At 42.8% G+C, this 57,671-nt stretch carries 50 protein-coding genes; 28 read left to right on the forward strand and 22 right to left on the reverse strand.

The genetic code is table 11. The features are described from left to right. Nucleotides 1–95 precede the first annotated feature (95 nt). Nucleotides 96–1,445 (forward strand): hypothetical protein, encoded by a 1,350-nt coding sequence (locus CXF65_RS03850; RefSeq protein WP_101211104.1) that lies wholly within the window; start codon nucleotides 96–98, stop codon nucleotides 1,443–1,445. Between the two features lie 311 nt (nucleotides 1,446–1,756). Here CXF65_RS03850 and CXF65_RS03860 read toward each other — a convergent pair whose 3' ends face one another. Further along, nucleotides 1,757–2,650, reverse strand: coding sequence for a pirin family protein (locus CXF65_RS03860; protein ID WP_101211105.1), 894 nt, complete (start codon nucleotides 2,648–2,650; stop codon nucleotides 1,757–1,759). Nucleotides 2,651–2,923: 273 nt separating this feature from the next. Between CXF65_RS03860 and CXF65_RS03865 the strand changes: the two genes are divergently transcribed. Together CXF65_RS03865 and CXF65_RS03870 are read left to right on the forward strand one after the other, a co-directional pair. Beyond that, nucleotides 2,924–3,976 carry a 5'-nucleotidase gene (locus tag CXF65_RS03865; protein WP_101211106.1) on the forward strand — a complete coding sequence of 351 codons (1,053 nt, stop codon included), beginning with the start codon at nucleotides 2,924–2,926 and terminating at the stop codon, nucleotides 3,974–3,976. Nucleotides 3,977–4,017: 41 nt separating this feature from the next. Beyond that, nucleotides 4,018–4,623, forward strand: a complete 606-nt coding sequence (locus CXF65_RS03870) for a rhomboid family intramembrane serine protease (protein ID WP_101211107.1) — start codon at nucleotides 4,018–4,020, stop codon at nucleotides 4,621–4,623. 143 nt (nucleotides 4,624–4,766) lie between these two features. Here the strand turns inward: CXF65_RS03870 and CXF65_RS03875 are convergent, their stop codons facing one another. The 3 genes from CXF65_RS03875 to CXF65_RS03885 all read right to left on the reverse strand — a co-directional run bounded on the left by CXF65_RS03875 (nucleotide 4,767) and on the right by CXF65_RS03885 (nucleotide 7,660). After that, nucleotides 4,767–5,312: a hypothetical protein gene (locus CXF65_RS03875; protein ID WP_101211108.1), complete on the reverse strand. Its 546-nt coding sequence runs from the start codon at nucleotides 5,310–5,312 to the stop codon at nucleotides 4,767–4,769. Nucleotides 5,313–5,526: 214 nt separating this feature from the next. After that, nucleotides 5,527–7,395, reverse strand: coding sequence for a sodium:solute symporter family protein (locus CXF65_RS03880; protein ID WP_101211109.1), 1,869 nt, complete (start codon nucleotides 7,393–7,395; stop codon nucleotides 5,527–5,529). 4 nt (nucleotides 7,396–7,399) lie between these two features. Further along, on the reverse strand, nucleotides 7,400–7,660 hold the full coding sequence (locus CXF65_RS03885) for a DUF4212 domain-containing protein (RefSeq protein ID WP_101211110.1): 261 nt from the start codon (nucleotides 7,658–7,660) through the stop codon (nucleotides 7,400–7,402). A gap of 881 nt (nucleotides 7,661–8,541) precedes the next feature. Between CXF65_RS03885 and CXF65_RS03890 the strand changes: the two genes are divergently transcribed. Beyond that, nucleotides 8,542–10,038 carry an alanine/glycine:cation symporter family protein gene (locus CXF65_RS03890; protein ID WP_025651604.1) on the forward strand — a complete coding sequence of 499 codons (1,497 nt, stop codon included), beginning with the start codon at nucleotides 8,542–8,544 and terminating at the stop codon, nucleotides 10,036–10,038. 103 nt (nucleotides 10,039–10,141) lie between these two features. Here CXF65_RS03890 and CXF65_RS03895 read toward each other — a convergent pair whose 3' ends face one another. After that, nucleotides 10,142–11,779 (reverse strand): electron transfer flavoprotein-ubiquinone oxidoreductase, encoded by a 1,638-nt coding sequence (locus CXF65_RS03895; RefSeq protein WP_101211154.1) that lies wholly within the window; start codon nucleotides 11,777–11,779, stop codon nucleotides 10,142–10,144. A gap of 725 nt (nucleotides 11,780–12,504) precedes the next feature. Between CXF65_RS03895 and CXF65_RS03900 the strand changes: the two genes are divergently transcribed. From CXF65_RS03900 to CXF65_RS03915, 4 genes are all read left to right on the forward strand, one after another. Further along, the gene (locus CXF65_RS03900; RefSeq protein WP_025651602.1) at nucleotides 12,505–13,188 is read left to right on the forward strand and encodes a DUF1285 domain-containing protein; all 684 of its coding nucleotides are present in this window, start codon (nucleotides 12,505–12,507) and stop codon (nucleotides 13,186–13,188) included. Nucleotides 13,189–13,398: 210 nt separating this feature from the next. Beyond that, entirely contained in the window at nucleotides 13,399–14,388 is a 990-nt protein-coding gene (gene murI / locus CXF65_RS03905) for a glutamate racemase (RefSeq protein ID WP_025651601.1), read from the forward strand. A 144-nt stretch (nucleotides 14,389–14,532) separates the two neighbouring features. Continuing rightward, nucleotides 14,533–15,597 (forward strand): DUF4062 domain-containing protein, encoded by a 1,065-nt coding sequence (locus CXF65_RS03910; protein ID WP_025651600.1) that lies wholly within the window; start codon nucleotides 14,533–14,535, stop codon nucleotides 15,595–15,597. A 306-nt stretch (nucleotides 15,598–15,903) separates the two neighbouring features. Further along, entirely contained in the window at nucleotides 15,904–16,203 is a 300-nt protein-coding gene (locus tag CXF65_RS03915) for a hypothetical protein (protein ID WP_025651599.1), read from the forward strand. A gap of 150 nt (nucleotides 16,204–16,353) precedes the next feature. On the opposite strand, the gene CXF65_RS03920 is transcribed toward CXF65_RS03915, so the two are convergent. From CXF65_RS03920 to msrA, 4 genes are all read right to left on the reverse strand, one after another. After that, a complete protein-coding gene (locus CXF65_RS03920) occupies nucleotides 16,354–17,835 on the reverse strand; it encodes a lytic murein transglycosylase (RefSeq protein WP_101211111.1) in 1,482 nt (493 codons plus the stop codon). 224 nt (nucleotides 17,836–18,059) lie between these two features. After that, nucleotides 18,060–18,773: a DUF1499 domain-containing protein gene (locus CXF65_RS03925; RefSeq protein WP_101211112.1), complete on the reverse strand. Its 714-nt coding sequence runs from the start codon at nucleotides 18,771–18,773 to the stop codon at nucleotides 18,060–18,062. A 69-nt stretch (nucleotides 18,774–18,842) separates the two neighbouring features. Beyond that, entirely contained in the window at nucleotides 18,843–19,511 is a 669-nt protein-coding gene (gene tmpT, locus CXF65_RS03930; RefSeq protein WP_101211113.1) for a thiopurine S-methyltransferase, read from the reverse strand. Between the two features lie 174 nt (nucleotides 19,512–19,685). Beyond that, complete coding sequence (msrA, locus tag CXF65_RS03935) at nucleotides 19,686–20,207, reverse strand: peptide-methionine (S)-S-oxide reductase MsrA (RefSeq protein ID WP_025650891.1); 522 nt, start codon at nucleotides 20,205–20,207, stop codon at nucleotides 19,686–19,688. Nucleotides 20,208–20,522: 315 nt separating this feature from the next. Here msrA and cmoA point away from each other — a divergent pair, with 315 nt between their 5' ends. The 4 genes from cmoA (at nucleotide 20,523) to CXF65_RS03955 (ending at nucleotide 24,387) form a co-directional block, all read left to right on the forward strand. Then, a complete protein-coding gene (gene cmoA / locus CXF65_RS03940; protein WP_101211114.1) occupies nucleotides 20,523–21,296 on the forward strand; it encodes a carboxy-S-adenosyl-L-methionine synthase CmoA in 774 nt (257 codons plus the stop codon). A 31-nt stretch (nucleotides 21,297–21,327) separates the two neighbouring features. Then, nucleotides 21,328–21,888, forward strand: a complete 561-nt coding sequence (locus CXF65_RS03945) for a hypothetical protein (RefSeq protein WP_101211115.1) — start codon at nucleotides 21,328–21,330, stop codon at nucleotides 21,886–21,888. 283 nt (nucleotides 21,889–22,171) lie between these two features. Next, nucleotides 22,172–23,242, forward strand: coding sequence for a tRNA 5-methoxyuridine(34)/uridine 5-oxyacetic acid(34) synthase CmoB (gene cmoB, locus CXF65_RS03950; RefSeq protein ID WP_101211116.1), 1,071 nt, complete (start codon nucleotides 22,172–22,174; stop codon nucleotides 23,240–23,242). A gap of 32 nt (nucleotides 23,243–23,274) precedes the next feature. Further along, the gene (locus CXF65_RS03955) at nucleotides 23,275–24,387 is read left to right on the forward strand and encodes a DUF1176 domain-containing protein (protein ID WP_101211117.1); all 1,113 of its coding nucleotides are present in this window, start codon (nucleotides 23,275–23,277) and stop codon (nucleotides 24,385–24,387) included. A 169-nt stretch (nucleotides 24,388–24,556) separates the two neighbouring features. Here the strand turns inward: CXF65_RS03955 and CXF65_RS03960 are convergent, their stop codons facing one another. Next, on the reverse strand, nucleotides 24,557–24,775 hold the full coding sequence (locus CXF65_RS03960) for a DUF2788 domain-containing protein (protein ID WP_025668532.1): 219 nt from the start codon (nucleotides 24,773–24,775) through the stop codon (nucleotides 24,557–24,559). A gap of 611 nt (nucleotides 24,776–25,386) precedes the next feature. Here CXF65_RS03960 and argS point away from each other — a divergent pair. The 3 genes from argS to CXF65_RS03975 all read left to right on the forward strand — a co-directional run bounded on the left by argS (nucleotide 25,387) and on the right by CXF65_RS03975 (nucleotide 29,361). After that, a complete protein-coding gene (gene argS, locus CXF65_RS03965; RefSeq protein WP_101211118.1) occupies nucleotides 25,387–27,216 on the forward strand; it encodes an arginine--tRNA ligase in 1,830 nt (609 codons plus the stop codon). Nucleotides 27,217–27,296: 80 nt separating this feature from the next. Continuing rightward, the gene (locus CXF65_RS03970; protein WP_025652537.1) at nucleotides 27,297–28,121 is read left to right on the forward strand and encodes an SPOR domain-containing protein; all 825 of its coding nucleotides are present in this window, start codon (nucleotides 27,297–27,299) and stop codon (nucleotides 28,119–28,121) included. A 145-nt stretch (nucleotides 28,122–28,266) separates the two neighbouring features. Then, nucleotides 28,267–29,361, forward strand: a complete 1,095-nt coding sequence (locus tag CXF65_RS03975) for a PTS transporter subunit IIC (protein ID WP_101211119.1) — start codon at nucleotides 28,267–28,269, stop codon at nucleotides 29,359–29,361. Nucleotides 29,362–29,478: 117 nt separating this feature from the next. Here CXF65_RS03975 and CXF65_RS03980 read toward each other — a convergent pair whose 3' ends face one another. The 6 genes from CXF65_RS03980 to rdgB all read right to left on the reverse strand — a co-directional run bounded on the left by CXF65_RS03980 (nucleotide 29,479) and on the right by rdgB (nucleotide 35,870). After that, nucleotides 29,479–30,495, reverse strand: coding sequence for an SDR family NAD(P)-dependent oxidoreductase (locus CXF65_RS03980; protein ID WP_101211120.1), 1,017 nt, complete (start codon nucleotides 30,493–30,495; stop codon nucleotides 29,479–29,481). Nucleotides 30,496–30,852: 357 nt separating this feature from the next. Further along, the gene (clpX, locus tag CXF65_RS03985; protein WP_025652534.1) at nucleotides 30,853–32,130 is read right to left on the reverse strand and encodes an ATP-dependent protease ATP-binding subunit ClpX; all 1,278 of its coding nucleotides are present in this window, start codon (nucleotides 32,128–32,130) and stop codon (nucleotides 30,853–30,855) included. A 215-nt stretch (nucleotides 32,131–32,345) separates the two neighbouring features. Further along, nucleotides 32,346–33,023, reverse strand: coding sequence for an ATP-dependent Clp endopeptidase proteolytic subunit ClpP (gene clpP / locus CXF65_RS03990; protein WP_025652533.1), 678 nt, complete (start codon nucleotides 33,021–33,023; stop codon nucleotides 32,346–32,348). 351 nt (nucleotides 33,024–33,374) lie between these two features. Next, entirely contained in the window at nucleotides 33,375–34,718 is a 1,344-nt protein-coding gene (tig, locus tag CXF65_RS03995; protein WP_025652532.1) for a trigger factor, read from the reverse strand. Between the two features lie 5 nt (nucleotides 34,719–34,723). Then, nucleotides 34,724–34,930 carry a hypothetical protein gene (locus tag CXF65_RS04000; RefSeq protein ID WP_025652531.1) on the reverse strand — a complete coding sequence of 69 codons (207 nt, stop codon included), beginning with the start codon at nucleotides 34,928–34,930 and terminating at the stop codon, nucleotides 34,724–34,726. A gap of 259 nt (nucleotides 34,931–35,189) precedes the next feature. Beyond that, nucleotides 35,190–35,870 (reverse strand): RdgB/HAM1 family non-canonical purine NTP pyrophosphatase, encoded by a 681-nt coding sequence (rdgB, locus tag CXF65_RS04005; RefSeq protein ID WP_025652530.1) that lies wholly within the window; start codon nucleotides 35,868–35,870, stop codon nucleotides 35,190–35,192. Nucleotides 35,871–36,371: 501 nt separating this feature from the next. On the opposite strand from rdgB, the gene CXF65_RS04010 reads away from it, so the two are divergent. Further along, nucleotides 36,372–37,001 (forward strand): superoxide dismutase, encoded by a 630-nt coding sequence (locus CXF65_RS04010; RefSeq protein ID WP_101211121.1) that lies wholly within the window; start codon nucleotides 36,372–36,374, stop codon nucleotides 36,999–37,001. A 106-nt stretch (nucleotides 37,002–37,107) separates the two neighbouring features. On the opposite strand, the gene CXF65_RS04015 is transcribed toward CXF65_RS04010, so the two are convergent. The 3 genes from CXF65_RS04015 to CXF65_RS04025 all read right to left on the reverse strand — a co-directional run bounded on the left by CXF65_RS04015 (nucleotide 37,108) and on the right by CXF65_RS04025 (nucleotide 40,505). Next, nucleotides 37,108–38,457, reverse strand: a complete 1,350-nt coding sequence (locus tag CXF65_RS04015) for a hypothetical protein (protein WP_101211122.1) — start codon at nucleotides 38,455–38,457, stop codon at nucleotides 37,108–37,110. Nucleotides 38,458–38,536: 79 nt separating this feature from the next. Next, nucleotides 38,537–39,355 carry a DUF72 domain-containing protein gene (locus CXF65_RS04020; protein WP_101211123.1) on the reverse strand — a complete coding sequence of 273 codons (819 nt, stop codon included), beginning with the start codon at nucleotides 39,353–39,355 and terminating at the stop codon, nucleotides 38,537–38,539. 40 nt (nucleotides 39,356–39,395) lie between these two features. After that, complete coding sequence (locus CXF65_RS04025) at nucleotides 39,396–40,505, reverse strand: polyprenyl synthetase family protein (protein WP_101211124.1); 1,110 nt, start codon at nucleotides 40,503–40,505, stop codon at nucleotides 39,396–39,398. Between the two features lie 779 nt (nucleotides 40,506–41,284). Here CXF65_RS04025 and fadB point away from each other — a divergent pair. The 7 genes from fadB (at nucleotide 41,285) to CXF65_RS04060 (ending at nucleotide 50,013) form a co-directional block, all read left to right on the forward strand. Continuing rightward, on the forward strand, nucleotides 41,285–43,444 hold the full coding sequence (fadB, locus tag CXF65_RS04030) for a fatty acid oxidation complex subunit alpha FadB (RefSeq protein ID WP_101211125.1): 2,160 nt from the start codon (nucleotides 41,285–41,287) through the stop codon (nucleotides 43,442–43,444). Nucleotides 43,445–43,594: 150 nt separating this feature from the next. Next, nucleotides 43,595–44,767 carry an acetyl-CoA C-acyltransferase FadA gene (fadA, locus tag CXF65_RS04035; RefSeq protein WP_101211126.1) on the forward strand — a complete coding sequence of 391 codons (1,173 nt, stop codon included), beginning with the start codon at nucleotides 43,595–43,597 and terminating at the stop codon, nucleotides 44,765–44,767. A gap of 124 nt (nucleotides 44,768–44,891) precedes the next feature. Further along, nucleotides 44,892–45,821 (forward strand): hypothetical protein, encoded by a 930-nt coding sequence (locus CXF65_RS04040; RefSeq protein ID WP_101211127.1) that lies wholly within the window; start codon nucleotides 44,892–44,894, stop codon nucleotides 45,819–45,821. Between the two features lie 17 nt (nucleotides 45,822–45,838). After that, nucleotides 45,839–47,560, forward strand: a complete 1,722-nt coding sequence (locus CXF65_RS04045; protein ID WP_101211128.1) for a rhomboid family intramembrane serine protease — start codon at nucleotides 45,839–45,841, stop codon at nucleotides 47,558–47,560. 219 nt (nucleotides 47,561–47,779) lie between these two features. Continuing rightward, nucleotides 47,780–48,355 (forward strand): isochorismatase family protein, encoded by a 576-nt coding sequence (locus tag CXF65_RS04050; protein ID WP_101205330.1) that lies wholly within the window; start codon nucleotides 47,780–47,782, stop codon nucleotides 48,353–48,355. A gap of 235 nt (nucleotides 48,356–48,590) precedes the next feature. Then, the gene (locus CXF65_RS04055; RefSeq protein WP_101211129.1) at nucleotides 48,591–49,220 is read left to right on the forward strand and encodes an HD domain-containing protein; all 630 of its coding nucleotides are present in this window, start codon (nucleotides 48,591–48,593) and stop codon (nucleotides 49,218–49,220) included. A gap of 187 nt (nucleotides 49,221–49,407) precedes the next feature. Then, entirely contained in the window at nucleotides 49,408–50,013 is a 606-nt protein-coding gene (locus tag CXF65_RS04060; RefSeq protein WP_198551960.1) for a DUF1287 domain-containing protein, read from the forward strand. 147 nt (nucleotides 50,014–50,160) lie between these two features. Here the strand turns inward: CXF65_RS04060 and asd are convergent, their stop codons facing one another. Next, the gene (gene asd / locus CXF65_RS04065; protein WP_101211130.1) at nucleotides 50,161–51,003 is read right to left on the reverse strand and encodes an archaetidylserine decarboxylase; all 843 of its coding nucleotides are present in this window, start codon (nucleotides 51,001–51,003) and stop codon (nucleotides 50,161–50,163) included. Between the two features lie 129 nt (nucleotides 51,004–51,132). Between asd and dtd the strand changes: the two genes are divergently transcribed. The 3 genes from dtd to phoR all read left to right on the forward strand — a co-directional run bounded on the left by dtd (nucleotide 51,133) and on the right by phoR (nucleotide 53,746). Further along, entirely contained in the window at nucleotides 51,133–51,585 is a 453-nt protein-coding gene (dtd, locus tag CXF65_RS04070; RefSeq protein ID WP_101211131.1) for a D-aminoacyl-tRNA deacylase, read from the forward strand. Between the two features lie 283 nt (nucleotides 51,586–51,868). After that, nucleotides 51,869–52,573, forward strand: a complete 705-nt coding sequence (gene phoB, locus CXF65_RS04075; RefSeq protein ID WP_101211132.1) for a phosphate regulon transcriptional regulator PhoB — start codon at nucleotides 51,869–51,871, stop codon at nucleotides 52,571–52,573. Between the two features lie 63 nt (nucleotides 52,574–52,636). Next, nucleotides 52,637–53,746: a phosphate regulon sensor histidine kinase PhoR gene (gene phoR / locus CXF65_RS04080; protein ID WP_227523193.1), complete on the forward strand. Its 1,110-nt coding sequence runs from the start codon at nucleotides 52,637–52,639 to the stop codon at nucleotides 53,744–53,746. Here the strand turns inward: phoR and CXF65_RS04085 are convergent. Then, the gene (locus CXF65_RS04085) at nucleotides 53,743–54,333 is read right to left on the reverse strand and encodes a M23 family metallopeptidase (RefSeq protein WP_101211133.1); all 591 of its coding nucleotides are present in this window, start codon (nucleotides 54,331–54,333) and stop codon (nucleotides 53,743–53,745) included. The two genes, phoR and CXF65_RS04085, sit on opposite strands and share 4 nt — an antisense overlap. 220 nt (nucleotides 54,334–54,553) lie before the next feature. Between CXF65_RS04085 and CXF65_RS04090 the strand changes: the two genes are divergently transcribed. Beyond that, a complete protein-coding gene (locus CXF65_RS04090) occupies nucleotides 54,554–55,276 on the forward strand; it encodes a putative quorum-sensing-regulated virulence factor (protein WP_101211134.1) in 723 nt (240 codons plus the stop codon). 70 nt (nucleotides 55,277–55,346) lie between these two features. Here CXF65_RS04090 and CXF65_RS04095 read toward each other — a convergent pair whose 3' ends face one another. Continuing rightward, entirely contained in the window at nucleotides 55,347–56,300 is a 954-nt protein-coding gene (locus tag CXF65_RS04095) for an alpha/beta fold hydrolase (protein WP_264754726.1), read from the reverse strand. 500 nt (nucleotides 56,301–56,800) lie between these two features. Here CXF65_RS04095 and CXF65_RS04100 point away from each other — a divergent pair, with 500 nt between their 5' ends. After that, nucleotides 56,801–57,478, forward strand: a complete 678-nt coding sequence (locus tag CXF65_RS04100) for a TIGR00730 family Rossman fold protein (RefSeq protein ID WP_101211135.1) — start codon at nucleotides 56,801–56,803, stop codon at nucleotides 57,476–57,478. Nucleotides 57,479–57,671: the final 193 nt, after the last annotated feature.

Here is a 57,671-nt window from a genome sequence, read left to right on the forward strand (position 1 = left end):
CTGATTAGCCCCTTAACTTAATTGTTAAGGGGCTTTTCTTTGTCTTTATTTATGATATTTTTAATGAATATTTTATTTTAATTAGAGTTAGAACTATGAAAATAAAAAGAATTAATTCTACACAGTCTCACCCTAGAGTTCTTTCGACAGGAAAGAATAGTGTTTTAGGCAGTTATGATTTTAATACTACACTTGTTTGTCTTGAATCTCTTAGTAAAGAAGATTTAGAGGAAATGATAAAGCATTTGCATGCTCTTAACCTAGAGAAAAAACCTCTAAGTTACGAAGCTTATAAAACGTTATCAAAAATACAGCCATTAGTCGTCCATGAGTATACACATTTTTTTGACTGTACCTCTACAGTTTGGGGAGCAAAGTATTTAAGTATGATGGCAAAAGCATATGAAGCTGATAATCTCAATTATGGAGGAATTGAAAAGGATTTTCACTATGCGAAAAGGTTCTATGACTTATTAAAGTTTCTTCGTTTACCAGAATATTTTACTGAAAAGACGGAAGCTATAGATAATGTTAGACCGTGGCTATACCAAGAAACAATGGGTAATAGGTTTCTCAGTTCAGGTCAAACTAGTAATCACCCTATAATGTTTATAAGGTTTTTGAATGAAGATTCTGAACTCTTAGTACGTTCACCGATATCTACGATTTCTTTACTAGAATGTACTGCTATGGCTCAGGAAATTGATAAAACTATTCAACTAATTCAGTTATCATCTGAACCTTCTAAAACAATTGAAGCTAAACGGTATAATAAAAAAATTTTTGATTATATTTATAATAGAGAAATTACAGAATATTCTGTTTGTGCTCATTTGATGGCAAATCAATATAGTGAGCCAGATATTCACTTGACTTATCAAGCGTCTGCACTTCTCTGTCGTATGGTTTTGAATACACCATCGAGTATTTATTTACAAATAGTTGAAGAGTTTAATTTTGGAAGTTTATTTAGTTCACTTCCATGGATAACAAAGATAAAGCTAGGCTTAGATTACTTAGATTGTGGTATTCTCTATTATCTTGTTTGTAAGGCAATGCCGAAAGGTAAATTAGAAAACTTAGATAGTATGTTTTCTCTGATCCTTGGAGCTTATAATAGATTAGGTGTTAGTTATGAACATCTAAAAGCAGAATCGGAAAAAGAGTTCTTAGAATATTCACATGCAGCAGCTACTTCTAAAATTTCAAGTATTTCTAAAATTGCCAAAGCGGGTCAAAAGAACTATAGTTTAACTGATTGGAATAAAATTAGATTAGATTTCCATCTTTTAAGTCTTCCACGTGCTCTTCTAGGAGACTCTAATCAAGCTCATTTTTTTCCAAGGGATGAAAACTCACTTGACTTAGGAGATATAGAGCAGATTTATAATGAGCTTGTCACAGGTCAGCTTTGGACTGAACGATTTGCTGAGGCTTGTAACTAGCTATAGTGTAAGTTTATCTCTATAAATTAACTGCTATTTATATTAAAATTTATTAATTAGCGCCAAAAAATATTTCACTATGTAATATGTATTACTTAGATAAGAGCATCCATAAACACCTCAAAAGTAACCTACCAAAACGATATGCGCAACCAAGCTGTGCATCTAGAATCAAACAATGAAATCATAACTTGTGTATACCTAAAATCAGAGTAAAGATTAAATTACTTTTTACACATCAAAAAGCCCATATTAGAGAACTAATACGGGCTTTTATATGCCATAAAGCATTCAACAAACTAGGCTAATCATTAAGCCCCTTCACCAAACTTACCACTTTGGAAATCAGTGACCGCTTGCATGATTTCTTGCTGACTGTTCATGACAAACGGACCGTATTGTACAATCGGCTCGCGTAGTGGGCGACCCGTGATTAAGATCACTTTGGTATCCTCACTACTATCGGCTGTGATTGTAACACCATCGGCATCTTTATCATTTTTTAAGATAGCCATGTTTTTACTCGGTACGATTTCGCCTTCAATGTCTACCGTACCGCGATAGACAAAGGCAAACGCATTGTGATCGGCTGGAATGGCTTGGCTAAAGCTCGTTCCTGCTGGTAAACGGATATCCAAATACGTCGGCTCAGTAATGTCGCGGGTGACTGCACCTTCTACGCGATGCGATGTACCTGCGATTACCGTAACGTCTACGCCATCTTCAGTTGTGTATTTAGGCAAGTCCTCACTTTGGAAGTCTTTATACCAAGGGTCATTCATTTTATCTTTGGCAGGTAGATTAAGCCACAGCTGAAAGCCTTCCATCGCGCCGTCTTCTTGTTCCGGTAGCTCTGAATGAATAACACCGCTCGCCGCTGTCATCCACTGCACGCCGCCGTTCTGTAATAGCCCTTCATTACCCGCGCTATCACGATGACGCATACGGCCTGTAATCATATAAGTAATGGTTTCAAAGCCGCGATGCGGGTGATTGGGGAACCCTGCGACATAATCATCGGGATTGTCGCTTTTGAAGTTATCTAGCATCAAGTACGGATCGAGGCGCTGTTGCAGCTGCTGCGTCAGTACACGAGTTAATTTAACGCCAGCGCCGTCTTGGGTATCGACCCCAGCAAAAAGCTGCTCGATTTGACGCGATTGGGTCACAGTATCTTTTTTGCTATTCGCTACAGTATTATTCATTATTCTTTCCTGATTTTTTAATATCTGTTGGTGAGCATTGATTTATTACTCTTAGCTATTTATTTGAGGCCAAGGGGATATATTTCAATAGTATTATGTAGTTTATATTAATAAGTATTAATGATAATTAAGTATTATTTAATCAATTATCAGTACAAGAGGGATTACTATTAAAGAGTAGCCAATAATAAAAATCTTACTTACCTACTGAGGTTTAATTGCTAAACTGATGAGCATTAACCAATACCATGCTTAGAATAGAGAACGGATAATATGGCAGTCGATTTTAGTAACACATTGATAGTGGCTATTTCTGCAACCGCCTTGTTTGATTTAGCAGAATCAGAAAATTATTTATTACAACTGTTGGAGCAACGTCCTGAAAGCGCTATAAAAGAGTTTCGCGACTATATGGCCGCTCGTGAGAACGAGCCATTGGATATTGGCGCGGGTTATCCGCTGATTAAAGCCCTACTAAATTTGAATCATTATTGTGAAGACGATACTGTACAGCTCCCTGATATTGAAGCGCCTTTGGTCGAAGTGGTGATTGTCTCAAAGAGCAGTCCAGATACGGGCATTCAAGTACTTAATGCCATTCGAGAACATGGACTCAATATTTCTCGATCGGCATTTATATCGGGCAGTCCTGTCTCGCCTTATATCAAAGACTTCAATGTTGATTTATTTTTGACCACCAATCGTGAGGATGCGCAGCAAGTTGCTGATGCCAATATTTGTGCCTGTGCGATACTCGATGCGACGCCTGTCAATACTTATAAATTGGATACCAAACAGCTGCGTATCGCTTTTGATGGTGATGCTGTGCTTTTTGATGATTCAGGCGAGCTATTATATAAGCAAAAAGGATTGCGTGCTTTTCATGATCGTGAAGCCCAAATGCGTGACTTACCGATTGAAAAAGGACCTTATGCCGAGCTATTGATTAAGCTATCAAACTTACAGGAACGTTTGCCTGCTGGTCTGCAATATTCACCGATTAAGATTGCGTTGGTGACGGCTCGCAACGCCCCCGCGGATCTGCGGGCTATCAAGACGCTACGAGAGTGGGGCGTCAATGTGGATATGGCGTTTTTCTTGGGTGGGCTTGAAAAAACAGCGGTATTAAAGACCTTTGCACCGCATATTTTCTTTGATGATTCGGTCAAACATATCGATGCCGCGCGCAGTTTTGTTCCTACCGCCTTAGTGCCTTATCATTCGACCTCGTTACTGCATGCCAATAGTTATTTAACAGCGGACAAAGATGCTTCATTATTATCATTTAAACCGATACAGCAACCACTGTTTTCAGTGAACCATTAAGGTCTGTTTAATAAAATGAAATGAATAGGATAAAAGATTATATGAAGTGGCGGCAATTACTCACGTTGATATTAGTACGAATCAAGCAAGTTATTGGCTTATATGCTTTTGTTTTAGTGCCAATGTGGGGGATGTTTTTTCTTAACAAGTTTGCGCTGTTCGGGCTGTGGAATATCTTTGGTATCGTACCGCGAGCCCTTGATCTCGGCAGCATGATAGGGATTTTTGCTTCATGGACGATGCATGGTAATTTTTCACATTTGCTTGGCAATACTTTGACATTATTACAAATTCTGTTTTTATTTGGGCTGTTTGAAAACAACGCGTATCGTACAGTGGTTAAGCTTATTATAGCCTCTGGATTGGTAACGTGGATCATTGGCTCGCCGCTATCGATTCATATCGGGGCATCAGGACTATGTTTTGCGATGCTTGGTTATATGATAGGTGGCGCTGTCTTCGCAAGGCGTTGGGGCTATCTATTGGCCTGCATTGTCATGGGCACGGGCTACTGGTTGACTATCAAACAAGGATTAATGCCGCAGCAAGGTATCTCCTTTGCGGCACATTTCGGTGGTCTATGTGCTGGTTTATTGCTCGGGGCAAACTCAAAACATCAGTATACTGCCACTGTTCAGCGTTATTAATTGCTCAATGTTATTCATTGATAGACACTACTAACTGCGAGGCGTTTTACGGATTATCTAGTGGTTTTGTAAACTTATCTTTATCTGAATATTTGGCCATTTTTAGCCCATTTAGTCAATTTTATTCAGATTGAGGACAGTCTCTAGCTTTTATTGTTACAAATACTGATGAATAGGGGATCATCTGTTGCTAAGGGCTGCCATTTGGTTGAGCTATTAACGTGCTCATCAACCGTCAAAGTACTGTCTTTCGCTGGCATAATATAATCGGCACGGGCTGGTGTGCTGCAGTCAATTACCTGCGCAACTTGCTTGACACTCATGCGTCTTTCAAACAGATATAGATTGGTTAGATAGATATCTGGATTGTCTACTTGCGGCCGTGCGTGACCGCTATCGGCTGCCATAAAGCGTATTGTCTGTGGTTTTACATACGACCATGGTCGAAACCACACACTCTCTTCAATCTTTTTGACCACGGTCATCCCTTCTGGTAATTGAGCGACTTGCTGATCATACCAGTTATATTCTTGATGTACCTGAAACCCAAAAATACCAAGAGCAGCAAAGGCTGGAATCAGCCATTTTGGTGCTTTTTTGCCCGCCAATTTGCTGAGGTGAGTTATAACAAGTGCCAACCCAGCCAAACCAAATCCGGCAGCCATGGTGGCGATAAACTCATAAAGCATAAGACTTTTCCTTAATACATGGCGCGTATAGGCCAATCATAAAATAGTAAATTTTTATCATGTCGTTCTTATAAAGCGGCTTTTTATAGATTAACTGTCACTAAACGACTGTTATCAAATAATTTCTATTACGCTATATAGATAAAAAAACACTCACAAGCAGCGGCCGCCTGTGAGTGATATGCATAAAGGATACCATACTACATACCAGAGCTTAGTGGTCCACTGCGCCGCCAGCTCCGCGTGGAGAACGAACGCTTTCAACCAATTCTTGGATATGTAATGGTGGTGCTTTAGTCGCGTAAGATACAATGAACGCAACGATAAAGTTGAGCAAGGCACCAATCGCACCAAATGATAATGGCGAGATACCAAACAACCAGTATTCTTCCGTATCAGGGAAGTTAGCCGTACCACTGATGAAGAACCAGCCTTTGAAAACAAAGATATAAACCAAGATACTAATCAGACCTGTCAACATACCGGCGATAGCGCCAAGGTTGTTAATACGCTTAGAGAAAATACCCATCATCAATGCTGGGAACAGTGAAGCACCTGCAATACCAAAGGCTAAGGCGACCACCTGTGCGGCAAACCCTGGTGGATTAATACCCAGCCAAGTAGCCACGACAATCGCGACACCCATTGTGATACGGGCGACACGTAGCTCACCCTTATCAGTGATGTTTGGATTAAGGTTTCTTTTAATCAAGTCATGACTGATGGCTGATGAGATGGCAAGTAGTAGACCAGCGGCTGTTGATAGTGCTGCTGCCAAACCACCTGCAGCGATAAGACCGATAACCCATGGTGGCAGTTGAGCGATTTCTGGGTTAGCCAATACTAAGATATCGGCGTTGACGTCTAGCTCGTTACCTGCCCAACCTGCATTGGCAAAGCGGCCATCGACTTCTAGATCATGTGCTGTGCGAGCTTCTGCTACAGCAGCAGTGGCAGCTGCAACATCTCCGCCTTCTGCTTCAGCCGTGTTGAGTGCTAGCTGAGCCGCACCCAATCCACTGTCGTTATATAACTGAATACGACCATCGTTATTTAGGTCGTTATATTTAATAAGACCAGTATCTTCCCATGTTCTCATCCAATCTGGACGCTGCTCATAAGTAAGCGCAGGCTCTTCCACACCTTGTGGATAGATCGTATCGATCAAGTTGAGACGCGCCATTGCACCCACTGCAGGGGCGGTAAAGTATAGTAATGAGATAAATACAAGGGTCCAACCCGCTGTCCAACGTGCGTCAGCGACTTTAGGAACCGTGAAAAAGCGAATGATAACGTGGGGCAGACCCGCAGTACCAATCATAAGCGATAAGGTAAACAGCACCATATTTAGCTTGTTAGGAACGTCAGCTGTATAAGCTGCAAAGCCTAAATCAGTGACTACTTGATCGAGTTTGGTTAATAAAGGAATACCTGCTTCAGTATAGTTAGAGAATAAACCAAGACCGGGAATTGGATTGCCTGTTAACTCAAGTGAGATAAAGACCGCAGGAATGGTATAAGCAATCATAAGAACGACATACTGCGCAACCTGCGTATAAGTGATCCCCTTCATGCCACCAAGTACAGCGTAGAAGAAGACAACGACCGCAGCAATCAGTAGGCCAGTGGTGTTTTCAACTTCTAAGAAGCGTGAGAAAGCAACGCCAGCACCAGTCATCTGACCGATAACATAAGTAGTCGAGGCGATAATCAAACAAACCACGGCAATCATAGCCGCTGTCTTAGAATAAAAACGGTCGCCGATAAAGTCAGGAACCGTAAATTTACCGAACTTACGTAAGTATGGCGCTAGGAGCATCGCTAGCAGTACATAGCCACCTGTCCAACCCATTAAATACGTCGAGGCACCATAACCACCAGCGGCAAGGATACCGGCCATCGAGATAAATGACGCCGCACTCATCCAGTCAGCAGCCGTTGCCATACCGTTCACGACCGGATGCACACCGCCACCAGCCACATAGAATTCGCTGGTCGTACCAGCACGCGCCCAAATCGCAATACCGAAGTAGAGAGCGAAGGACAGACCCACAAAAATAATATTAATTGTAAATTGACTCATAGTGCTATTCCTCGTCTACGCCATATTGTTTATCTAACTTGTTCATACGCCACGCGTAAAAAAAGATCAAGATGATGAAGACTGCAATAGAACCTTGCTGAGCAAACCAGAAACCTAGATCAGTACCGCCGATTCTAATGCCTGCTAACAGAGGACGCAAAAGAATAGCAAAACCATAAGAAACTAGTGCCCAAATGGCTAGGCTACCTAGGATGAGACGGACATTGGCACGCCAATAACCGGATGGATCGTTGTGTTTTTCCATAGGACAACTCCTTTTGTCTTGCATAAAAGCGGAATTATTGGTTTAAGCGTGATAAGCCGTTATGGTCTAGCAAGTATCACTAAAAGCGATACGACGTTTATAGCAATGACCAGCATTGCCTGACAAACGATCAAAGCAGAACGGAAACGACAAATCAGCGTCATTAACTAAAATCACCAACAAAATAAGCGAGTTTTGGACTATTTTTCGACTGAAAACATCATAAAAAATAACTATTCACTGCTCATTACCCTCAAAAAGTGGGTAATACCTAAAATATGATGGATTGCTTAAAATTTAATTATTTAAAATAAATAGCAGTATTAATTAAATCTGACAGGCAGGAAGAACGATATATTTCGAGGAAGGTAGATGGGGCATAACAATCCATTGTTCTTGAAGCTCTTATCTTCCTGACAAGCATCTTAAGGTTTGTAGAACGCTAATTACTCATGCCAATAAGTAAATATTAACTTTATCGGAATGTCTATACCATTCAAGGTATCAGTAATAAAAAAATTGATAAGAAAATTTCAATCGTTAAACGTATGGTCAATCAATGCGACGAAACACTTATTCTGACACGATATACATAAATTATAAACGTTACTGAAATACTACTACAACTGTCTAAATTGTGCTGTGAATTTGTTACTTTATACATTCTATAGGATATGAGTGGCAAGTAACATTTATTTTAAAAATAAAGTTACTAAGTTGATAACCAAATGTGATGATTGTAGGGCATTTAATCTCTATAGAATGCCCGTAGCGTTTTGATAGCAAGTATTGAATACCAATAAATCAAGATTTTTACTGATTAAACCCTGTTATCAGTATCTAAAAAAGTAGGTTATACAAAGCGTAAATGAGGAGCTCGTATGAACGAAGGCATAGCAAATTGGTTCAATAGTATCGTCAATTATGGCGTTAGTATTATCTGGGGTAACAATGATTGGTTGATCGCGAGTAATCCTTGGTACGGATTGCTCATGTTCGTACTGATTGGCGCAGGTATTTATTTTACCATCGTCACCCGCTTTATCCAATTTCGCCACTTTGGTCACATGTGGCAGCTATTACGCGTCTCAAACCAAGGGCGTAAAGATGGCGGCATCAGCTCGTTTGAGGCTTTGATGACCTCACTTGCGGCGCGTGTTGGTACGGGTAACTTGGCGGGGGTTGCCATTGCTATTTATCTCGGTGGTCCGGGTGCTGTTTTTTGGATGTGGATGACCGCGATAGTCGGTATGTCGACCAGCTTTATTGAGTCGACTTTAGCGCAAGCATATAAGGTGCCGCACAATGATAACGTTTACCGCGGTGGACCTGCTTACTATATCGAGAAAGGTTTAGGAAAGCGCTGGCTGGCGATATTTTTCTCGCTTTGCCTACTCGTCGCATTTGGTCTGGCATTTAATGGCGTGCAATCCAATACGATTGCGCAAGCGACCAATGAAGCGTTTGGCATTCCAACGTGGATGACAGGTTTGGTGCTGGTCGTATTGGTGGCGCCAGTGGTATTTGGTGGTTTGCGCTCGGTAGCCCGCATCGCGGGCAAAATCGTACCAGTGATGGCTATTTTATATATTTTATTAGCGCTATTCATTATCGTGACCAATTTCAGTCAGTTCCCAGCAGCGATTGCTTTGATTGTAAAGTCAGCCTTTGGCTTTGAGCAAGCAGCGGGCGGGGTCATCGGTTACGGTATCGCTCAGGCGATGATCAACGGTATCAAACGCGGTTTGTTTTCTAACGAAGCCGGTATGGGCTCCGCACCCAATGCGGCGGCAACGGCCAAAAGTCATCCCGATCATCCAGCAGTGCAAGGATTTATGCAGATGCTCGGGGTCTTTATGGATACCTTGGTTATTTGTACCGCTACTGCCTCTATTATTATCTTGTCTGGAGTGGTTGACCCCAACGTCGAACAAGAAGGTATCCAGCTTACTCAGTTGGCACTATCGCAATATGTTGGCGATATGGGGGTAATATTCGTCGCGATTGCTATTTTCTTTTTCTCATTTACGTCTATCATTGCTAACTATAGTTATGGCGAGTCTAATCTTGAATTTATCTCTGGTGCCAAAAATGCCAAAGTGATGATTATGATTTTCCGCTTTATGGTTTTAGGTATGGTGTTCGTCGGCGCGATTGCTAGTTTGCCAGCAATATGGAACTTTGCTGATTTGTCGATGGGTCTTATGGCCTTGACCAACTTAGTCGCTATTTTAATCCTATCGCCAGTGGCCTTAAGAATATTGCGTGACTATGAGCGACAAGTAAAAGAGGGCAAAACTGGCGATCAAATTAAATTTAATCCTGATGACTTTGTGAAGCTAAAAGACGAAGCCAATCGTGATGCCTGGACGGATTAAGCTGACAGATTGGTTGTGATTATTAAATAAAATGTATAAGTAAAAAAAACCGCTCTTATGATTAAGAGCGGTTTTTTATTGATTTCTTTATCTCAAATATGATTTACATATTTGGATAGTTAGGACCGCCGCCACCTTCTGGCGTCACCCAAGTAATGTTCTGCGAAGGATCTTTGATATCACAGGTCTTACAATGCACACAGTTTTGCGCATTGATAACGAACTTAGCGCCTTCTGCATCTTTGACTACTTCATAAACACCCGCTGGGCAGTACAAACGTGCTGGCTCAGCATATAAAGGTAAGTTAATTGAAATAGGCACCGTTTGATCGGTAAGTTTTAAGTGCGTTGGTTGATCTTCAGCATGGTTGGTATTAGAGATAAATACCGACGATAACTTATCAAAGATCAGTTTACCATCAGGCTTGAGGTAAGTAGGCTGATAAGCGTGGTTGGCACGCTCTAGCTGATCGTAATCTGGCAGGTTATCGTGTAAGGTAAATGGCATTTTACCTTTCAATAAGTTGTGCTCGATAAAGGTGAAAGCACCACCCATGAATAGACCCATACGGTGTATTGCAGGCGAGAAGTTGCGCGACTCGTAATTATCTTGGTACAACCACGACTCTTTATACATAGTCGTATAAGCAATCACTTCGTCATGCTGACGATCAGCTTGTACCGCTTCGAAAATCGCTTCGGCGGCGAGCATGCCTGACTTCATTGACGTGTGCGTGCCTTTGATCTTGGCAGGGTTCAAGAATCCAGCGTCATCACCGACCAATACACCTCCAGGGAAGGTGAATTTTGGTAAGGAGTTGAGACCGCCCTTAGTCAAAGCACGAGCGCCGTAAGAGATACGCTTGCCGCCTTCGAGTACATTCTTAATGACAGGGTGCGTCTTTAGGCGCTGCATCTCGTCAAATGGCGACATGTACGGGTTATGATAGGACAAATCAGCGACAAGACCAAAGCTTACTTGGTTGTTTTCATCGAAGTATAACCACCAACCACCAGTAGAACCCGTTTCGGTCAATGGCCAGCCAAGTCCGTGCATGACCACGCCTTGCTCGTGCTTCTCTGGCACAACTTCCCACAATTCTTTTAGACCAATACCATAATGCTGAGGATCTGAGTCTTTATCAAGATCAAAACGGCTGATTAAGCGTTTGCCTAGATGACCACGGCTGCCTTCGGCAAAAATAGTATATTTGGCAAGCAGCTCATAACCCGGCTCAAAGCTTGGCTTGGCTTCGCCATTGGCCGCCACACCCATATCACCAGTCAGGATACCGCGTACCGAACCATCGTCATTATATAAGATGTCATCAGCTGGGAAGCCTGGGAACATCATGACTTCTAACTCTTCGGCTTGTACGGCCAACCAACGAACCACATTTCCCAATGAGACAATATAGTTGCCGTCATTGTGCATCGGTGTTGGGATTAAAGGATCTGGTACTTTGGTAGAGCGTGTGGCTGAATTTAAGTAGTAGAAGCGATCTTCGGTGGCTGGCACGTTTAGCGGTGCGCCTTTTTCTTTCCAGTCTGGTATCAGCTCATTTAAAGCACGCGGCTCGATAACAGCGCCAGATAAAGTATGAGCACCGAATTCAGAGCCTTTTTCAACCACACAAACCATAAATTCATCATTGCCAGCTTTGATAGCGAGCTGACGCAGACGAATCGCAGCAGATAGACCCGCAGGTCCGCCGCCGACGATGATGACGTCGAATTCCATTGATTCGCGCTCAATCTCAGGCTCTGCCGCGACAGGTTCTACTACTGGTTCAGGCGTTTTTTCGACCGCTACTTTCTCGGCAGGCTCTTTATCCACGGCGACAGGTTCGACTGCTGCTTCTGTCGCAGTTTCAATGGTCTCAGCTTTTTTGAGGTCGGCGGTTTCGACAGCAATCTCTTCAGCTGGCGCTTCTTTGGTCAGCGTCGTTGACTCTGGCTTTGTGGTGTCTAGCTTGGCCGTATCTGTCGCGACTGGTGCATCAGTGTGAACGCTATCACCGTCGACGACTGGCTTTTGATTGTCTTGCTCTTGCATACCTACTCCTAAACTTTTAGTGGCTTATCTCAGGGCATCATTAGCTTAACAATTGCATAATAAGGCTTGCGGCGCTAATTTCACTCAGACATATGGCTGCTCGACAGAAACTGTCTTTGCGGCATCAATTGACAACGTTGCTGTTAAACCTAGTGAATAAAAAGCGATCAACATATCCGCTAATAAAATGTGTCACTAAGACAACGCGCACTTGACTGTTTCAATAAAAAATCGTTACTCATTATAAAAGAAAAGTCCTACAAACACGATACGCATTTATGAGTATCGGTGTTAAGGTAAGATTTGGGTAGTAAAGGTATAATGACGATATGGTCCCATCATACCCGAAACTAAAATTTATAGTAATAGTAGATTTTCCAAACTTTAATTACTAGGTAAAGGATTAGATGATGAGCGATAATAATATTAAGACGGATAATAATTCGCAAAACAGTGCTAACAGACCGCAGGACGTGGCATCCAACCCAAATGCTATAGAAGCACTGAATCAATATTTAAAGTCTGCTGCAGGGACACGTGAAGGTCGGTCGATACCGCCACTGGAAAAGTGGCATCCTGAACAAGTCGCCGATATGGATTTGGTCATCAAAGCCAACGGTGAATGGTGGCATGAGGGCGGGCAAATGACCAGAGAGTCATTGGTGAGCTTATTTGCCACTATCTTATGGAAAGAAGAAAATAATGGGGTAGTAGAGTACTTTTTAAAGACGCCTGTACAAAAACTTCGCATCCAAGTGGAAGATGCACCGTTACTTATCAATGATGTTGGTATCGTTAAAGAAGCTAATCATAGCTGGCTAGAGTTTACCACGACGACTGGCGATGTGGTACGTTTAGACGATGAGCATCCGATTACTTTGCAGACTTATACAGCTGATGACTCTGCTGATAATCAAGCTGACACGCAAGTAAAACCTTATATGCCAGTCAGAAATGGCTTGACTGCGTTGATCGCTCGTAATGCCTTTTATCATCTAACTGAAATCGGCGAATTAACAGAGCGAGCAGGTGAGACAATACTGACCTTGCAAAGTGGTGGCCAGTCTTATGAGCTGTCGATGCCAGCTGGCTAATTAGCATCAAGCCTCAATAAAAACTGTCTATCCATACGATAGACTGTTTTTTATTTATCATAAAAATACCGTTTTAAACGCGCTATTGAGAAGCTAAGTTTCAAGGGTTGTGTCTAAAAGATTGCGTCTAAAGAATTATGTTTAAAAATTAACATTTGAAAAATGCTATTGAAATGAAGGTATCGATATGAAAACAGCGGTAGCGTACCGATGAATATTGCTGCAGCCAACCTGTTAAACGTAGTTGAGACACCGTCGACTGCCGTTGAAAAGCAGGATTTTAAACAAGCGGTTATTCATAGCGCTGAAAATACCACTTCGGTTAGCCAAACTATGGCTAATAAAGAGCGCAATGCGCCGATTGGCTTATTTGATTCTGGGGTTGGTGGTCTGTCTGTGTATCTGCATTTAGCCCAGCAACTCCCTGCCGAGCGTTATGTTTATTATGCAGATACCTTGCATGTACCGTATGGCAATCGTGATAGCAAAGACATCGAAGCATTGACCTTGACAGCCGTAGAGTGGTTGTATCAGCAGGGCTGCAAGCTCATTGTGATTGCTTGCAACAGTGCATCTGCTTATGCTTTAGAGACAGCTAGACGTTGTTATCCGCAGTTGCCTATTGTCGGCTTGGTACCAGCGCTCAAGCCCGCCGTGTTAGCAAGTAAAAGCAATCATGTCGCGGTATTGGCCACCAAAGCAACTTTGAACGGTACGCTACTTAATGAAGTCATCACGGCTATTGCTAGTCCTAACCGTACCCTAGTGACCAAGTATTTTGATCCAGAGCTGGTGCCTTGGGTCGAGGCAGGCATGCCAGAAGAGTGTGAGACCGCACAACGGCTACGCCAGCAGCTACAGATATTTGCACAAAACGGAGTCGATCAATTGGTGCTGGGCTGTACTCATTATCCATTTTTTAAAGCATTCTTATTGGATGAGATTGCACAGCAACAGCTATCGATACAAGTGGTGGACTCAGGACAGGCGATTGCTGAACGGGTCAAGCAACTATTAGTGGCAAACCAAATTTCTGCTTTGCTTAATGATGGTGCTCAGGATGATCATAAAGAGAGTAGGGATATGGGCATAATTAACCGACCACCGTTGACTTTTTATGCAACCAAATATGATGAAAAATTGGCTATACTGATACAGCGTTTGCTTGGCAAAGAGACACACCTACAGTACTATGCTTAGTAAGCTCCATCATTGATAGGTAATGGCAAGCCCTTTTATATCCACAATTTTGCATTTATATCAGTTACTATCCCTCTAATGAGAAAATAAACTGAGCGTATCTGCCTAGGATTATGCTAGGCTAGTCTGTGCAAGACAAGATATTTGTGCTTTTATTCCACCCATACTTATTTGTGTCATTATCCAAGCGCAGAGGTTATTTTGCCAAACCGTCGTTATCATATTCATGTCATTTGCGCTGACAACGATCAGTTGTTGGTTTTGAACAGTGTGGCGATTTTTTTTCAGGCGCGGGCATTCTTAACCTACGATGTCTCTAGTAAGTTACCGAAAGCTTCATTATACGGTCGCCAATGTATCGATGCCTGTGATTATGCGCTAATGATCATTGGCGATAGCTATGGCACCATGCAAAACACTGGTGTCAGTCAAATGCATCTGAGCTATCTGAATGCCAAAGCCAAGCTCAAGCCTTTACTCATCTTGGTCAAAAACCATCCTCAGGGTGCAGATGTCAGTCGGCAGTTGCAAGAGTTTATTAATACGGTTACTCAGCAAGCTAAGCATTTGCATCATTATGATGAGGATACGGATATTGAGAAACTGCTCATTCAAGCCTACCCTAACATGGTGATTCAACATAGCGTAAAAGACGTGTGGGTAAGGGTTAGTGAAGAATCAGTCCGGCTAAGCAAACAAGCCGCCTTGTCTGAATCCATAATCTCCCCATCCCCTACGAGCACGCTGCTAAAACAAAATAACCGTGTCGTCCACCAAGGTACTGCCACGGATAGTGTCAGTAAACCTATCGTCTTAACAGACACTTTCGTGATTCAATATAGTGCGCAAGCCTATGCTGGCGGCAACTTGACAGATGTCACCAGATCGATGACCTTAACGTGGCAAGAGATATTGAGCACCTTGATGAAAATACCGGCGACATTCTCAAGCTACGGTTTACAAAGTGCCATTAATCGTCTCATTGCCTCCAAGGCTGAGCACGATATTAAGCAAGAGATGCCCAACGTCCACGCCGTAGCACGCTGCCAAATTGCCCAAAATGACTTAAACCATTTGCAACGCCAGCTGGTCGCAGCGAACTGGATACAGTTAACGACTTATGGTACGCGAGTCTCACAAGAATTGTGGAAATTGACTTTCTATGCCCAAAACCTACTAAAAAATAAACAATCAACCGTTCAGACTTAGTAATGGTAATCAGAAACTCTAATCAATGGCACGGTAAGGATTGTCAACGGATTTCCTGTGCTTGCTACTACGTTTTGTAATACAAAGCATACGCGGCAACGGTTGTGAATTTAGCCAAGACTCGTGATAATAAAGGTCAATAGCGTAAAATGGTTTTACGATATTGGTTAGTAGAATAATAGTTATTAAAATAATAATTGAGATAAAAACGATTCAAATGGTGTACTAGCCTATATAAACTTATCTACCGTAAAAACGACAAACATAAAAGCGTATAATAATATTGACTGATTAAGGAGCACTATCATGAGTAATGATAAACATGACGAGTTAAGAAAAGAGATTGATGGCCTAGAGAAAACCATGCATGATGCCGAACAATATCACACGCTAGAAGAGCAAGTGGCGGATATGAAGCGCCGTGGCATCGACCCTAGTAAAGCCTATAAAGATTGGGACAAAAAACAGGAAGACGAAGATTGGGGCGACGACACCTGGAAAGAAAATGGTAAATGGGAGCCGAAGACGCCTGCGGATTTGGATGATAAAGCCCGTGAAAATTGGGATGGTAATAATGGCAAACCCAATCCACCACCGATCGTATAAATGATCTCAATAGGTAATCGCTTGATCAAAAAAAGCCACGCTAATCATATTAGCGTGGCTTTTTTTGATCTATAACAATTAGGTTTATCACAAACTTAGCGCATGCCCTCATTTTAAAAATAGTAATAAAAATGAGGACATGCTGTAGTGCTATGAACCTTCGTCAACACGCACGAGCTTCACGCTACCATCGGCACTTGTCACGCGGCGATAACGCGTATTGCCAGAACTTGATGGTTGGACTGACGACTGAGGGGAGTAAGTGATGGGACTGCTCGTTTGTTGTTGAATCAACTGTCCCATGCGATCAGCAGAGGCAGGCTGTAAAGGCTGACTGTTCGCTGGTTGCCCATATTGGTTGCCATATTGTGTGCTTCTTGGAGCTATGTTTCCTGCATTTCCAATGATTGAACGGTAAAATTTCTGTCCTGCGCGTCCATCAGCGGGGAAGATGCCCTTACTGGTTTGGTACTGCTGAATCGCAGTGCGAGTATTGTCTCCAATAATGCCGTCGACTTCACCAATATCATAACCAGCATTTAACAGCGCTTGCTGAATGTCTTTGGCTTGCTGGCGACTGATACCCGGATCATCGGTAGGCCAAGCAGTGACGAAGTCAGTTTTGCTGCTGTCTTCTTTGGTAATTAGGTCTGACAAATGCGCGATGGCTAAGGCGTAGTTCTCTGACGCGTTGTACGAATAAAACGTATCGAAGTTTTTACCCACTAAGAAAGCAGGGCCTTCAGCGCCTGCAGGTAATAGTAATCCTGCACTATTCAAGTCGTAAGGCAATGGACTGCCATTGGCGAGCGTTAGCCCTTGATCGCGCCAGTGGCTGATAGACTTTTTGTTCTTTCGGTCAGAGGCGGCCCAATAACCACTGGGCAACTTGACTTCGTAACCCCACGGCTCGCCAGTACGATAACCACGATTGTCCAAGAAGTTAGCGGTAGAGGCTAGCGCGTCAGGGACGCTATTAACCAAGTCGCGACGACCATCGCCATCAAAATCAACGGCCAATTCTAAAAAAGTGCTCGGCATAAACTGCGTTTGCCCAAAAGCACCTGCCCATGAGCCAGTCATATCATTTGGCGCAATATCGCCATTTTGAACGATTTTTAGCGCATTGGCATATTCACCTTGAAAGTAGCTCTGACGACGGTCAAAACAAGACAGCGTCGCTAGGGATTCAAACAACGGCTTTTTGCCCAATGTCTGACCGAAGTTTGACTCAACACCCCAGACGCCTAGTACGTGCTCGGCTTTGACCCCATAGCGTGATTCGATTTTACGTAGCGTATCACTCCACTGGCGCTTGGCACGAATACCGTCTTCTACGCGCTCGCTATCGACCAGTGATGAGAGATAATCCCAAACGTCTTTTTGAAACTCTGGTTGATAGTTCAACGATTGAATGACGCTAGGATCAGGCTGGCTTGGGCGATAGTTGTTAAAGGTATAACCATCAACTCCGCTAAATTTGCTAGAGTTTTTTAATCCATCTAAACATTGTTGCAGCTCGGCATTCGATAAGTCTGGGGCTGGAGGTTTGGCCGCTTGGGCAGTGCTAGCAAAACTCAAACCAACAGCAAGGCTAAGTAGCGATAAAGTAGAAACTGGAGTCAAACGCATGAAAATGTCCTATAAACGTCAAAGTGGTCATTAAAAGAGGATGCAGAACTGGTTAAGGCAGTATGGACTTAGAGTAACCAATCTAAATAGTAAAGAAAAGGTATCGAAGCACTCAGTTACTATAAATGGACGCTGGCGTGAGGTTAGGAGAGGGTTTTGGATGGAAAAGTCTAGTGTCAAAATGCCTAGCATCTTAGTAGATCCTTATTTTCACTAAAACCCAACTACTTCTCCAAAACCTTATCCAACTCATTAATAAAGTTATGAATGCGCTCTGCATTTTTGCCCAAATCGCTACCGCCAACCCGTGACTTACTGCGAATATCGAGCAGACGCTCACTGCCGTTATCCGTCACACGTACGACAACGTCGTCTTTAAAGCCGAACCACATCGTACTATCTGTCGCTTCGACAATGCCTTTATCCACATCACTATTTACCAAATCCCAGCCTAAATTATTGATGGCTTGTTCGGTCGCCTTGATCAATTCAGACTTTGATTGCGTATAGCTCAAGGTTTTCAGATCCGGATAGGCGTCACGTTGTTGTTTTGCAGCTTCCGCACCTGCGTACTCAACGGGATTTGGCGCATCAGCGCGTAGTGGGGCAATGGCCACAAACTTAGGTGGATTAATCAAGTCGGTCGATATATCGTGAATAGGCGGTACACTTTTGCCTTTATTCATCATACTTAGCGGCATAGCTATGGCAATAGCAGACAGTAGCAGCGCTATTACCGTGCTACCAAGTGTCACTGTTTTGCGTTTAAATATCATTTGTAAAACGAGTAAGATAAGGGCAGCGATGCCAGCAAACACGCCGAATTTAAATCCCGTAAAGGCGGTACCCAAATCGACGATGCCATATTTATAAAGCGGACCGGGTAGCGCCACCAGCAAAAAGGCGATTAAGCTGACGAGACTAACTAAAGCTTTCATTAGGTTTCTCCGTTATGATTTAATCGTCGCTTAATCACTATTGAATCATTGCGATAATTAAGCTTATATTTAATTCAACAGCCAAACATGCTCAGTGACTTTTAGCTCAGGTGCGGAGCCAATAGTAGCAGGTTCATTTATCAGCTCGTTAATTTGATAGTGCTCGCCATAGTATTGCTGTATCTGTTCGCTACTAATCGAGAAGGGTGGTCCATTCTTTTTACTTTGGTCATAATTCAATGTGAGTAACAGTTGCGGCGCTATTTTATTACTCACATTAACACCAAGTTTGTGTACGTGCTCGCTATATTTCATACGCATATTGGCTGGCAGGGCAATCAATGCCGCTTTATCATATACTGCATCGACAAAGCCAATATCCTCAGCTGTTAGCGCAAAAATATCAGCGACCCATAACGTTATTGTTCGTCCTGTTAGCTGACCTTGATAATATTTGATCGCTGGATTACGCACATGCTGATGTACAGTAGGTATGATATTTTGTTCAGCAAAGAATTCTTGTACGGCTGTCTCAACCAGTTCAACGCCAACCACGTCATAGCCTTGCGCTGCTAGCCATGCCATATCTATTGACTTACCACATAAAGGCACAAATACTCGACCACCAGTGGGCACGTTTAAATGGCTAAAGTATTTCGTTAATAACGGATTAACTTCAGACTGATTAAAACCAATGCGTTTCTCTTGCCAGCGCGCTTGCCAAAATTCAGGGTTCATAAGTTCGCCTTTATTCATTGAAGTTTATATTATTAGTTATTTTTATAATAGCTTTTTGGTTAATAATACTAAGGGTATTAAAAAGCCAAACGCCTATGGAATAAGCGTTTGGCTATGATTAAAAGTCGCTCTAAGAACTATGCTTTTTCAGCAGTTTCTTATTTAACGTTTTGTTTAGCTCACCATGTACTTACTGAACTCTTTACGCAATTTGGCAAGCTTTGGCGGTATGGCGAAGTTGCAATAAGCCTGTCCCGGATTTCTATTGAAGAAGTCTTGATGGGTCTCTTCTGCTTGATAAAATTCAACGGCAGGGTGTACTTCTGTGACGACGTTGAGACCCATGTCGCGTAGTTTGTTGATTGTGCGATCGACGGTTGGTTTTTGATCTTCGTCTGTGTAAAACACCACGCTGCGATATTGGCTACCAACATCATTGCCTTGACGATCCATCGTGGTGGGATCGTGAGTGGCAAAGAAAACATCGAGTATGACTTCTAACGGGACGATAGACTCATCAAACTTAACCTTGATGACTTCAACGTGTCCGGTGTCGCCGCCGCAGACGGCTTCATAGTTAGCAGAGACAGCATCGCCGCCCATATAGCCTGAAACGACAGACTGTACGCCTTTGACGGATAAAAATACAGATTCGGTGCACCAGAAACAGCCACCGCCTAATATAATGGTTTGCATAATTTTTCCTATTATTATAGATGTTGTTATAGAGATAGGCTAAGGTCTTTATTTGGATGCAATGATGTCATTTTTCAATGACTTGTTACTTTGAAGAATTTATTACCCTTAGCGCGACCTAATCAGCTTAGCAGGGCAGTTGGCTGCGATAAGTAACAAACAGTAATGTTATAATGGGCTTTTGCTACGTTAGTCCGCTCTGGGCTAACGCTATCAGTTGAATAGCATCGATTAAATAGTATCGATCAGAACCACTGAGCATTTCCCAATCAAAGTTTCAATGTCGAAAACCAAAAACCAAAAACGAGTCGCACCATGAACCAAGCCAAGCCTGCTATCAAACATGACACCTTATTCACAACGCCACTCGATAAAGCGGCGCGCTTTTCCTTTGATGAGCAAGTGGTGGCTTGTTTCCCTGATATGATTCGCCGCAGTGTTCCCGGTTACGGTCAAGTATTGGCCATGCTGCCTATCTTTGCTCGTCGTCATTGTAAATATCGTCAGCAGGATGATAAGGGTCAGCGTGTCAGTCGTATCTATGATTTGGGTTGCTCGCTTGGTGGCGCAAGTATGGCACTCGCTGGTGAGTTTGAGCCGCAAGACTTACAAATTAAAGCGATTGATATTTCGCCTGCAATGACCGCTGAAGCGACGACTTTATTGAATGATCATTATCCTGAGCACGATATAGAAGTGATCACTGCGGATATTCGTGATATTGAGCTTGAACCCTGCGATATGGTGATTTTGAACTTAACGTTACAGTTTTTACCTGCTGCCGATAGAGTTGCAGTATTAGAGAAAATTTATGCCGCATTAAGTGAAGGTGGCATACTAGTACTAACTGAGAAAACCCATGCGTTTGATGAGCAGTATGATGCATGGTTGGTTGAGCGTTATTACGACTTTAAGCGCGCCAACGGCTATACCGAGATGGAAATTAGCGGCAAGCGTAATGCGCTAGAAAACGTCTTGATTACCGATACTTTAGATGAGCATCATCAGCGTTTAGGACAAGTTGGTTTCGCGCGGCATCTCACGTGGTTTCAGTTTTTGAATTTCGTTTCTGTGGTGGCGTTTAAATAGGATTTATTTTGGGGGCAAACAAGGCACTAATATGATTCCATCTATAGCTGAACAACATATTCATCAAGTGTTAACAAAAAAAATGAGCATACAATCGTTTGAACAATGGTTGTATGAAGACAACGTATTAGAGTCTAGCAACCCTGATTTGTATCTTGAGCTGATTTCCTTTGATTATAGTTCTGAAGATAGTTTTAAGGATTACTATGATAGTTTTGCAAGATACGTCCATTTTTACAAGTTTGAAGCAGACCGAATAACAGAATATCTAAACTCAATTATCAATAGAGATGAAGGTTGTGGTGATGCGATTCATGAAATGTATCATTTGTATCACGATAATTACAAGTTTCTTGAAAGGCTAGGGATGGCATACGGAGTTCGCTTAACAGATTACGATACTTCGATACCAAATGATGAATTAAACGATATTTTAGATGACTTTTATCCCGAGATTATTAGCAACGCTAAAAATGTATTAGGTTGGCTAGAAGAAGGCAAAATTGTTTTTAAAGGTCAGGATAATAGTGATAGTGTTTTTGAGTACGACGACCTTCGTAGTGAAGCGGAGATTCTACAAGGAAATGCGTAGCGTATACTTAATTTAATGGCACAAGTAAATACTCGCGTTATGAGCTATTAGAAAATTCTATTTAAAGAAATTTCAGGTGCGCTGGGCACACCCTACGAAGTATATGCTTCTGCCGAGGGACGAGGCGTGAGCATAATTATTAAAGAACACCGAGCTATGCCTCGCATATTTGCCCACTTTTAAAGCACTCCAATCTTGAGGCTCATTTTTTTTGCTTTTTCTTTACTTTCACTGTTTTCATTATTATCCATTTAAATAACAATCAACACGGTAATCTGCTTTTATGCTTAACGACACTATCATCCACGCCGAACGCGAACTGTATTTAACCTTATTAGAGCTGGCACAGCAGCAGCCGAGCGCCTATGAGTGGCTGTCAAAATTACCCACGTGGTTAAATGATATCAAGGATAAAGCCAACTATGCGCATGCGCCGGCTTATCAAGCGTCGGTAGCACGTTTGCCAACATTAGCCGTTTATAATGTGGATTTGGACAGTGACATATTGACGATTAATGCGCCGTTGAGTGACTCTGAGCGCAAACAAACCATGGCGCTACTAAAGCAATTGATGCCATGGCGCAAAGGGCCTTTTCAGATTGGTGGTCAAGTCGATAGTGGTCAGAATGAAGATCAACAAGCCGCGCCAATTTTTATAGATACCGAGTGGCACAGTGATTGGAAGTGGCAGCGGGTCGCACCGCATTTAGGAAATTTAAAAGGTCGGCGTGTTTTAGATGTCGGCGGCGGCTCCGGTTATCACGGTTGGCGTATGGCAGGGGCTGGCGCGGATACAGTAATTATCATTGATCCGTCTTGCCTGTTTTATCATCAGTTTATGGCGATTCGTCATTTTGTGGGTAACGCTGATGCTCATGTTCATGGTACAGGTCGTTATCGTACCCATTATATTCCCGTACCATTAGAAGCATTGCCAGAGCACAGTCAGCTGTTTGATACCGTGTTTAGTATGGGCGTGCTGTATCATCGTCAGTCACCCTTTGAGCACCTGCAACAACTCAAAGGACAGTTGGTAAAAGGTGGTGAGTTGGTGCTTGAGACTTTGGTCATTGAAGGCGATGCCAATACGGTACTGGTGCCGCATGATCGCTATGCGCAAATGAATAACGTGTATTTTTTGCCGTCAGTCGCCGCATTAATTGGCTGGCTAGAAAAGGCTGGATTCTCAGACGTGCGCTGCGTAGATGTAGCCGTAACCTCGATTGAGGAACAACGTAAAACGGAATGGATGACCTATCATTCGTTAGCCGATTTTTTAGACCCCAATGATTCTAGCAAAACCCTCGAAGGCTATCCTGCACCGATGCGCGCGACCTTGATTGCCAAAAAGTAGCTCGTACTTACCTACCATAAGGAAAATGGGCAGTGAAAAAGTTAACGATTTTACTCAGTGCTATGATGGGTTTGCTGCCATTGACGTCCATATCTGCTCATGCTGCCTATGGTACGCCATTTGAAGGGTGGGGCTTTGTGCAGGATGATTGGCAACTGGTCTGTGATAATACCTTGACTTGCCGAGCAGCGGGTTATGCGGATGAGAGTATGTTGGATACGCCTGCCTCGATTTTGTTGACAGCCTTACCGCAAAAGTCGATACCAGATGTACAGGTGGCTTTTGAATACCAAGAAGACAAGGTGGATAGTAGCGACAATGAATTGAGGGCAACAGAGCTTTGGCTAAACAATAAAAATTATGGTGCCATTGAGAAGGGTGAGCTTAATACTAAGCAAACTCAGCAGCTTCTAAGTCATTCGCGTCAAAATACTAAGATAGAGATAAGAGCGGGTGATGATCGTTGGATAATCAGCGATAAAGGCATGAGTGCCGTGCTGCTCAAGCTTGACGAGGTGCAAGGGCGAGTGGGCACATCGATAGCACTGGTAAGCAAAAACAATCCCAATCGGCAAAGGCCTAAAGCAGCCAAAGCAAAACCTGTGATTAAAAAAGCGATCTCATATTCTGATGATAAACAGCAGCTCGACCCTGCAAAGCTAGTGTATTTTCAAAAAAATATAAATAAGTGGATTGATATTGATGCTAAGGAGCTTATCGGCTCTGAAGACGATATGGGAGACTGTGAGCTGGTCAATCCAAAGACCGAAGCGTACCAACGAATGCAAGAATATGGCGCTGATAGGCTAGACTGGGAATTTACACCCGTAGATGCTACCCATACATTAGCCAGTCATATTTGTTGGCAGGGCGCATACAACGAAGGCTATGGTTATTGGCTGATTGACAAGGCAAAACCCCGTCGTTCGCAGCTAATTACTACCATGGGCAATGATTATTCTAATGGCGAGATTTGGGCAACACACAAAGACCGCGGGTTTGGTGATTGCTGGAATCGGGCGATATGGGTTTGGGATGGAAAAGACTTTGTTCAAGCGGAAGATTCCAGCACAGGAATGTGCCGGGGTTTCGCCGGTGGCGCGTGGGATTTGCCGACTTACGTGAGTGACGTTATCTCGCAGTGAGATAAGTGAATGATTTGCTTTAATACACTCACATAAACAACATGAATAATGACTTTGGCAGCGACGGCTCTTTATTGGTGACTTTGTCTATTAGCGACAGGGTCAGTCATATTATCATTGACGAATAGCGCTATCCGTTTTTCTTATGGTTTATAAATAAGAGATCTGTTTAAATGAACCATTTGTTAAACGCCACTTCTATTAGCACCTTGAGTATAAATCCTATAAAGCCCGCACCAAGCGCTAAAAACATCCAAAAAGTACCGGCGCGACCGGCTTCAGAGCGTTTTGATAAGTCCCAAATGATAAAGAATAAAAACGCAATAAATATGGGTAATAGTACGTACAGCCCCCAACTGGTGACGGTACTGGCAGCAATAGCAAACATGGCTTAATCCTATAGAGTAGTAACATGCCATCTATTTAACGCTATTATCTTATAGTCAATTCACTATAAATTGGATAGGGTGTTAGCCTTGCTTGGTCTACTATTGGTAGTACTTTCGCTCAGCTTCCTTATATCCAAATTATAGTGAACCAACTTTATCGCTTTTTAAAAATCACTTTAAAAAAGTGCATCACTCCTCAAATAATGAGCAGCAATAAAATAATAAATGAAAATTAAATAGAGGGGCAAAATACAAAGCGTCATTATAACGCGGAAGTAAGCAGGTATAAACTGCTGCTATCAGTGAGACAACAGTAACGCTACAATTGCATTTTTTATTAAGGCGTGTTCTCAATCTGAACCCGAAATGCTAAATAACTGCCAATTAATCTCAAATATGAGTACCAACCTTCATAACCGTAAGATTTTGGTGCTAATTTTGGCGCAAATAGTGCAATAAAGCGCAAAGATTGTTATATTTACAGGTTACTTATCTTTTTATATTAATTTGTCACCTGCCATGTCAGTCGCTATTATAATAAGCCGTTACCGACTGCGCGCATTCGCCCCATTTTTTGTACCATTTTTTATTTATCTGAGTTTATAGTCCTATGTCACAAGCCCAAATTGATACGCTAGCATCCTTATTTAATGATGCGGTTCAAACCTTACAAGCCGATGGCGCGTTGCCAGCTGATTGGCAAAATAACAGTCAAATCACCCGTACGAAAGATTTAAGCCACGGTGATTTTGCCAGTAATATCGCGCTGACGGCTGCCAAAGCGGCTAAGAGCAATCCACGCCAGCTTGCCGAAAAAATCGTCAATGCGCTGCCTGACAACCAAGACATTCGCCAAGTAGAAATCGCGGGTCCAGGCTTTATCAATGTCTTTTTAAATGCCGACGCTAAGTTTTCGGTGTTAGACGATATTTTTAAACAACAGGATCGCTTTGGTTTGAGCGACCAGTTCGAAGGGCAAAAGGTACAGGTTGAGTTCGTATCCGCCAATCCAACCTCTAGTTTACATGTCGGTCATGGACGCGGTGCTGCGTTTGGCATGAGCGTGGCAAACTTGCTCGAAGCCATTGGTTATGACGTCACTCGTGAGTATTATGTCAACGATGCCGGTCGGCAAATGGACATCTTAGCGACCAGTACGTATCTGCGTTATCTAGAAGCCAACGGTGAACAAATAACTTTTCCCGTGAACGGCTATCAAGGCGACTATGTCAGTGATATTGCCCAAACACTAAAAGCACAACATGGCACTAGCTACGTGCACAGCTTTATAGACGTTGCTAAAAATGCGCCAGAAGATGCCCAGTTTGAAATCAATGATGATGGTGAAAAAACATTGTTATCAGGCGACAAAGAAGCGCATATTGATGGTCTGATTGCTAACAGCAAAGCGTTGCTTGGTGATGCCTATGAGCTGTTTTTAAATGCAGCATTGAGCAGTATTCTGGCTGATATCAAAGACGACTTAAATGACTTTGGTGTGCGTTATGAATGCTGGTTTAGCGAAAGATCCATTGATAGTGAGATTGCGCCGGTTTTACAGATTTTAGAGGATAAAGGCTATCTGTACGAAAAAGACGGCAATATTTGGTTTAAATCGACTGATTTTGGTGATGAAAAAGATCGTGTGGTACGCCGTGCCAATGGACAATCGACTTACTTTGCCTCTGATATCGCTTATCATAAAAATAAGTTCGATCGTGGCTTTGATAAAGTCGTCAACGTTTGGGGCGCGGATCACCATGGTTATGTGCCACGGGTAAAAGCGGCGTTGTTAGCTTTGGGGATTGATGCAGAACGCCTTGATGTGGTGCTGGTTCAATTCGTAGCATTATGGCGCGGCAGTGAAAAAGTGCAAATGTCGTCGCGTTCAGGCAAGTTTGTCACCTTGCGCGAGCTGCGTCATGAAGTCGGTAACGATGCAGCGCGCTTCTATTATGTCGCGCGTAAGCCTGAAGTGCACGTCGACTTCGATTTAGAGCTGGCCAAATCACAAAGCAAAGACAACTTGGTCTATTACATTCAATACGCGCATGCACGGGTTTGCCGCGTATTAGAAAAGCTAGAATCCAGTGGTCTGATTGTAGACGATTTGATTGGTGCCCAGCACCAAAACTTGCTGACAGCGCCTAGTGAAGATGAGCTAATCAAACTCTTAGCGGCCTATCCAGCGACACTGTTACGAGCTGCTACAGGCTATGAGCCGCATGTACTGACCAACTATCTAAAAGATTTGGCAGCACTCTTCCACGGCTGGTACGATAGCAATCGTATTCTGCCAGTGAGCTTGACCTCAGGTGAGACGCCAAGCCAAGAAGAGCTCGATATGATGCAAGCCCGTCTGCGCTTGTCAAAAGCGGTACGTCAAGTAGTGTCCAATGGGCTTAGTTTATTAGGGTTATCTGCACCGTCTAGCATGTAGAACATATACAGACGAGCGATAGCAATAATTCGACGATAATTCGATAACGACAGATAGATTCAGTAGGGAGAAAGAGATCCATGCTAGCCAAAAAACCTAAAGGTGCGACCGAAAAGCGCAAATCAAGTAGCGTATCAGGTTTATTATGGATGTTTGTCGGGGCAGTATTGACCCTAATGATCGGGGTGTTTTTGTACCTCTCACCATTATTTGATTTTAGTCCCGCTGATAGCACTGCCGGTAATGATCCTGATCGGCAGGTAGAGCCCCGCGTCGATACCGATACCGATAATAGCGATTACGAGTTCTACGATATCTTGCCTAATCAAGAGATGGCGACCATCCCTGATGAAAATATCGGTGAAACAGGTAATGATGGCTTGGGCAGTATCGGTGCTTTTGAGCCGGACGTCGTCGTTACTCAACCGGAGAGCAATTCAGCCAGTCGCAATGATGATACGGGTAACTTTGGTATTTCTGAAAGCACCGTGATCGAGCCAAGCCGTGGTAACAATGCTGGTACGGCCAATAATAGCGATGATATCGTTATCGTTGAAGAAGACGCTACCTATGATGGCGCGCCGGCGACTAGTAATAGTGGCAATACGGCAAACCGAGCCAATAATTCAGGGACGAATGCGGCTAGCGTCCAACCTGCCAAACCTGCGGCGACCTATATCTTACAGATTAACAGCTTTGGTGATGCCGATGAAGCTGACCGTCGCCGTGCGCAAGTGCTCATGGCTGGCGTGGATGCCAGAGTGGTCAAAAACACCACGGGTAATGGTTTGCCAATTTATCAGGTCATCTCGCGTCCGATGAATAACCGTCAAGCGGTTGCTAGTGCGCAGCAGCGCCTACAAAACAACGGCATTGACTCCATCATCGTTGAGCAGCGCCGTTAGGTTGAATGCTTTGTGCTCGTTTTAGTCATGTGTTAATAATAAGAAAGCGTCGCAATGACGCTTTTTTTATCTCTGATTTTTAACAAGAGTGTTTTATGTTTTTGGTTTATTCTATCTTATTAAAATCTTCACAAAGAGTATGGCTATGACAATATCTGACTCAGCAACACCGCCTACTGGCAACGTTAAAGCCTTTTTTCAAAAATATTTTATCGATGCTTTTACGGGTATGGCTTTAGGGCTATTTGTCACATTGATTGCTGGTTTGATTATCTCACAAATCGGTGGTTGGTTAGACTTGCCAGCACTCATCGCAGTCGGCAAGCTGGCCTCTGTATTAATGGGTGCTGGTATCGGTGTGGGCATTGCTTACTACCTCAAAGCGCCGACCTTGGTTATGCTCAGCTGCTTGGTAGCAGGGATGCTTGGTGCGCACTCTGAAGCGTTGATGGCAGGGACGCTTTTTACCCCGCAAGTGGGAGGACCTGCGACGTTCGTGGCGTTACCCGGCAATCCCATTGGCGCGTACCTGACCTCGGTATTTGCTTATCGCGCTGGTACTTGGGTCGCTGGCAAGACCAAGCTTGATATTCTGCTAGTGCCTTTATTGGTATGCGCCGTGGCATTGGCAGTTTGTGCTTTGCTTAATCCGCCTATCGTCGCTGCCGTCGCTGCTATTGGTCAAGGTATTCAAGCGGCCACTGAGCTACAGCCATTACTAATGGGTATTGTGATTGCAGTAGTGGTGGGTATTTTATTGACCTTACCAACCTCTAGCGCTGCTATTTGTATCGCTATTGGGCTTGGTGGTGTAGCAGGTGGCGCTGCTGTGGTTGGCTGTGCGGCGCATATGATTGGTTTTGCCGTTGCCAGTTTTAAAGACAATGGGATCAGCGGTGTCGTCTCTCAGGGTCTAGGCACGAGCATGTTGCAAATTCCGAACGTGCTAAAAAAACCTGTGGTCTTATTGCCTGCCGTTGTCGCTAGCGCCATCGTTGGTCCTATCGCCACGGTCGGCTTTGGCTTGGCGTGTACGGCGACAGGAGCGGGTATGGGTACTGCTGGGCTGGTAGGAGTATTTGGCGTCATTGAAGCGTCACAAGAGATTATGAGTAGCGCTCAACTATGGACAGCGATTATCTTATTGATGTTCGTATTGCCTGCGCTGATTGCTGGCGTAGTCGCTTATATGATGCGCCGGCTGGGATGGTTAGTCGATGGTGATATGAAACTGCCTTAATCATCAAGGGCTGTTTGACCTTTTCGATAAGGCTAAAAAACAAAAAAAGCCCTGCTAGTGTAGCGGGGCTTTTTTTGACCGTTCTTTATCTTTATCTTTATCTGAATCTTATAGCGACTAGGCCGATTTACGAACACCCGTTCTGGCAGGTTTCTTACCTTTCAATTTGCGTGACAGCTTATTGACGTCATTCAGTATTTTGCTATAGCTTGCTGGAAACAAGCGCTGTACGGCGTCGATCATTTTGGCATCGTTACCAATCAAGCAGCGCGACTGGTTGCTTGCGGCCGCTTGCAGAATAATCCAAGCGGCATCGCTGGCATCGAACTTTAAGAATTTATTAAAACTGCTGATCGCTTTGCTGCCACCACGCATTCCAAGGTCACTGATACTGTCATTACCACGCGCACTATTGGCGATATTGGTTTTGATGCCACCTGGGTGAATGCAAGTCGCTGAGACGCCGCAGCGCTGAATGTCGAGCTCTTGACGTAGGCTCTCGGTAAAGCCACGTACCGCAAACTTACTGGAATTATAGGCAGACTGCGAAGGCTGAGCGGTCAAACCAAACAGACTTGAGATATTAATGATGTGACCATGTTCGTCAAATTGGCGTGCTTTGCTGTCTTTACCGCTTTTAGTCGATTCGCTTTCTTTGACGCTATTTTTGATCAAAGGTAAAAAGGCTTTGGTGCCATAGACCACACCCCAAAAATTGATATCCATGACCCATTCAAGCTCATCGATACTGCTGCCTTCTACGGTCGAATATAGCGCCACGCCTGCGTTGTTAAAGATGAAGTTCACTTTGCCGTGATCGCTCATGACGTCGTCTGCCCACGCTTGCACCGCTTTATTGTCTGAGACGTCGAGTACGGTCATAGTGACTTTGACATCATAACCGACGAGCAGTGCTTTGGTTTGGGCTAACTGCTCAGGATTGATATCGGATAGCGCGACATGACAGCCCATTTTTGCTAAATGAATGGCAAGCTCGCGACCCATACCAGAGCCGGCACCAGTGATAGCAGCGACATGATTGCGGTAATAGGGGGTAATGTCATGGTTTTCATTAGCAGAAAAAGGGAGGTGCTGACGTAGGGAGGTTGCTATAGAAGTAACATTGTTAAGCATGATGAACAATCCTTTGTATCATTGATTCGGGAGGTTTGGTCGTAACTTTGGTCATCACTTTAGTCATGACTAAGGAGACCGCATAAGAAGTCGCTTTACCTTAGCATGATTTATGAATTTACCTGCCCACGATTGATAAACGCAGCTGTCATTTTTTGAGCCACCTATAGTCAGTGAAAAGTAATATCGAACCATCACGCACTGCTGATATCCATTTTTCTTGCTTGCTGCGTTTGTGCAGACAGACCCTATATCATTAAAAATGACCAGACATAAAAAAAGCGTCTTAGCATAATGCCAGACGCTTTTTTTGATGACAGTCAATTAAATAATTAGCTGTTATCATTGAACTATATATTAAGCGATTTCAGGGGTCTTGCCGTCGTTGATCACTTGCTCATCGACGAGCACAGTCTTTGCATCTTTCATAGACGGCAGCTCATACATAGTATCAAGCAACGCATTTTCTACGATAGAGCGTAAACCGCGAGCACCGGTTTTGCGTGCCATTGCTTTTTTGGCAATCGCATCAAGCGCTTCTTTGGTAAAGCTAATATCAGCGCCTTCCATATCGAACAAGTACTTATATTGCTTAACCAAAGCGTTCTTTGGTTCCGTCAATATTTGTACTAGCGCTTCTTCATCAAGCTCTTGCAGCGCGGCCAACACGGGCAGACGACCAATCAGCTCAGGAATCAGACCGAACTTGATTAAATCTTCTGGCTCGACTTGCTGGAGCAAATCTGAGCTACGTTTACTGTCATCTTTTGAGCTGACATCAGCATTGAAACCAATACCAGTTTTTTCTGTACGCTGCTGGATGACTTTATCAAGACCGGCAAACGCGCCACCAACGATGATAAGGATGTTGCTGGTATCGACTTGGATCAGCTCTTGCTGTGGATGCTTACGCCCACCGTGTGGCGGGATAGCAGCAACCGTGCCTTCGATAAGCTTTAGCAAGGCTTGCTGTACACCTTCGCCCGACACGTCACGCGTGATAGAAGGGTTGTCGCCTTTCTTACTGATTTTATCAATCTCATCGATATAGATGATGCCCTGCTCAGCTTTGCTCACATCGTAATCCGAGGCTTGCAAGAGCTTTTGCACAATGTTCTCAACGTCTTCACCAACATAACCCGCTTCGGTCAAGGTGGTGGCATCGGCCATTGCAAACGGCACATCAAGCAGACGTGCTAAAGTTTGCGCTAGTAAGGTCTTACCAGAGCCTGTCGGACCAATCAGCAAGATATTGCTTTTTGACAATTCAACCATTGCTTCATCAGCGCCAATCTTAGCTTTTTTGCTATCATTCGCCAAAGTCTGACTGACTTTTAGACGCTTATAATGGTTATAAACAGCGACCGCCAAGGCCTTTTTAGCAGCGTCTTGCCCGATGACATACTCATCGAGTTTGGCACGCAGCTCTTTTGGCGTCGGCAGTTTTTTATTGACCCAAGAGGTATCAATATCGCCATCAGCATCGTCATTGTCGGTATCAACATCCGCAATCAGGTCGGTACATAACTCAATACACTCATTACAGATATTGGCATCGTCAGCGGCAATCAGCTGTTTTACTTCGCTTTTTTCTTTGCCACAAAAAGAGCAATGCGGTGTTTTATCTTCTGCCATATAAAGGCACTCCTAAAATTTAAAACGTACAGTCATTCCACTATAAAAGTATTACTGCGTTAACCTCGCTTGAAGTATCACTTATACATCTACACTCGGTTGCCTTGTACTACTTTTAAATTGAATCGACTATATCAGTATTCCGATTGTTTGCATAAATGCCAAAGTACATAGGGCAAAGGCATTTAATGCTTATCAAAGCTGCTATATCATCATTATAATGAGTTAGGGCGACGTTCTAATACTTCGTCGACCAAACCATACTCTTTGGCCTCTTTGGCATCCAACCAATAGTCACGTTCGACATCTTTTTCGATTTTCTCAACTGGTTGACCGGTACGCTCAGCCAAAATCTCATTTAAGCGAGCACGAGTTTTTAGAATTTCACGCGCATTAATTTCGATATCAGTTGCTTGACCTTGCGCGCCGCCTGATGGTTGGTGAATCATCACGCGCGAGTTGGCTAGGGCATAACGTTTGCCTTTTTCGCCTGCTGCCAATAAGAACGAACCCATGCTATAAGCGCCGCCCATACAAATGGTCGATACTTCAGGTTTGATAAAGTTCATGGTATCAAAAATAGCCAAACCAGCGCTCACGGAGCCGCCCGGTGAGTTGATATATAAATGGATGTCTTTATCAGGGTTTTCAGCTTCTAAAAATAGCAGCTGAGCGACGATCAAGTTGGCCATATGGTCTTCAACTTGACCGGTCAAAAAGATAACACGCTCACGTAATAGGCGTGAGAAAATATCAAACGAGCGTTCACCGCGCGCTGACTGCTCAACCACCATAGGAACCAATGCTGCTTGAGTCGTACTTTGTACGTTGTCATGCGCACTCATCAGCATATCAAAATGCGGGTTAGCAGTAATACGATCATAATCTGTCATAAAGATGTCCTGTTTATAAGTACATAAAATAAAGAGAATAAAGAAATAGGGATTAGCAAACAGCCAAGCTTTTATTGATGCTTATCATTGTAAATGTTGTCGTCTTTTAATCATACTAACGGGCTAAAATAATAAGCGCCAGATGTCGCTAAAAATAATTGAACCAATGGTAACTTTTTTATGGGGGCAATAATAACGTTTTAATGTGACAAACGATAAATGACTCCCTATTAATAAGGCGTCTATAGACATTTATCAAGGGCACAAGCCATAAAGCACCAATAAAAATGCCCTAACAGAGCGTTAGGGCATTTTTAATACATTCTAAAGCAGTAGCGCTAAAATGCTAAATTACATTGCTTGCTGCTGTTGTTGCTGAGCAGCTAGCAAATCTTGGTAGCTCACTTCTTTATCCGTGACTTTACCTTGCTCGATTAGATAATCAACCACTTGGTCTTCTAGAACGACAGACTCAATGTTCGCGCGCTGTTGCTTATCAGTGGTGTAGTATTCGATCACTTCTGCTGGATCTTCATAGTTTTCAGCGGCTTCTTTAATGAAAGTCTCAACGCGGTCTTGATCCACTTCGATACCTTTGGTGTCGATAACACGAGCAACGATGATGCCAAGACGGGCAGCACGTAGCGCTTGCTCTTCGAACAATTCATTTGGCAGCATGTCTTTATCGAAGCTATCAGCATTGGCACCGAATTGCTGAGAAAAACGTTGCATCATCATGTTGCGTTGACGCTCGATTTCTTGCTCTAGCATGGCGTTTGGCACGTCAAACTCGTTCTTTTCTAGTAGCGCATCAAAAGTCGCTTGTTTTACTTGGCTACGCGCTGCGTTCTTGATTTCGCGTTCCATGTTTTTGCGTACGTCTTCTTTTAATTTCTCAACGCCGCCTTCTTTAACACCGAATAGCTCTAGGAACTCTTCGTTGATTTCAGGTAATTTTGATTTTTCAACCAATTTTACGTTGATTTTGAATTGCGCTTCTTTACCCGCTAGGTTCTCAGCTTGGTAATCTTCTGGGAACGTGACGTCGATCACTTTTTCTTCGCCAGCTTTCATGCCTTTGATACCATCTTCAAAGCCTGGAATCATCTGGTTGCTACCGATGACCAATTTGAAGTCTTCAGATGAGCCGCCTTCGAATTTTTCGCCGTCGATTGAGCCTTCAAAGTCAAAGGTTACTTGGTTATCTTTGGCCGCTTTACCTTTTTTCTCAACGAACTCTTCACGTTGTTTTTGTAGGTTTTCGATCATTGTGTCGACGTCTTCTTCGCTAACTTTAGCTGTGTGACGCTCAACTTCGATTTCATCGATACCTTGGACGTCAACTTCTGGGAAGATCTCGACAGTGGCTTGATAAACCAAGAAATCGTCTTCTAGTTTTACATCGTCGATGTTAGGCATGCCAACTGCGCGGATGTCTTCAGATTTGATCGCTTCAAAAACGGTATCACGGATCACATCGTTGATGACTTCTTGTTGAATGCCAGCACCGTACTGTGAACGGATATGTGACATAGGGACATTACCTTTACGGAAACCGTCAATCTTGGCAGTTTTCGCTACTTGGCGAATACGGCCTTCAACTTTGTTTTGAATTTTTTCAACGGGTACTTTAACCGTTAGCTGAGTTTCTTTATTAGATAGCTTGTTGGTTGTGACTTGTAAATCTGTAGCCATGTTAGTTACACCTTTAGGATTAAATAGTAATAGACAACCAAGCTGCAAAATACGCGTGAGCTACTGGTTGCCGTTGGAATAAATAGGGGATATTGATAGCGCGCAGTTTCGCAGCCCATGCCTGTAGCAATCGCTACTGACACAAAAATGTGAAACGCTTTATTTTGATAAACGCTACCAAATATCAATAATAAGCCGCTAATGTACCGCATAATAACGCTTTTTGCTCAATTATACAGACAAATAACGGCTTTCAATAAAATTTTAAAAGTAGAACAGTATAATCTATCTGCTTATTAAAGTAAAAGTTATCTGTTTATCATCCGTTTACTTTGCGTCCACTATAGTACCAATCGCGCTTAGAGAGTGCTTTGAGCATTTCATTTGACTGCTTGATAGTAACGTTAGCATGACTATCAAATGCAAAATAAGCTATAAACCGTCTTTAGCGCTAGCGCTTATCAATGGTGCTTATAAAGGCAGTTGTGCCAATAGTTGCTGAATCGCCTGACCGCGGTGGCTAATGCGGTTTTTATCCTCAGCGCTTAGGCTCGCCGCACTGGCTTGCAACTCTGGCAACCAAAATAGTGGATCATAGCCAAAGCCGCCATCGCCATGTGGCGCCGCCAAAATCTCACCGTGCCATAAACCTTGGGCGATAATCGGTAATGGGTCATCAGCATGACGCACCATTGCCAATACACAAACAAACATGCCTTTAATAGAAGCATCTGGCTTCGCTGCGCGAATAGGCTGCAAGTCAGCGATGAGCTTAGCATTATTTTTACTGTCATTGCCGTGCTCGCCCGCATAACGTGCCGAATAGATGCCGGGTGCGTTGCCCAATACTGGCACACAGAGTCCCGAGTCGTCAGCGATAGCAGGTAATCCGCTGGCTCGGCTGGCATGTCGCGCTTTGATAATGGCGTTCTCAACGAAGCTTAAGCCATCCTCAATCGCATCGTCGATATCGAGATGACCTTGCGGGATAATCGTCACATCCAAGTCAGCTTCGGCAAACAGTCTTTTAAACTCCGCCAGTTTGCCCTTATTATTACTGGCAAGTACCCATTGGCTATCTGGCGTTGTTTGTGTTGAATCAATTGAGGCTGTCGGCTGTTGATGAGTGTCTGTGGCGTTGCTATAACTCATGGTATTCGTCCATCATAGGGTTGTTTGTCAAGTAAACTGTTATTTTGACGTTTTATACGCTAGCGATAATAGTAAACAATGCGTGAGCGTTGTTTGTATGGTTTGCACTGGCATATTCTAAGCTAGCACCGGCTAAATTACCAATTAGCATAAGGAATCAATGATTCATAACATTTGGTAACTGATATTTGTCATTACTATTGCTATAATACAAAACAAGCTACAGTGAATTATATCTTATAGCTTGTAAACTTAAAGTTAATAATACTATCAAACCCCAATAATGGCTTTTAAGTCAATAACTTGGTGTTTAATGGTGTAATAACGATTAAGTATCACTTGCTTGAGATAGCTTTTAAATTTAGAATTTTTTAGGTTTACAGCATATTGAGTAATAAATCTCACTAACAATAAACTAAGCCAATTTAGTCCAATAATTTATAGCGTTCATTTGAAGCTATACCTAATACTAATGGCTAAACCAGCAAGGATAAAATAACTATGTCAAACATTACTTTACCAGACCTACCATATGCAAAAGATGCTTTAGAGCCGCACATCAGTGCTGAAACTTTAGAGTTCCATCATGATAAGCATCATAATGCATACGTGACTAAGCTTAACGAGTTGCTACCGGGTTCTGGTCTAGAAGACAAAACATTGCCAGAAATCATCGTAGCCACGGCTAAAGATGACAGCAAACAAGGTATGTTCAACCAAGCAGCCCAAGTATGGAACCACACGTTCTATTGGAATTGCATGACGCCAACCAATGGCGGCGGCGAACCTACTGGCGACTTGAAAGCTAAAATTGAAGAAGATTTCGGTAGCTATGATAAGTTCCGTGAAGAGTTTAAAAACGCTGCACTCACTCAGTTCGGTTCAGGTTGGGCGTGGCTAGTCGCTGATAAAGTCGGTGGCAAACTGTCAATCGCCAAAACTGCTAACGCTGATACCCCACTTGCACATGACCAAGTAGCGGTATTGACTTGTGATGTATGGGAACACGCGTACTATGTAGATTACCGTAACCGTCGTCCTGACTATGTTGACACGTTCCTAGACAAGCTAGTGAACTGGGACTACGCAAATGCAAAATATAAAGGTCAAGATGCTGGCGTTGAAGAATAATCTTTAACGACTAAGTATTTGATTGAAAAAAAAGGACGCTGAGAGGCGTCCTTTTTTTGGTTTAGTTTCAAATTCAAAAAATATAATAATATTAAACAATTTAGTACTAAAAATAGTTATCAGCAAAAACCTCAAAGTCATCAGCATTACCAATTACATCCTCGTATTTAGCTTTAGCGGATACTCTATCGTCAGTAATATATTGAATACTAAGATTTTTAAGTTTAGGGATTGTTGAAAATTTTGAATCCCTTATTGATTCTGCATCAAATGCGCCATTTCTAGCTGCTTTATGTATATTGCAAATGATCAAGAATACTTGTTCTCCTTCTAAAAATTTAGATAAGTAACTATCTAAATTACTTATGCCACTCGAAAAATGATTCGCTGTTGTAAAATCATAGGAACCAGCCTGTTCGTAAACTTCTTCCAAATATAGTTTTATTATTTCTGGAGAATTTGAAATATCTGAAAATAGACCAATACCAAATATATTATCTTTGAATAGCTCTACTAATTGTTTTTCAAACATGTTTAGTACAAACGATTCGCTATTATGTTCAACAATAGACCTTATCACCTTAGATGGATGGGATAACTTTGTATGCCGTAGAGATGAATCTACAGTTCTTATTTTCTCCGAAATAATAGATTTCAATCTCTCATAAGTAACAGGTCTTAAATCTAAGGCAAGAGAACCGTTGGCAGAAATTACTTGCATTATAAGTTGTGAATAGTTTGAGTTTGAGCACTTTGATTCGATGATGCATTCACGCAAATATTGAGATATTTCAGAATTTTTCAAATAAGCAAGACCAGTTAAGAAAAAGATAGCATTTTTTGAAGTGTCGGAGTTGGAGCTTAAGGATTTTTCTAGAAACTTATCTATTAAATATGGAAAAGCTTCATAATGAATACTTTTTATTTCTGTTTCTACAACTTCGGATATCTTTATTATATCTGTCAATGGAAAAAAGTGCTTTTCATCTAAACGAGAGAGAATGTCGTCAACCAATTGAGTAGTAGAAAGTATTGGTTTTGATAGAAAACGATCTATTGCTTCAAAAAAAATAAACCTTGCCTCTTCTGCAGAAGCATTGTGTCCTGATGGATGAGCCGATTTGTTTCTCAGTACTCTAAGTATTTCAAGAAACGCTGAGTCTAATGAAGGTAGAAGTGAGTTAGATTTGAGCTGATCAATTAGATAGCTTTCATATACATTCTGTGCATTCATTTTCTTTTGTGCTTCATCGTATATCTTTCTTGCTTTTCTATTTATTTTACCGAGCTCTCCAAGTTTTTTAACTATATCATCAAAAAGTGCTATGTATGTTAGTACAATACATGCTCTATAAGCCCTAGCCATATAACAGGATAGTGCTTCTTCCATATAGTTCTTAACTTGATTATCTTGGATACTATCTACTAGTTCTTCCATATCATGTAAGTGGGACATTTCTGGTAATTCCTTAGACTTATGTATCAACGATATATTATTAATTTATTATTGGTTACTTACTACTGTATTAGCAGTTCTACAAAACCTCAAACCCAAACTTACCCAACGCTTCCCTTAACATCGCAATATTATAATACGCATGCGCATTAACGGTATTTTGAAAGAAGATATATAGCGTATCAAAATGCTGACGCTGATTGGCAATCGCTTGTGCCCAATCCTGCATTTCCGCCTCGCTATAGCGATAATCATGGCGGTCAGCAGCGCTCATCGCATCCCACCAGTTTAGATTATTGCCATGCATACGCAGATAGCCCGTGCGCTCGGTAAATATCAATCGTGACGGTGGTAGACCGCTGACTTTGGGGTAATCGACGCTACACCAAATCAAGCCTTGTTTGACAAAACTATCGACCACTTGCGGGGTGTGCCAGCCATTATGACGAAACTCAACCGCTAACGGATAGTCTTTAAACCAGCTAACGAGATTGGCGAGATAAAGCCGATGCTCATGGGTACGATCAAAACCATGTGGGAATTGCAGCAGTAATGGCGCGAGAGCGTTGGCTTCGATAAGTGGCGTTAGAGCAGTAATAAATGCTTGCGCGTGTTCGGCTGTGCCTTTACGCGCGTGGGTAAAGTCTTGGTGCAGTTTGACCGCGAACTTCAATTCACTGTCTACTTGCACATAGGCTTTATTGACCATACCGGCAAAGGCTTTTTGACCGATAGGCGCGTAGAAAGTGCTATTAATCTCGACCGCGCCGTATTGCTTGGCGTATTCGCGTAAGAAGTCCGTTTTTTTGGTGCCGGTTGGGTACAGCGTACCAAGCAGATCGGTGTCGCTATAGCCACCAGTGCCAAGGTAGATACGCTGAGTAGGGGTACTTTCCATGTTGACCACCCTTTATCGATTTTAATTATGATTGCTACGCTTATTTTTTACGTGACCATAGCCATTCGATTAATGCCAATAGTGCGTCGTTGTCTGTATTATCACCAAGCTCACGAATGATGGCCGCGCGCCCGTCATTAAAGAGCGATTGCGCATAGCTGGTTGCCTGCTCAACGCCCATCAGCTTCACGTAAGTAGACTTGTCTAGTTTTTCATCGCTGCCAGCAGGTTTGCCGAGCGTATCGGTGCTAGTGGTGACGTCTAAGATATCGTCTTGTACTTGAAAAGCCAGACCAATATGCTGGGCACAATCTTGTAGAGCAATGCGTTGCGGCGCCGTAGCACCCGCACAAATACCACCCATTAGCATTGCTGCTTCTATCAATGCGCCCGTTTTATCACGGTGGATGGCTTCTAACTCGCTTTGCGTGATATCAATGCTGGCTTCAGCATTCAGATCGAGCATTTGCCCTGAAACCATGCGTCTGGCACGCGGCGCAAATATCGCGATTAATTGGCTGGCGATAGCGGAGTCAAAGGGTGCAAAAGTGGGCAGCTCTGCGGTCAATACCTCAAAGGCTAGCGTCTGTAGCACGTCACCAGCGAGTAGGGCGGTTGATTCTGCAAAGACAATATGCGCGGTCGGCTGACCACGGCGCAAGTCGTCATCGTCCATACACGGCAAATCATCATGCACCAATGAATAGGTATGCAACAGCTCTACTGCCAACGCTGCACGGCGCGCCATATCATAGTCGGAATCGTTTTCTAGTAGTGATTCTAAATCGCTATTTTGAAGGGCTTTGTTATCAATGCTTTTATCCACACTTTCATCGTCATTACTAACATTATTATTAGCGCTTCCATTAACATTGTCATTATTATTAAAGGCATCATTAGCATTGCTACGATTTATGCTGTCAAAGGCACTGGCAACCAATAATGGGCGTACCAATTTACCTTGACCAGTCATCACGTAGCGGCAGGCATCAAGCAGTGGGCTTGGCAGCTCGGCATAAGCAAACAGCACGTCGATATCTTGTGACAATTGCGCGCGCACGGTGCTGTGAAATTGCTCAGTGTTGTTGTCAAAGCTAGCAAAGGATACAAGTCTTGAAGGCATAAAGCTTGGCATAGAAGAAACAGTCATAACCCAACCATCTATCAGGTGAATAATAAAAACGGTATTAGTGTAGCATGATAGGTTGTATTGCTTATGCGACACATGGTATCAATAGAGGGTTTTTTTGCAATTTAAAGCAGTCGTATGATGGTAAGGTATCCGTGCTTGAGCGCAATATGGCAACAAGGCACCGTTACGTATTGCTGATTTAACTTAGCGGTTGAATATGTTTTGATAAGGGAGCGCGTCGGGCATTTTATGCCGATTATCTACCCTGTTTAGCGTGTTAATAATTCAGTATACAGATACTCACTAAAGCACGTTCGCCGCTAGGTAAAGGGCTAGTATCGACTTAAGAGTGACTTGCGAGTATGGTATTAGCTTGTGACAGTTAGGGGCATAATCCCCTACACTAATTGACGTAAAAATGGTCTGATGACAATGTTGACGATGCTATTGGGCTTTTGAATACGCCATCTGATTGATAAAGCTCAGTATTGGCTCAAATCCCAGTCAGTATCTACACCATGAGTACTTATAGCAATAATATATAAACGAAGCGCCTTATCCACTGGTGCAATAAAGTTAGCACCGATATATAGTAATGAGCGCTGGATAATAAAGATATCTTCACTGCTTAATCTGTCATGTATTTATGGTTATGATACAGCAAATTGGCGGTGCTATTACCCGTTTTACTAACAATAACCGGCTATTTTTTATATTCTAAAACATCGCTTTTATGATGTAATTTTTATCACTTAGCTTTTACTACATAGCCTTTATTACATAGCAAGGAGTTCCACATGGTATACCAAGGAAATCGCATCACGGTGACAATGCTAGAAGATGGCATCGCCAACATGCAGTACAACGCCGAAAATGAGAGCGTGAACAAGTTTGATGCTGAGACCAACAAGCAATTTGGTGAAGCGGTTACTGCATTAGAAAAAGCCGATAACGTCAAAGGTTTGATCGTAACCTCAAGCAAAGGCGTGTTTATCGCTGGTGCTGATATCACAGAATTTGTCGGCTCTTTTAAAAATCCAGAAAGCGAGATCAAAGACTGGGTCATTAGTATCAATCATGACTTTAATCGTTTTGAAGATTTGCCGTTTCCAAAAGTAGCGGCCATCAATGGCGCAGCGCTTGGCGGTGGTTGTGAGATGACCTTGGTTTGTGAATACCGTGTCATGAGCGACAAAGCTATCATTGGTCTACCAGAAACCCAACTGGGTATCTTCCCAGGTTTTGGTGGTACGGTTCGTAGTACGCGTGTGATTGGTATCGATAATGCGCTTGAATTAATCGCGACTGGTACACCGAAAAAACCACTGGACGCACTAAAACTTGGTCTCGTTGATGCAACCGTTGCTGCAGATGACTTGCAAGATGCTGCGATTGACCTAGTCAAAAAATGTATCTCAGGTGAGCTTGATTGGCAAGCGAAGCGTGAAGAGAAGCTTGCGCCTGTTAAGCTAAATCAGCTTGAGCAAGCGATGGCATTTAACAGTGCTAAAGGTATGATCTTTGCCAAAGCCAATCCTAAGCAGTATCCTGCGCCTGCGCTTGCTATTGAAGCAATCGAAAAGCATGTCAATCTGCCTCGTGACAAAGCAATCGAAGTCGAAGCGACTTACTTTGCAAAAGCGGCGAAAACCCCACAAGCAGAAAGCTTGGTTGGTCTATTTTTAAACGATCAGTTGGTTAAGAAACTTGCTAAGCAGCATAGTAAGCAAGCACATGAAATCAATGAAGCGGCCGTACTTGGCGCGGGTATCATGGGCGGCGGTATCGCTTATCAAGCAGCCAGTAAAGGCTTGCCAATCATCATGAAAGACATCAAGTCTGAGCAATTAGACCTTGGTATGGGCGAAGCCAGCAAGCTACTTGGCAAAATGGTCGAACGTAAGAAAATGACCCCAGCTAAAATGGGTGAAACGTTAAGCCGTATCCGTCCGACTTTGAACTATGGTGACTTTGCTGAAACTGATATCGTTATCGAAGCGGTGGTAGAAAATCCAAACGTTAAGCGTGCAGTACTAAAAGAAGTAGAAGGTCTAGTAAAAGACGATTGTATCCTAGCGTCAAACACCTCAACGATTTCTATTACTTTCTTAGCGGAAGCACTTGAGCGTCCAGAAAACTTCGTCGGTATGCATTTCTTTAACCCGGTAAGCCGTATGCCATTGGTTGAAGTCATCCGTGGTGAGAAGTCCTCTGAAGAAGCCATTTCTACTACGGTCGCCTTGGCTACTAAAATGGGTAAAGTGCCTGTCGTGGTTAACGATTGCCCAGGTTTCTTAGTCAACCGTGTGTTATTCCCATACTTTGGTGCCTTTGATTTGCTGCTTAAGCAAGGTGCGGATTTTGCTCATGTCGATAAAGTCATGGAAAAATTCGGCTGGCCAATGGGTCCTGCTTATCTAATCGACGTGGTTGGTCTAGATACCGGCGTACACGGCGCAGAAGTGATGGCAGAAGGTTTCCCTGATCGCATGAAGCCTGATTATAAAGGCGCGATTGAGCTTTTATATGAAAACAAACGCTTAGGTCAGAAAAACGGTGTTGGTTTCTATAAATATGAGATGGACAAACGCGGCAAGCCAAAGAAAGTTGCTGATGAAGCGACTTATGAGCTATTAAAAGCCACGACAGATAGCGACAAGCAGACCTTTGATGATCAAGCGATTATCGACCGCACCATGCTGGCTTTCTGTAATGAGACTGTTCGTTGCCTAGAAGACAATATCGTCAGCACGCCATCTGAAGCCGACATGGCGATGATTATGGGCGTTGGTTTCCCACCATTCCGCGGTGGTCCTTGCCGTTATGTCGACCAAATGGGTCTAGATAACTACTTGGCACTGTGTGAAAAATACGCATACCTTGGCAAAGCCTATGAAGCCCCGCAAAAGATTCGCGATATGGCAGCAGCAGGCGAGACCTTTTACGCCACGGCGTAATGGGCAGTCATTACTAGGATAAAGTGCAGTACATCATGCTCGATAAGATTATTGGTAATTAATTTATTATTAGTAACCTTAACATTCTAAATTAGATAGGCGAGCATTGCGGTACTGCCACTGACAATAAAAATTGAAAAGGAAAATAGTATGACAACTTTAAGTCCAAAAGACGTGGTCATCGTAGATGGCGTACGCTCAGCAATGGGTAAAACTAAAAACGGCATGTTCCGCCATGTTCGCGCCGATAGCATGTCTGCTGAATTGGTCCGTGCCTTGGTTGAGCGTAACGACTTTGACCCACGTGACGTCGAAGACATCATCTGGGGCTGTGTCAATCAGACGCTAGAGCAAGGTTTGAACATCGGTCGTAACATTGGTCTGCTAGCTGGTATTCCAAAGACTGCTGGTGGTCAAACGGTTAACCGTCTATGTGGTTCATCTATGCAGGCGCTTCACACTGCTGCTGCTCAAATCATGACCAACCAAGGTGACGTTTTCATCATCGGTGGTGTTGAGCATATGGGTCACGTCGGCATGATGCATGGCGTTGATCTCAACCCTGAAGCGTCAAAGCACTATGCAAAAGCCTCAAACATGATGGGCTTGACTGCTGAAATGCTGGGCCGTATGAATAACATCACCCGCGAAGAGCAAGATGCCTTTGGTCTTGAGTCGCATCGCCGTGCATGGGCTGCGACGGTAGAGGGTCGTTTTGACAATGAAATCATCGGTATCGAAGGTCATGATGCCGCAGGTCGCTTGCAACTATGTACCGTTGATGAAGTGATTCGTCCTGATGCAACGATGGAGCAAATGCAAAAGTTACGTCCAGCCTTTGATCCTAAAGGCGGTACGGTCACTGCTGCGACCTCATCTGCATTATCTGACGGTGCGTCAGCAATGTTAGTCATGAGCGCACAAAAAGCCAAAGACTTAGGTCTTAAGCCTCGTGCTCGTATTCGTAGCATGGCTGTTGCTGGTTGTGATGCCGCTATCATGGGTTACGGTCCTGTACCGGCTACGCAAAAAGCACTTAAGCGCGCTGGCATGAGCATCGATGACATGCAAACCATCGAGCTAAACGAAGCGTTTGCCGCGCAAGGCTTGTCAGTCCTAAAAGCCTTGAACTTGACGGACAAGCAAGACATCGTCAATATCAACGGTGGTGCGATTGCCCTAGGCCATCCACTAGGATGTTCAGGCGCTCGTATCACGGTTACTTTGCTAAATGCGATGGAGCAATCAGATACTGAAATCGGTCTAGCGACGATGTGTATCGGTCTTGGTCAAGGTATCGCTACTATTATTGAGCGTGTTTAAGTTCAGTTAAGCTGATATTTGTTGATTAATATGCTTTAATATCTTGTAAAATGAGCGCCTCTAACTTAATGTTGGAGGCGCTTTTTTTTTGGTTTAAGTCATAGTAATGAAAGGTAGAGTATAAATGGCACATCATAAATCGTCAGATAAGAGGCGCTTAGATTTAGAGGTGTTTAAGTTAAAAATGCGCTATGTTTTCCTTCCTTTTTTAGGTTTTAGTATTGGCGCCATTTTATTCTACAACATCATAAGATGGATGTTAGACATCTGTCTAGGGATATGGCCTCTAAAAGATACGGTCTGGAACTTAATTATCCCAATAATTATCAGTGTTATTTTAGTGCTTGTCATAATGCGATCAAGGATTAGACTGCTACGATTTGAATTATTTGATGATAATAGCGCTAATGTATTTTACTTAGTGATGATACTTGCTTTATTTCCGCCTATATCAATCAGTCAAGCTTACTTATATGAAGCAGCATATGACATTATTGATATAAGTAATATAAGTGATATTAAATTATATCCAAAACAAAAATACTTCCAATTTGATAATAAAAGTATTGAGAAACAAGGGGTTGTTTCTTACTTCAATACTAGGGAGATGGGGAAATCTAGACAAGAGTTAAAAATATACTTATATTTTGCCACTCCTTTTTATGGAGATAAAGATATCTGGTGGGGACATGCTTTTACTAAGGTTATTGATAATGATCTTGAAGAAAAAGAGAAAGTTCAACAAATAGAAAATTTTAAAAAGATTTCTAGACAACAATATGCAAATGAAGAGATATCTGCTGCTGATTATTTTGAAAAATTGCAAAACTCAGATACTAAGCATGGTTATTTAGAAGCGATTAGATTGTCAGGTCAGCAACATATTAATGACCCAATAATACTTGTATCTCAGTTGGGCACACTTAACGAAAAAGCATATAAAGAGTTAGCAAAATTCTTTAGATTTTTTATCATTGGAATGTTTATTTGCTTACTATTAGTCTTAAAAGCAACGATTGATAAAAAAGCATTTCAACAGTTTAAGGTACGCTAGATTAGTGGTGATAGTGCATGGATGATAATAACAAGCAAAGCCAGTATAGGTATAAGAATAAAAATAGAAGCAGAAACAGGAATAGAGTAAGTAAAAGGGATAAACAGAAGCGAATACAAAGCCTAAGCGCTAAAGAATCGATCAAGCTAAAACTAAAACAAATATTCTTGCCATATCTAGGTCTTAGTATCCTGACCATTCTACTTTTTGGGGCTTTACGTTGGTTGCTTGATATTTATCTAGATGTTCTACTTTTAAAAGAGGGCTACTGGGATTTTGGTATTCCTTTTCTGTTATCTGTTTTAGTCGTTAGTATTTGGATGTGGCCGAGGTATGAGCTTTTAACCTTAAAGTGGGTTAAGCGCAGTAGTTCAGGCTACTTTTTTATAACGATGGTTCTAGCATTATTGATACCGCTCGTTCTCAGCCAAAACTATTTGTCCAAAGCGGCTTACGAGGTCATTGAAGTAAATAGCTTGAATGATATTCGTCATTATCCAAAGCAAAAGTATTTCAGAGTAAATGATTTTGAGCCACTCAAATTAGAGAGCGTTTCTTATATAGAAACACAAGTAATCAGTGGACGAAATTTTGACTCAACATTGCATATTGATTATTACATTGCGACGCCATTTATAGCCGCTGAGAATATTTGGCTAGGTTCTAGCTACCACACGAAATACGATAATCGTGCAGACCAAAGTATTAAAGACAGTCAATATTCAGCATTTATTAACGACTCGCGCCATAAGTACGAAGCCAACGACCTCTCTACTATCAGCTACTTTAAGAAACTTAAATCATCAAATAGCAGAAATGCTTACTTACACACGATTTCTACGGCTAATAGGCAATCTAATTTGCCACCCTTGATATTGAAGCCAGAAACAGGATTACTTGCTGATAGCTTAGATCGTGATTTTGTTTGGGGATTTGGTTCTTTTTTTATTGGTATGGTGCTGTGCTTGTTGCTCGTTCTCGCAGCAGAGTTTGATAGTCAAGAAAAGAAAAGTACGCAAAAACATATACAAAAGCGAAAACATATACAAAAACAAAAGCCCGTAAAAAAACGAGCACCAGTAAGTGATGTATCAAAGAGCCTAGTAGTTTGGTTTAAAAATAATAAAGAGCGACCTGCGACGTTGGTGTTAATACTGACCTGTATAGGTGCATTTATACTGACCGTATTCATGGGTATGGATATCATTGACCCTTTATCTAGACAGGTAAATGGTGTAGGTGGGTTGACGATGGACGCGCTGCAAGCTGGTCAATATTGGCGAGTAGTGACAGCACTTTTTGTACACGCAGGGATTATTCATTTAGTAATGAGTCTGGGGATGCTGTTTGCTACAGGTTATATTTTGGAAAAAGTATTGGGTCCTATACGTTTTACGATTACCTTTTTTATATGTGGTATTTTCGCTAATGTTTTAGGGGTGCTATATTTTGATATGGATATGGCAGGTGTTTGGGGTGCTACATTTGGCTTGTTTGGTATCGCGATACCGTTGGTGGCCTTTAAGGTTTTTAATAAAAAATATCGAGAGCTATTCGGCGGTACTATCGCTGCGATATTAATCATTACTTTAACCAGCATGTTCTTTGCATTTATAAACACGCTCAGTTATATGGTGTATTATCTTTTAACCTTGTGTTTTGGTATTGTTTTCGGTGTGGTCATAGTCATGACTCAAAAACAGTCTTTATTACGTAATGCTAGGCGTCATAATATATAGTTATTGGCTATTCATAATCAAAAACCTATGCTAAGCAGTATTAATCAAACGTGATGAATTGTTATTAATCATTATTAGAGACTATCTCCATTGACGCCCTCAGCAAACTATGACTAAATAAGAGTAAGGCTAATAAAGACAATATCAATGATAAAATTAACATAGCCTTTAAATTAACATAGCCTTTAACAATAAAGTCAGCCGTACAAGGAGTGTACTATGTCTACTATGATTAATGATCGCACCTATCGAATCGCTCGTGAGAATACCCAAGCAATGATTGTCGATGTCCAAGAGCGCTTAACGCCGCATATCTACGATCACGAAAATATCGTCAAAAAAACCGTTACCTTGATTAAAGGGCTGCAAGCGCTCAATATTCCAATTATGCTCAATGAACAATATAAAAAAGGCTTGGGCGATACCTTGCCAGAGCTGCGCGATGTACTCGAAGGAGATAATGCCAAGAGCTTTGAAAAGGTTACGTTTAGTGCCTGCGATAACAATGATTCATGGCACCATTTAGCGCAGCAGAACCGTAGTACTGTTCTGCTTTTTGGTGCTGAAGCTCATGTCTGTATCATGCAGACGGCACTGGATTTATTGGACAATGGTATGCAGCCTGTCATTATTGGTGATGCGGTGGGTTCTCGTTTTCCTTATGATAAAAAGCAAGCAATTCGTCGTATTCGCCGTGCGGGCGGTGTAATTAGCACTGTCGAATCAATCTTGTTTGAACTATGCCGTAGCAGCGAAGATCCTGCGTTTAAAACCATTATTAATTTGATCAAGTAGGTGGTTTAAGTCTTAGTTGCTTAAAGACTTGGATAAATGTCAATTTAACCATTTATCTTCTAACTTAGAATAGATAGCGCTTGGTAAAATAAGCGCTATTTTTTTGATAACAGTAATAGTCTTTTAACGATTGCTAGATAGCAAACTAACTATAATACCTTGAGCAATGAAACTTAAAATCGCCAGAACTTATAAGCATTAAAACCAATAACTAGAGAAAACCAGAGAAAAAATAATGTCGCAAGCCAGCTCTATATCACTCACTAATTCCGAATCTACTTCACATATCGACATCGATGATGTCACTCATTTCTTATTAGAGTTAGATGCGCTCAAACGTGTGAATCGCCGAAGCTATGTGACACAGACCACTCGCAAAGAAAACTCTGCCGAACATTCTTGGCATTTGGCGATGGCATGTTGGTCAATCGCTGAATTGTTTGAGTTAGACGTCAATCATGAAAAATTGCTTAAGATGGCACTGATACATGATTTGGGCGAAATTGATGCTGGTGATACTTTTTTATACGCTGATACGCGAGTTGATGCGCACAATGAAGAGCGTGCGGGAATTGCTCGATTACAGAGCGAACGTGGTAATGGGATTGCTGATTTAAGTGAGGTTTGGGAAGAGCAGGAAACGGGTCATAGTAAAGAAACTCAGCTGCTGAGGGTGGTTGATCGCTTGTTACCGTTTTTGCTTAATTTAAATACTAATGGAAAAACTTGGATTGATGCTAATGTTACACGCTCGCAAGTGGCTGGCGCGCATGAATTTATTAAAGACAGCTTTCCGAGTATCCATGATTGGCTATCGAAGAATATCGAATACGCGACTAAGCAAGGGTGGTTGATTGATAAGTAAATTGATAGCAGATTTGACAGCTAGCCTTTTTATTTAATAGCCTTTTCATTTAATAGTGTGGTCATTTAATAGCTTTGTCATTCAATAGTATTGTCATTTAACAGCGTCACCTTGTTACTGACTCACCATGGTTGACGCTGTCTAAAACCTTTATATTGAATAGTATCAATAATAACAGAGAGGCTACATGCGCTTATTTAAAAACTATAAAACATTGTGTAAATCTCTAGCCTTTGTCAGCATGCTGGGACTATCGCAAATGGCGCAAGCGCTTGCTCCTATCAGTGATGGTGATAAATTGGCGTACGATGCCAAAAAACAGATCGGTGTTACGGTGAGTTATGATCCTACTTATCGTAAATTGGAGTTTCCGCGTGGCGATGTAGCAATAGAGACCGGTGTCTGTACCGATGTGATTGTCCGTGCTTATCGTTTGCAAAATGTGGATTTGCAGCAGTTGGTCAATCATGATATGAAAGGAAATTGGTCCGCCTATCCAAAGACTTGGGGCTTGAAGTCAACGGACAAAAATATCGATCATCGACGTGTGCCCAATCTTGAAACGTTTTTTGCGCGTCATGGAAAAACGTTATCTACGACTGATAAAGACAGCTTTAAAGCCGGAGATATTGTAACGTGGCGCTTGCCAAACGGCGGTTTGCCGCATATAGGTATCGTCTCAGACAAAGCAGCTGCTGATGGTGCGCCGCTGATTATTCATAATATTGGCCGTGGTACGCAAGAAGAAAACATCCTTTATGCTTATCCTATACACAAACACTTTCGATATTGATAAAGGCCTTTGCACAGGGTAGCCCAAAGTAGTAAAAATAGGCAATACAAAATAGAAGTAGTACAAACTAACAGCCATTAAAAAGCCCAGTTAAACGTCATCATCTACGTTTAACTGGGCTTTTTAGTACTATGATTTTCTTAAAAACTAAGCTTGCTGAGTTTTTGCCTCACCCAATAGCTGTCCCATTTTTACCACGCTATTGGCTTTCATGCTGTCCTGCCAATCCGCTTTTGCGGCTTTTGGTAAGACGACAATCGCCGTTGAACCTAAATAAAAGCGTCCAAGCTCATCGCCTTTCTCAAAGCTCATGTCGTGATCTGCTTCTTGGATGTCCTCAGTGCGGCTGATTTTTCCGGTAGCGACGGTTTCGATACCAGCGACAATCATCGCACCCACCATGACCACCGCTGCTTTGCCATATTTTGTATCAAATAAACAGACCAAGCGCTCATTACGGGCAAATAAATCAGGCACGTTAGCGGCTGTGGTATTATTGACCGAAAACAGCGTACCCGGTACATAGCGGGTTTTGGTCAAGGTACCAGCAAATGGCATATGCACGCGGTGATAGTTGCTCGGCGCTAGATATACGGTCGCAAAGCTGCCATCAGCGAAATAGCTGCCATCTTCGCTATTGGCCAGTAATTGTCCGATGTCATAGTCACGACCTTTGGCTTGCAGCAATTTATGGTCGCGTATTTGCCCGAGCTGCGAGATGACGCCATCAGCAGGGCTGACAATACCGTTTGCACGGCTATCGATGATACGGGCGTTTTCTTTGAGCTCACGGGTAAAGAAATCATTAAAGCTCTCATAAGCATTAAAGCTCTGACGCTCATACTCACCTAAGCTGACGCCGTAGGCCTTGGCAAAACTACGAATAAAGGCACGTTTGACATAAGGATGGCGGCTGGCGGCTAGACGTCCAGCAACTTTACTCAGCTGCTGCTGCGGCACAAATTGTTGAAGGGTGGCAAATAAATTCATAATGAGGCTACCAAAATAGGGTTTGATGTAATAATTAATTAGGCAAGTTAATGGCGGTATTTTATCATGGTCAGGGTATGGTTGTATGGCCATAAACTGTAAGCTATTTATAAATAAGGAAGTCCGTAAATGAGAGCACTGATACAAAGGGTGCACCGTGCGAGTGTCACTGTCGATGCGCACTGCGTTGGTGAGATTGAGCATGGCCTATTGGCCTATATTGGGTTGGGTCATGATGATAATCTGCAAAGTGCGCAGCGTATGATTGATAAAATTCTCACTTATCGCATTTTTGATAATGATGATGACCCTGCTAAGTTTGGTAAACTAGATAAAAATGTTCAGCAAGTAGGCGGTGGCTTATTACTGGTGTCGCAATTTACCTTGATGGCAAAAACAGACAAGGGTCGTCGCCCTGATTTTGGTGGCGCGATGGCACCTAATGCTGCTCAAATGTTGTTTGAGCAAATGATTACTTATGCTAAAACTCAGCATCACAATGTTGCCACTGGTCAATTTGGTGCTGATATGCAAGTGGCAAGCGTCAATGATGGGCCACTAAACTTTTTATTAGAAGTCTAGAAAGCCGTTGTCATGAAGCTGTCATAATTAACCCGTTTAATAAGTAGAAACTGGTGACTGTGTATTGCCTTTTTTGTATCTTAATTTCTTTATGTTAATTTTCCTAATTTGAGTTTTGGTGCGCTAAATTTTTGAATCTTAAAACCTAATATAGTTGATACAATTTAAAAGTAGTACAAGGCAACCGAGTGTAGAGGTATATCTAATACGTCAAGCGAGGTTAACGCAGTAATATTTTTATAGTAGAGTGACTATATGCTTAATCTAATAACAAGGCTGCCGTATGTATAATGAGCAAATTTTGATCGTTGAGGATGAGCCTGCGATTCGTGAAATGATTGTGATGACTTTAGAGATGGCTGGCTTTGATAGCCTGCAAGCTGCGGACGTAGCAGAGGCGCATCAGCAAGTGGTTGATCACCGTCCGGCGCTGATACTATTAGATTGGATGCTGAACGGCGAAAAAAGCGGCATTGATTTTTGCCGGATGCTCAAAAACGACGATTCGCTCGCCGAGATACCGGTCATTATGCTGACTGCTAAAAGTGAAGAAGACAGTAAGGTTCATGGGCTCGATGCTGGGGCTGATGACTATATGACCAAGCCTTTTTCAACACGTGAGCTAATCTCAAGAATCAAGGCGGTGCTACGTCGTAGTAGTGCACTCAGCGCTGATAAGTCTATCGAAATCGGCAAGCTTAGCTTAGATCCCAAAAGCCAGCGCGTGACGGCAGCGGGTCAGCTCATCGATATCGGTCCGACAGAGTATCGATTGTTGGCATTTTTTATGAGTCATCCAGAGCGTGCTTATACCCGGACACAGCTGCTAGATCAGGTCTGGGGCGGCAATGTCTATATTGAAGACCGGACGATTGATGTACATATTCGGCGCTTACGTAAATTACTGCAGCCTTATGATTGTGCTACGCTGATACAAACGGTACGCGGTACTGGGTATCGGTTTTCTAGCTTGATTGAATCCATTTAATCAGCCGCAGAAAATGTCTTGGTAAGCGTAAAGAAACACAGTATCTAGTGGTAGGGATGATAAATGACGATGACAACACCGATAATGCCTATGATGCCGATAGAAAATGAGCAACAGGGTGAGCAAGCGCAAGTTGCCCAGCACAATACAACGGATCAACTTAAAAAAATCCGCAGCGCCTTACGAGCGCTACGAGATGCGGTTATTTTGCTCAATGATGAAGATGGTTTGGAATGGTGGAATCAGGCAGCGGAAGACTTGTTGTTATTGCAGGCAACTGATAAAGGTCAGAGTATTTTTGACTTTATCACCGTACCAGAATTTCGCCAGTACTATCAGGCTATCACCCCACCGAGCGATGGTGTGCACATGGTGTCATGGCGAGACCCTAAACGTTATCTGAAGTGTGAGCTTACGCCTTTCGATGATGAAAAATTACTGATAATTTATGATGTGACCCGCTTGCAGCATTTGGAGGAAATGCGTCGTGATTTTGTCGCCAATGTCTCGCATGAGCTGCGCACGCCATTGACTGTGTTGATGGGATATTTAGAAAATTTCTCCGAGCAGGAAGATATGCCACCGCAGTGGCGACGTGGCTTTGAGCTAATGACTCAGCAGACTGCCCGTATGAATCGGATTGTAAATGACTTACTGCTGTTGTCTCGTATCGAAATCGATGAGACGCACGAGCTCAATGAAATTGATATGACCAAGTTACTGACGCATATCTATGATGATGCGCAAGCGTATAACCAAGAATATAATCATACTATTCATTTGCAGATAGACACTTACGATGGGTTATACGGATCAGAGATGTACTTAACGAGTGCCTTATCCAATTTGGTCATTAATGCCATCAAATACACGCCAAAGGGTGGCAATATAGCTATCAGTTGGACAAAAACAGCGGAAGGCTGCCGCTTTGCTGTTGAAGATGATGGTCTCGGTATTGCGCCCCAACATATCGAGCGCTTGACGGAACGCTTTTATCGCATCGATAGTGGACGTAGCCGTGCTAGCGGTGGTACGGGCTTAGGCTTGGCTATTGTGAAGCACGTTTTATATCAACATGAGGCGCAATTAACGATAGAGTCGGTAGAAGGCAAAGGCTCGACCTTTAGTGCAGTATTTCCAGCCGCGTATGTGCGTTCTGCCCATACCTCCTAATTTTTTTGTAGAAGTGGGTAGGGGTTAACCGCGCTGCCATTGATATAAATACCATAATGCACGTGGGTCGGCGTGCCTTTGGCATTACCGCTGTCGCCAACATAGCCAACGATATCGCCAGCATTGACCCAGTCATTGGGCGCGATGTCGGCATAATCTTCTAGATGAGCGTAATAATGTCCTGCGCCGCCCGGTCCAACCACCACCACCACGCGTCCCCCCAACGCATTGTCGCCGACTTTGCGGACGATGCCTTGCGTGGTCGATTGTATCGGTGTGCCCCGCGGTGCAAAAATATCTATGCCTTCATGAGAGCGCCCTTGGCTACGTGCAGCGCCCCAAGTATCGGTTAGATGCTGCTCTGGTAGTGGACTTGGTAGGCTATTTTCTACTGGCAACGCTTGTTGCAATAAACTCAGTTGCTGCCATTTTGCTACGACAAAAGACTGAGTCTGTTGGCTAATGCTGGGTAATAATTTATCGAATACAAATAACAGCGCCAACAAGACACTTGCCTTAATCAGTACGCTTAATACACGACTGAAAAAAGAGGGGTTGGGCTTTTGGTTGCTTCCATTTGCTTGCATCGATATCTCTTAGTTTTTTACATCAATTCTCGTCAATATTATAAAGGCTCAATTCTCATCTCTTTGTATAGCATTGTTATAGCTAGTTGTTATCTTTAGCTTTTAGCCCCATAAATGATAAGGTAATAGATAAAATCTCATCCAATAAAATTTTTTATAATGTTTTCTAAATGATAAAAACTGGCTGCTATTTATAGCCAATGTCTATGGTTAAATTTTTATGATTGATGCTTTTAATCCTGCTGATATTTCTAACATGGTCGATACGGCGCTGGTTATTGATACTGAGACCGATCAAGGCCGTGATCCACGACCGATTCAAGTAGCGACGATTAATGTGGCTAGCGGATTTGAGTGGATGAAATACTTTAACAGTGGTCGCTCAATATCCCCAATCGTCATCAGGGTGCATGGTATTACCGATGACGACGTGGCTGGGCTTGAGCGTTTTGATTTGGCGCAATTTGAATTACCCAAGTACTTAATTGGTCATAACGTACGTTTTGATTGGCGGGTGATTGGTAGCCCCTCTGCCAAGCTAATTTGTACCGTGAGGCTGGCGCGCGTGGCTTTCCCAGAATGGAGTGGCTACAGTCAATCTAAGTGTATCGAGCAATTATTGGGCAAGTCTGAGGCGAGCAAAATGACGATAGCGGCTCATGATGCGCTAGGTGATGCCCGTATGTGCTACTTGCTCTATCAAGCCTGCTGTGAGCGTTTGGAGGTTGCGCCGACTGATTTTGCTGCTGCCCATGCTATCGCTAACAAAGCCAATCCCGTGAGCAAAATGCCCTTTGGTAAGCATAAAGGTAAGCTGATTAAAGACGTGCCCATCAACTATGTGAAATGGATGCTCGGTAACATCCATAACATGCAGCCGTCGCTTTATTCAGCATTGACGAAACGTATTAAGGCAGCAGACGTAGGAAATGCACAAGAGTAAAGCGCGTTATCAGCCGTTCTATTTTTATTCATGCTCGAAGCCGTAGTTTTCAAAGCTATAATTTCTGGAGCTATTGCTGCTGATTTAACCAATCTACTGCCATTTGCCATAACTCAGGTGCCTTGGCATTGGTTCGACTACTAAAATAGCGCATATGACCAATGCTGCTCAGACCAAAGTCTTTTGGCTTAAAAAAGCGTTTTTCGACCGGCATCTTTGTATAGACGCGAATCATGTCGTCGATGTTTTTGCTATTGGCAATTTCGTCATCGCTAAAGCCTAACCACAGTGCTGGCATGCGAATGTCATCATAAAAATGCGTATGAATGCTTTTGCCAAAGGCGGTTTTGATATAACCTGAGCCATTGCACCATTCGCGCCACTGACGAGCCACGCCGCGCGGTAGCGGTTCGCCCATGCCGATTTTATCTGATGGGGTATAGCCCAGCGCAAAGTTCGTAACAGGAATGAATGCATCCATAAAGCCCATTGCCTTGAGTTTATAAGGCATGTCCATGTTTTTGATGCAACCTGACGAGCAAGCGACATTGAACACCGAGGTGATAGCGTCATAATTGCGCATCAAACCAATCAGCTGACCGCCTGCGCTATGACCGACGAGATGGTAAGAAGCATCGGGAAATTCATCTTGCAACGCATCGAGGACGGCTGGCATGTCATGACGACCCCAACTTATCAGCGAGGCATCACATTTGGCCAAATCGGTTGCTAGTGACTCGCCGATACCTTCGTTGTCAAAGGTCAGAACTCCGAAGCCCTGCGCTGCTAAATGGCTCGCAAAGTTATGATAAAACTGACGTTTGATACCGGTAGCAGGCGCTATCATGACAGCGGCTTTGACCGCTTCTGTAGGGCGATAAACCGTTGCGGCCAATGCCTGATTGCGCTCGGTCATGATGCTTAGTGAGTAGCTGCCGTTATCATCGTTGCTTTCATAGTCATTAGTAGCGTCGATCGTGTCGCCTTGCGGTGCTACAGAAGATGGCGTGTGATTATTATGCATAAAAATACCTTGATGAGTTTTTTCGTTTTTATTAAGGATGATAAATGTTGGCCTGCAACGTTTTATGACAGGTTAGTGCTAAAAAATGTAGTCATTGCGTAGTGATAAATCGTTGCTACCGCGTGATAGCATGGCTTATGTTAAGATAAACGCTAGCAAATAGCAGCATAATGAGCGTTGTTTTATCTCTCTCATGAGTCACCGGATTTATGCTATTTTTACTGGCGGTTTATAAAAAACCCAATATATACAATAGCTATGAATTCGACTGATGTTTATTATGCGTAATTAATAGACTGCTGACAACACCTTGGGCCTCATCAGAACGCCTCATTAGAAGCTTTTATCAGCAAAGCATGAAAACAGTAAAAGGTGGCGGCACTGCAGAATACAGCGAGTTAACATTAGTGATAAGCGTCATATTGTGTCATTCTAATAAGCGATAAAACCTTTTACTGAACCATCCAAGACAATAATCCAAGCAAACTTAGGAGCGTTATATGCAAATGAAAATTAATAATGATACTTATGAAGTGATTACCAGCCAAGACATTACGAATATCGAAAAAGCGGTGGATAAATCAACCCTAGCGATGCCATTGGTGGCTGTTTATTGTGGATCACGGTTGGGTAATAGTGAGGTTTATGAGCAGGCAGCGCGTGAGCTTGGTCGTGCTCTAGCCGATAATGGCATGGGCTTGGTTTATGGCGGTGCCAGCATTGGTCTGATGGGCGCGGTCGCCGATGAAGTGATTAAAGGCGGCGCACAAGCCGTTGGGGTGATTCCTACCTTTATGCTTAAGCACGAAATCGCTCATGAGGGTCTTACGCGTCTGCATCTGACCGATACCATGCATACGCGTAAGACAGTCATGGCGGAGTACGCCGATGCGTTTATTACCTTACCCGGTGGCCTTGGTACGCTCGAAGAGATTATGGAAATCGCCACATGGCGTCAGTTGTATCAACATGAAAAGCCCATGATTATTCTGAATATCAATGGTTTTTATGATCGGATGATTGAGCACCTAAAATATACTACAGAACAAGGCTTTATGAAGCAGCAAGATCTAGAGCGTTTGGTGGTTTGTAATACCATCGGTGAAGCGATTGAGTTGCTGCAGACAGTTGTAACGATAGATAATGCAGTTGATACTGAAAAAATGGCAGGTAATTAAAGACCGGCGCTGTATATTTCTTTAACATGGCTAATTAACAGGTATAAAGACGTTGAATAAATATACCTCTGTCAGAATATGAAACGTTAAATTGTGCCATTGTATATAAGAAAAAGGGAGGGCGTTGCTAGTAATTAGCAACGCCCTCCCTTTTTCTTAATAATTTTTAACGTTGTTTTTTGCCAAATTTAAC

This window comes from Psychrobacter sp. Sarcosine-3u-12, from assembly GCF_002836005.1.
In the GTDB taxonomy this organism is placed as follows: domain Bacteria; phylum Pseudomonadota; class Gammaproteobacteria; order Pseudomonadales; family Moraxellaceae; genus Psychrobacter; species Psychrobacter okhotskensis.

Excerpts from the sequence above, each read along its gene's own strand:
- CXF65_RS03850 (WP_101211104.1), top strand. The coding sequence starts at position 96 with ATGAAAATAAAAAGAATTAATTCTACACAGTCTCACCCTAGAGTTCTT.
- CXF65_RS03860 (WP_101211105.1), bottom strand. The coding sequence starts at position 2,650 with ATGAATAATACTGTAGCGAATAGCAAAAAAGATACTGTGACCCAATCG.
- CXF65_RS03865 (WP_101211106.1), top strand. The coding sequence starts at position 2,924 with ATGGCAGTCGATTTTAGTAACACATTGATAGTGGCTATTTCTGCAACC.
- CXF65_RS03870 (WP_101211107.1), top strand. The coding sequence starts at position 4,018 with ATGAAGTGGCGGCAATTACTCACGTTGATATTAGTACGAATCAAGCAA.
- CXF65_RS03875 (WP_101211108.1), bottom strand. The coding sequence starts at position 5,312 with ATGCTTTATGAGTTTATCGCCACCATGGCTGCCGGATTTGGTTTGGCT.
- CXF65_RS03880 (WP_101211109.1), bottom strand. The coding sequence starts at position 7,395 with ATGAGTCAATTTACAATTAATATTATTTTTGTGGGTCTGTCCTTCGCT.
- CXF65_RS03885 (WP_101211110.1), bottom strand. The coding sequence starts at position 7,660 with ATGGAAAAACACAACGATCCATCCGGTTATTGGCGTGCCAATGTCCGT.
- CXF65_RS03890 (WP_025651604.1), top strand. The coding sequence starts at position 8,542 with ATGAACGAAGGCATAGCAAATTGGTTCAATAGTATCGTCAATTATGGC.
- CXF65_RS03895 (WP_101211154.1), bottom strand. The coding sequence starts at position 11,779 with ATGGAATTCGACGTCATCATCGTCGGCGGCGGACCTGCGGGTCTATCT.
- CXF65_RS03900 (WP_025651602.1), top strand. The coding sequence starts at position 12,505 with ATGAGCGATAATAATATTAAGACGGATAATAATTCGCAAAACAGTGCT.
- murI (WP_025651601.1), top strand. The coding sequence starts at position 13,399 with ATGAATATTGCTGCAGCCAACCTGTTAAACGTAGTTGAGACACCGTCG.
- CXF65_RS03915 (WP_025651599.1), top strand. The coding sequence starts at position 15,904 with ATGAGTAATGATAAACATGACGAGTTAAGAAAAGAGATTGATGGCCTA.
- CXF65_RS03920 (WP_101211111.1), bottom strand. The coding sequence starts at position 17,835 with ATGCGTTTGACTCCAGTTTCTACTTTATCGCTACTTAGCCTTGCTGTT.
- CXF65_RS03925 (WP_101211112.1), bottom strand. The coding sequence starts at position 18,773 with ATGAAAGCTTTAGTTAGTCTCGTCAGCTTAATCGCCTTTTTGCTGGTG.
- tmpT (WP_101211113.1), bottom strand. The coding sequence starts at position 19,511 with ATGAACCCTGAATTTTGGCAAGCGCGCTGGCAAGAGAAACGCATTGGT.
- msrA (WP_025650891.1), bottom strand. The coding sequence starts at position 20,207 with ATGCAAACCATTATATTAGGCGGTGGCTGTTTCTGGTGCACCGAATCT.
- cmoA (WP_101211114.1), top strand. The coding sequence starts at position 20,523 with ATGAACCAAGCCAAGCCTGCTATCAAACATGACACCTTATTCACAACG.
- CXF65_RS03945 (WP_101211115.1), top strand. The coding sequence starts at position 21,328 with ATGATTCCATCTATAGCTGAACAACATATTCATCAAGTGTTAACAAAA.
- cmoB (WP_101211116.1), top strand. The coding sequence starts at position 22,172 with ATGCTTAACGACACTATCATCCACGCCGAACGCGAACTGTATTTAACC.
- CXF65_RS03960 (WP_025668532.1), bottom strand. The coding sequence starts at position 24,775 with ATGTTTGCTATTGCTGCCAGTACCGTCACCAGTTGGGGGCTGTACGTA.
- argS (WP_101211118.1), top strand. The coding sequence starts at position 25,387 with ATGTCACAAGCCCAAATTGATACGCTAGCATCCTTATTTAATGATGCG.
- CXF65_RS03970 (WP_025652537.1), top strand. The coding sequence starts at position 27,297 with ATGCTAGCCAAAAAACCTAAAGGTGCGACCGAAAAGCGCAAATCAAGT.
- CXF65_RS03975 (WP_101211119.1), top strand. The coding sequence starts at position 28,267 with ATGACAATATCTGACTCAGCAACACCGCCTACTGGCAACGTTAAAGCC.
- CXF65_RS03980 (WP_101211120.1), bottom strand. The coding sequence starts at position 30,495 with ATGCTTAACAATGTTACTTCTATAGCAACCTCCCTACGTCAGCACCTC.
- clpX (WP_025652534.1), bottom strand. The coding sequence starts at position 32,130 with ATGGCAGAAGATAAAACACCGCATTGCTCTTTTTGTGGCAAAGAAAAA.
- clpP (WP_025652533.1), bottom strand. The coding sequence starts at position 33,023 with ATGACAGATTATGATCGTATTACTGCTAACCCGCATTTTGATATGCTG.
- tig (WP_025652532.1), bottom strand. The coding sequence starts at position 34,718 with ATGGCTACAGATTTACAAGTCACAACCAACAAGCTATCTAATAAAGAA.
- CXF65_RS04000 (WP_025652531.1), bottom strand. The coding sequence starts at position 34,930 with ATGCGGTACATTAGCGGCTTATTATTGATATTTGGTAGCGTTTATCAA.
- rdgB (WP_025652530.1), bottom strand. The coding sequence starts at position 35,870 with ATGAGTTATAGCAACGCCACAGACACTCATCAACAGCCGACAGCCTCA.
- CXF65_RS04010 (WP_101211121.1), top strand. The coding sequence starts at position 36,372 with ATGTCAAACATTACTTTACCAGACCTACCATATGCAAAAGATGCTTTA.
- CXF65_RS04015 (WP_101211122.1), bottom strand. The coding sequence starts at position 38,457 with ATGTCCCACTTACATGATATGGAAGAACTAGTAGATAGTATCCAAGAT.
- CXF65_RS04020 (WP_101211123.1), bottom strand. The coding sequence starts at position 39,355 with ATGGAAAGTACCCCTACTCAGCGTATCTACCTTGGCACTGGTGGCTAT.
- CXF65_RS04025 (WP_101211124.1), bottom strand. The coding sequence starts at position 40,505 with ATGACTGTTTCTTCTATGCCAAGCTTTATGCCTTCAAGACTTGTATCC.
- fadB (WP_101211125.1), top strand. The coding sequence starts at position 41,285 with ATGGTATACCAAGGAAATCGCATCACGGTGACAATGCTAGAAGATGGC.
- fadA (WP_101211126.1), top strand. The coding sequence starts at position 43,595 with ATGACAACTTTAAGTCCAAAAGACGTGGTCATCGTAGATGGCGTACGC.
- CXF65_RS04040 (WP_101211127.1), top strand. The coding sequence starts at position 44,892 with ATGGCACATCATAAATCGTCAGATAAGAGGCGCTTAGATTTAGAGGTG.
- CXF65_RS04045 (WP_101211128.1), top strand. The coding sequence starts at position 45,839 with ATGGATGATAATAACAAGCAAAGCCAGTATAGGTATAAGAATAAAAAT.
- CXF65_RS04050 (WP_101205330.1), top strand. The coding sequence starts at position 47,780 with ATGTCTACTATGATTAATGATCGCACCTATCGAATCGCTCGTGAGAAT.
- CXF65_RS04055 (WP_101211129.1), top strand. The coding sequence starts at position 48,591 with ATGTCGCAAGCCAGCTCTATATCACTCACTAATTCCGAATCTACTTCA.
- CXF65_RS04060 (WP_198551960.1), top strand. The coding sequence starts at position 49,408 with ATGCGCTTATTTAAAAACTATAAAACATTGTGTAAATCTCTAGCCTTT.
- asd (WP_101211130.1), bottom strand. The coding sequence starts at position 51,003 with ATGAATTTATTTGCCACCCTTCAACAATTTGTGCCGCAGCAGCAGCTG.
- dtd (WP_101211131.1), top strand. The coding sequence starts at position 51,133 with ATGAGAGCACTGATACAAAGGGTGCACCGTGCGAGTGTCACTGTCGAT.
- phoB (WP_101211132.1), top strand. The coding sequence starts at position 51,869 with ATGTATAATGAGCAAATTTTGATCGTTGAGGATGAGCCTGCGATTCGT.
- phoR (WP_227523193.1), top strand. The coding sequence starts at position 52,637 with ATGACGATGACAACACCGATAATGCCTATGATGCCGATAGAAAATGAG.
- CXF65_RS04085 (WP_101211133.1), bottom strand. The coding sequence starts at position 54,333 with ATGCAAGCAAATGGAAGCAACCAAAAGCCCAACCCCTCTTTTTTCAGT.
- CXF65_RS04090 (WP_101211134.1), top strand. The coding sequence starts at position 54,554 with ATGATTGATGCTTTTAATCCTGCTGATATTTCTAACATGGTCGATACG.
- CXF65_RS04095 (WP_264754726.1), bottom strand. The coding sequence starts at position 56,300 with ATGCATAATAATCACACGCCATCTTCTGTAGCACCGCAAGGCGACACG.
- CXF65_RS04100 (WP_101211135.1), top strand. The coding sequence starts at position 56,801 with ATGCAAATGAAAATTAATAATGATACTTATGAAGTGATTACCAGCCAA.